Source organism: Rhizobium sophoriradicis, assembly GCF_003939025.1.
GTDB lineage: Bacteria > Pseudomonadota > Alphaproteobacteria > Rhizobiales > Rhizobiaceae > Rhizobium > Rhizobium sophoriradicis.
On sequence record NZ_RQIH01000018.1, the window covers coordinates 1 to 57,671 of the forward strand.

General features: G+C 58.7%; 48 protein-coding genes and 8 pseudogenes. 20 read left to right on the top strand and 36 right to left on the bottom strand.

Going from position 1 to position 57,671, the window contains the following annotated elements:
• Positions 1–643 precede the first annotated feature (643 nt).
• Positions 644–1,137, top strand: a pseudogene (locus tag EFR00_RS34290) (reverse transcriptase domain-containing protein); the annotation flags it as partial.
• A 68-nt stretch (positions 1,138–1,205) separates the two neighbouring features.
• On the opposite strand, the gene EFR00_RS26340 reads toward EFR00_RS34290, so the two are convergent.
• The 11 genes from EFR00_RS26340 to EFR00_RS26390 form a co-directional block, all read right to left on the bottom strand.
• Positions 1,206–1,391, bottom strand: coding sequence for a hypothetical protein (locus tag EFR00_RS26340; protein ID WP_004668636.1), 186 nt, complete (start codon positions 1,389–1,391; stop codon positions 1,206–1,208).
• Between the two features lie 284 nt (positions 1,392–1,675).
• Positions 1,676–3,163 carry an NAD-dependent succinate-semialdehyde dehydrogenase gene (locus EFR00_RS26345; protein WP_008534338.1) on the bottom strand — a complete coding sequence of 496 codons (1,488 nt, stop codon included), beginning with the start codon at positions 3,161–3,163 and terminating at the stop codon, positions 1,676–1,678.
• Positions 3,164–3,186: 23 nt separating this feature from the next.
• Positions 3,187–4,206 carry an ABC transporter permease gene (locus EFR00_RS26350; RefSeq protein ID WP_004668632.1) on the bottom strand — a complete coding sequence of 340 codons (1,020 nt, stop codon included), beginning with the start codon at positions 4,204–4,206 and terminating at the stop codon, positions 3,187–3,189.
• An 11-nt stretch (positions 4,207–4,217) separates the two neighbouring features.
• Entirely contained in the window at positions 4,218–5,192 is a 975-nt protein-coding gene (locus EFR00_RS26355) for an ABC transporter permease (protein WP_008534336.1), read from the bottom strand.
• On the bottom strand, positions 5,189–6,742 hold the full coding sequence (locus EFR00_RS26360) for a sugar ABC transporter ATP-binding protein (protein WP_004668627.1): 1,554 nt from the start codon (positions 6,740–6,742) through the stop codon (positions 5,189–5,191). Before EFR00_RS26360 ends, EFR00_RS26355 begins: the two co-directional genes overlap by 4 nt.
• 91 nt (positions 6,743–6,833) lie before the next feature.
• Positions 6,834–8,000: an ABC transporter substrate-binding protein gene (locus tag EFR00_RS26365; RefSeq protein WP_008534334.1), complete on the bottom strand. Its 1,167-nt coding sequence runs from the start codon at positions 7,998–8,000 to the stop codon at positions 6,834–6,836.
• Between the two features lie 25 nt (positions 8,001–8,025).
• Entirely contained in the window at positions 8,026–8,922 is an 897-nt protein-coding gene (locus EFR00_RS26370; protein ID WP_004668623.1) for an alpha/beta fold hydrolase, read from the bottom strand.
• Positions 8,919–9,302 (bottom strand): hypothetical protein, encoded by a 384-nt coding sequence (locus EFR00_RS26375; RefSeq protein WP_004668622.1) that lies wholly within the window; start codon positions 9,300–9,302, stop codon positions 8,919–8,921. The genes EFR00_RS26370 and EFR00_RS26375 overlap by 4 nt, the downstream gene beginning before the upstream one ends.
• A 77-nt stretch (positions 9,303–9,379) precedes the next feature.
• Positions 9,380–9,808, bottom strand: coding sequence for a carboxymuconolactone decarboxylase family protein (locus EFR00_RS26380; protein ID WP_170964896.1), 429 nt, complete (start codon positions 9,806–9,808; stop codon positions 9,380–9,382).
• A 77-nt stretch (positions 9,809–9,885) separates the two neighbouring features.
• Positions 9,886–10,770 carry an NAD(P)-dependent oxidoreductase gene (locus EFR00_RS26385; protein ID WP_004668614.1) on the bottom strand — a complete coding sequence of 295 codons (885 nt, stop codon included), beginning with the start codon at positions 10,768–10,770 and terminating at the stop codon, positions 9,886–9,888.
• A 312-nt stretch (positions 10,771–11,082) separates the two neighbouring features.
• Positions 11,083–11,763 (bottom strand): GntR family transcriptional regulator, encoded by a 681-nt coding sequence (locus EFR00_RS26390; RefSeq protein ID WP_004668612.1) that lies wholly within the window; start codon positions 11,761–11,763, stop codon positions 11,083–11,085.
• Positions 11,764–12,437: 674 nt separating this feature from the next.
• Here EFR00_RS26390 and EFR00_RS26395 point away from each other — a divergent pair.
• Positions 12,438–12,677, top strand: coding sequence for a helix-turn-helix domain-containing protein (locus EFR00_RS26395; protein WP_008534330.1), 240 nt, complete (start codon positions 12,438–12,440; stop codon positions 12,675–12,677).
• Between the two features lie 160 nt (positions 12,678–12,837).
• Positions 12,838–13,163: pseudogene (locus tag EFR00_RS34060) on the top strand (type II toxin-antitoxin system HipA family toxin); the annotation flags it as partial.
• Positions 13,164–13,386: 223 nt separating this feature from the next.
• Here EFR00_RS34060 and EFR00_RS26405 read toward each other — a convergent pair.
• From EFR00_RS26405 to EFR00_RS26430, 6 genes and pseudogenes are all read right to left on the bottom strand, one after another.
• A complete protein-coding gene (locus EFR00_RS26405; RefSeq protein ID WP_245421412.1) occupies positions 13,387–15,513 on the bottom strand; it encodes a DUF3141 domain-containing protein in 2,127 nt (708 codons plus the stop codon).
• Between the two features lie 640 nt (positions 15,514–16,153).
• Positions 16,154–16,371 (bottom strand): annotated as a pseudogene (locus EFR00_RS33625) (IS21 family transposase); the annotation flags it as partial.
• 65 nt (positions 16,372–16,436) lie between these two features.
• The gene (locus EFR00_RS26415; RefSeq protein ID WP_064812014.1) at positions 16,437–17,966 is read right to left on the bottom strand and encodes a zinc-binding metallopeptidase family protein; all 1,530 of its coding nucleotides are present in this window, start codon (positions 17,964–17,966) and stop codon (positions 16,437–16,439) included.
• A 482-nt stretch (positions 17,967–18,448) separates the two neighbouring features.
• A complete protein-coding gene (locus EFR00_RS26420) occupies positions 18,449–18,904 on the bottom strand; it encodes a hypothetical protein (RefSeq protein WP_011053334.1) in 456 nt (151 codons plus the stop codon).
• A gap of 31 nt (positions 18,905–18,935) precedes the next feature.
• Positions 18,936–20,447, bottom strand: coding sequence for a tyrosinase family protein (locus EFR00_RS26425; protein WP_029875549.1), 1,512 nt, complete (start codon positions 20,445–20,447; stop codon positions 18,936–18,938).
• A 767-nt stretch (positions 20,448–21,214) separates the two neighbouring features.
• Positions 21,215–22,365, bottom strand: a pseudogene (locus EFR00_RS26430) (IS256 family transposase).
• 1,253 nt (positions 22,366–23,618) lie between these two features.
• Here EFR00_RS26430 and EFR00_RS26435 point away from each other — a divergent pair.
• The 3 genes from EFR00_RS26435 (at position 23,619) to EFR00_RS26445 (ending at position 26,875) form a co-directional block, all read left to right on the top strand.
• A complete protein-coding gene (locus EFR00_RS26435) occupies positions 23,619–24,752 on the top strand; it encodes a phosphoribosyltransferase domain-containing protein (protein WP_225884181.1) in 1,134 nt (377 codons plus the stop codon).
• 114 nt (positions 24,753–24,866) lie between these two features.
• Positions 24,867–25,967, top strand: a complete 1,101-nt coding sequence (locus EFR00_RS26440) for a cysteine protease StiP domain-containing protein (RefSeq protein ID WP_077991529.1) — start codon at positions 24,867–24,869, stop codon at positions 25,965–25,967.
• A 158-nt stretch (positions 25,968–26,125) separates the two neighbouring features.
• Positions 26,126–26,875 (top strand): HAD family hydrolase, encoded by a 750-nt coding sequence (locus EFR00_RS26445; RefSeq protein WP_004675991.1) that lies wholly within the window; start codon positions 26,126–26,128, stop codon positions 26,873–26,875.
• A gap of 270 nt (positions 26,876–27,145) precedes the next feature.
• On the opposite strand, the pseudogene EFR00_RS34065 reads toward EFR00_RS26445, so the two are convergent.
• Positions 27,146–27,493, bottom strand: a pseudogene (locus EFR00_RS34065) (DUF4334 domain-containing protein); the annotation flags it as partial.
• Between the two features lie 327 nt (positions 27,494–27,820).
• On the opposite strand from EFR00_RS34065, the gene EFR00_RS26455 reads away from it, so the two are divergent.
• Positions 27,821–28,078, top strand: a complete 258-nt coding sequence (locus EFR00_RS26455; RefSeq protein ID WP_018447059.1) for a hypothetical protein — start codon at positions 27,821–27,823, stop codon at positions 28,076–28,078.
• On the opposite strand, the gene EFR00_RS26460 is transcribed toward EFR00_RS26455, so the two are convergent.
• The gene (locus EFR00_RS26460) at positions 28,075–28,458 is read right to left on the bottom strand and encodes a hypothetical protein (RefSeq protein WP_008534295.1); all 384 of its coding nucleotides are present in this window, start codon (positions 28,456–28,458) and stop codon (positions 28,075–28,077) included. The genes EFR00_RS26455 and EFR00_RS26460 overlap by 4 nt on opposite strands.
• A gap of 459 nt (positions 28,459–28,917) precedes the next feature.
• Here EFR00_RS26460 and EFR00_RS26465 point away from each other — a divergent pair, with 459 nt between their 5' ends.
• Positions 28,918–29,415, top strand: a complete 498-nt coding sequence (locus tag EFR00_RS26465; protein ID WP_064820010.1) for a helix-turn-helix domain-containing protein — start codon at positions 28,918–28,920, stop codon at positions 29,413–29,415.
• A 4-nt stretch (positions 29,416–29,419) separates the two neighbouring features.
• Here EFR00_RS26465 and EFR00_RS26470 read toward each other — a convergent pair whose 3' ends face one another.
• Together EFR00_RS26470 and EFR00_RS26475 are read right to left on the bottom strand one after the other, a co-directional pair.
• The gene (locus EFR00_RS26470) at positions 29,420–29,833 is read right to left on the bottom strand and encodes a hypothetical protein (protein ID WP_064820009.1); all 414 of its coding nucleotides are present in this window, start codon (positions 29,831–29,833) and stop codon (positions 29,420–29,422) included.
• A gap of 9 nt (positions 29,834–29,842) precedes the next feature.
• Positions 29,843–30,391 (bottom strand): hypothetical protein, encoded by a 549-nt coding sequence (locus EFR00_RS26475; RefSeq protein WP_008534289.1) that lies wholly within the window; start codon positions 30,389–30,391, stop codon positions 29,843–29,845.
• Positions 30,392–30,645: 254 nt separating this feature from the next.
• Here EFR00_RS26475 and EFR00_RS33165 point away from each other — a divergent pair, with 254 nt between their 5' ends.
• The 4 genes from EFR00_RS33165 to EFR00_RS26490 all read left to right on the top strand — a co-directional run bounded on the left by EFR00_RS33165 (position 30,646) and on the right by EFR00_RS26490 (position 34,782).
• The gene (locus tag EFR00_RS33165; RefSeq protein WP_007636000.1) at positions 30,646–30,813 is read left to right on the top strand and encodes a hypothetical protein; all 168 of its coding nucleotides are present in this window, start codon (positions 30,646–30,648) and stop codon (positions 30,811–30,813) included.
• Between the two features lie 88 nt (positions 30,814–30,901).
• On the top strand, positions 30,902–31,870 hold the full coding sequence (locus tag EFR00_RS26480) for a SctD/MshK family protein (RefSeq protein ID WP_064820008.1): 969 nt from the start codon (positions 30,902–30,904) through the stop codon (positions 31,868–31,870).
• Positions 31,871–31,893: 23 nt separating this feature from the next.
• Positions 31,894–33,825, top strand: coding sequence for a flagellar biosynthesis protein FlhA (locus EFR00_RS26485; protein ID WP_064820007.1), 1,932 nt, complete (start codon positions 31,894–31,896; stop codon positions 33,823–33,825).
• Positions 33,826–33,867: 42 nt separating this feature from the next.
• Positions 33,868–34,782, top strand: a complete 915-nt coding sequence (locus EFR00_RS26490) for a pectate lyase (RefSeq protein WP_046977186.1) — start codon at positions 33,868–33,870, stop codon at positions 34,780–34,782.
• Between the two features lie 60 nt (positions 34,783–34,842).
• Here EFR00_RS26490 and EFR00_RS26495 read toward each other — a convergent pair whose 3' ends face one another.
• From EFR00_RS26495 to EFR00_RS26550, 12 genes are all read right to left on the bottom strand, one after another.
• A complete protein-coding gene (locus tag EFR00_RS26495; RefSeq protein WP_046977185.1) occupies positions 34,843–35,640 on the bottom strand; it encodes an EscU/YscU/HrcU family type III secretion system export apparatus switch protein in 798 nt (265 codons plus the stop codon).
• On the bottom strand, positions 35,627–36,436 hold the full coding sequence (locus tag EFR00_RS26500; protein ID WP_046977184.1) for an EscT/YscT/HrcT family type III secretion system export apparatus protein: 810 nt from the start codon (positions 36,434–36,436) through the stop codon (positions 35,627–35,629). Before EFR00_RS26500 ends, EFR00_RS26495 begins: the two co-directional genes overlap by 14 nt.
• A gap of 10 nt (positions 36,437–36,446) precedes the next feature.
• A complete protein-coding gene (locus tag EFR00_RS26505) occupies positions 36,447–36,716 on the bottom strand; it encodes a flagellar biosynthetic protein FliQ (RefSeq protein ID WP_046977183.1) in 270 nt (89 codons plus the stop codon).
• A 65-nt stretch (positions 36,717–36,781) separates the two neighbouring features.
• The gene (gene sctR / locus EFR00_RS26510) at positions 36,782–37,435 is read right to left on the bottom strand and encodes a type III secretion system export apparatus subunit SctR (protein WP_046977182.1); all 654 of its coding nucleotides are present in this window, start codon (positions 37,433–37,435) and stop codon (positions 36,782–36,784) included.
• Entirely contained in the window at positions 37,435–38,454 is a 1,020-nt protein-coding gene (locus tag EFR00_RS26515) for a FliM/FliN family flagellar motor switch protein (protein ID WP_046977181.1), read from the bottom strand. Before EFR00_RS26515 ends, sctR begins: the two co-directional genes overlap by 1 nt.
• Positions 38,451–39,770, bottom strand: a complete 1,320-nt coding sequence (locus EFR00_RS26520) for a FliI/YscN family ATPase (protein WP_046977180.1) — start codon at positions 39,768–39,770, stop codon at positions 38,451–38,453. The genes EFR00_RS26515 and EFR00_RS26520 overlap by 4 nt, the downstream gene beginning before the upstream one ends.
• The gene (gene sctL / locus EFR00_RS26525; RefSeq protein WP_046977179.1) at positions 39,763–40,326 is read right to left on the bottom strand and encodes a type III secretion system stator protein SctL; all 564 of its coding nucleotides are present in this window, start codon (positions 40,324–40,326) and stop codon (positions 39,763–39,765) included. Before sctL ends, EFR00_RS26520 begins: the two co-directional genes overlap by 8 nt.
• Entirely contained in the window at positions 40,323–40,952 is a 630-nt protein-coding gene (locus EFR00_RS26530) for a hypothetical protein (protein ID WP_077991531.1), read from the bottom strand. Before EFR00_RS26530 ends, sctL begins: the two co-directional genes overlap by 4 nt.
• A gap of 2 nt (positions 40,953–40,954) precedes the next feature.
• Positions 40,955–41,785, bottom strand: coding sequence for a type III secretion system inner membrane ring lipoprotein SctJ (gene sctJ / locus EFR00_RS26535; protein ID WP_046977177.1), 831 nt, complete (start codon positions 41,783–41,785; stop codon positions 40,955–40,957).
• Positions 41,782–42,258: a hypothetical protein gene (locus tag EFR00_RS26540; protein WP_064820006.1), complete on the bottom strand. Its 477-nt coding sequence runs from the start codon at positions 42,256–42,258 to the stop codon at positions 41,782–41,784. The genes sctJ and EFR00_RS26540 overlap by 4 nt, the downstream gene beginning before the upstream one ends.
• A gap of 50 nt (positions 42,259–42,308) precedes the next feature.
• Positions 42,309–42,566, bottom strand: a complete 258-nt coding sequence (locus EFR00_RS26545; protein ID WP_008534237.1) for a hypothetical protein — start codon at positions 42,564–42,566, stop codon at positions 42,309–42,311.
• 305 nt (positions 42,567–42,871) lie between these two features.
• Positions 42,872–45,412 (bottom strand): hypothetical protein, encoded by a 2,541-nt coding sequence (locus EFR00_RS26550; protein ID WP_225884182.1) that lies wholly within the window; start codon positions 45,410–45,412, stop codon positions 42,872–42,874.
• A gap of 25 nt (positions 45,413–45,437) precedes the next feature.
• Between EFR00_RS26550 and EFR00_RS33635 the strand changes: the two genes are divergently transcribed.
• Positions 45,438–45,728 carry a hypothetical protein gene (locus EFR00_RS33635; RefSeq protein ID WP_004672580.1) on the top strand — a complete coding sequence of 97 codons (291 nt, stop codon included), beginning with the start codon at positions 45,438–45,440 and terminating at the stop codon, positions 45,726–45,728.
• A gap of 208 nt (positions 45,729–45,936) precedes the next feature.
• Here the strand turns inward: EFR00_RS33635 and EFR00_RS26555 are convergent, their stop codons facing one another.
• Positions 45,937–48,546: a hypothetical protein gene (locus EFR00_RS26555; protein WP_064820005.1), complete on the bottom strand. Its 2,610-nt coding sequence runs from the start codon at positions 48,544–48,546 to the stop codon at positions 45,937–45,939.
• A 321-nt stretch (positions 48,547–48,867) separates the two neighbouring features.
• Here EFR00_RS26555 and EFR00_RS26560 point away from each other — a divergent pair, with 321 nt between their 5' ends.
• From EFR00_RS26560 to EFR00_RS26600, 6 genes and pseudogenes are all read left to right on the top strand, one after another.
• Complete coding sequence (locus tag EFR00_RS26560) at positions 48,868–49,077, top strand: hypothetical protein (protein ID WP_064820004.1); 210 nt, start codon at positions 48,868–48,870, stop codon at positions 49,075–49,077.
• Between the two features lie 145 nt (positions 49,078–49,222).
• Positions 49,223–49,792 carry a DUF6088 family protein gene (locus EFR00_RS26565; protein WP_225884183.1) on the top strand — a complete coding sequence of 190 codons (570 nt, stop codon included), beginning with the start codon at positions 49,223–49,225 and terminating at the stop codon, positions 49,790–49,792.
• Positions 49,785–50,799 (top strand): annotated as a pseudogene (locus EFR00_RS33330) (nucleotidyl transferase AbiEii/AbiGii toxin family protein). Before EFR00_RS26565 ends, EFR00_RS33330 begins: the two are co-directional and overlap by 8 nt.
• A 731-nt stretch (positions 50,800–51,530) precedes the next feature.
• On the top strand, positions 51,531–52,190 hold the full coding sequence (locus tag EFR00_RS26585) for a DUF1007 family protein (protein WP_016737409.1): 660 nt from the start codon (positions 51,531–51,533) through the stop codon (positions 52,188–52,190).
• Positions 52,191–52,291: 101 nt separating this feature from the next.
• Entirely contained in the window at positions 52,292–53,278 is a 987-nt protein-coding gene (locus tag EFR00_RS26590) for a hypothetical protein (RefSeq protein ID WP_064820003.1), read from the top strand.
• Positions 53,279–53,518: 240 nt separating this feature from the next.
• A pseudogene (locus EFR00_RS26600) lies at positions 53,519–54,479 on the top strand (ISNCY family transposase); the annotation flags it as partial.
• On the opposite strand, the pseudogene EFR00_RS26605 reads toward EFR00_RS26600, so the two are convergent.
• Positions 54,457–54,994 (bottom strand): annotated as a pseudogene (locus EFR00_RS26605) (PAS domain-containing protein); the annotation flags it as partial. The pseudogenes EFR00_RS26600 and EFR00_RS26605 overlap by 23 nt on opposite strands.
• Before the next feature lie 203 nt (positions 54,995–55,197).
• Here EFR00_RS26605 and EFR00_RS26610 point away from each other — a divergent pair.
• Positions 55,198–56,214 (top strand): sensor histidine kinase, encoded by a 1,017-nt coding sequence (locus tag EFR00_RS26610; RefSeq protein ID WP_029532363.1) that lies wholly within the window; start codon positions 55,198–55,200, stop codon positions 56,212–56,214.
• Positions 56,215–56,291: 77 nt separating this feature from the next.
• On the opposite strand, the gene EFR00_RS33170 is transcribed toward EFR00_RS26610, so the two are convergent.
• Positions 56,292–56,528, bottom strand: a complete 237-nt coding sequence (locus EFR00_RS33170; protein ID WP_158464442.1) for a hypothetical protein — start codon at positions 56,526–56,528, stop codon at positions 56,292–56,294.
• Positions 56,529–57,671: the final 1,143 nt, after the last annotated feature.

Sequence of the window (57,671 nt, forward strand, 5' to 3'; positions counted from 1 at the left end):
TCTATGCGAGCCATGAAACCTCTTCGTTCTGGTATTAATGTCAGCACTAATGCTGGTTCTAATGCCAGAACATCGCCTGATTTGGCCGATCAGCAAAAACAGCTCACCGTACGCTCACGACGAAAGTGTGCTGCAGAGGCACGGAAGGAGTTCAGTGTGAGCTAACCCCGTAACGTGAAGCTGCGTGAATGATGGAGGATGGCCCTCCGGGATCGGCTTTCAGGAGCGGGTCTCAAACCAGTCCGAGCTGCTGCGGTAAAGAGCCGTGGTGGTGAGCGCCGGATGAAGAGTTCGGACGAGATCCGAGCAGGTGCGTGTCCGAAAGACGAACGAAAGTGAACCCTCCGAAGACGCGCCGTTATGAATATAAGCGTCGTCGAAACCAGGACTGTTTCGTCATCCTGGGACAAGTCCGCCGGGTGCCTGATGATTGGGCGGGCGGCGACCGGCGTAGAGGGGGCGTGTTGGACACAGGCTTTCACCCGGAACTGCAGGAACCAGGCTCCTGATGCCAAGGGAGAAGCCCAAGCGGAGAAACCGTAAGGCGAGAGTACCGATGCAGGAGACTGGGGCGGACCGATCCGTATGAGCGTTGAGGGCCCTGTAATGGGGCCGGAGCAAAGGGATCGGATCAGGTGGTCGTATTGTTTGGAACAACCGGAAACAGGATGACTCGATAGGTACGACAGACAAGCCGTTTCGGATTGAGAAGCGGCAAGTGTACGAAGCTTACAAAGCGGTCAAAGCCAACCGTGGTGCAGCCGGGTGGACGGTGAGACCCTGGAGATGTTTGACAAAGACCTTGCGAGAAATCTCTACAAGATCTGGAATCGGCGGTCAGTGATCGGATCGCGCAGATGGTGGTCAAGCAGATGATTGATCCGGAATCCGACATCAAAGCTGTTCGACAATCTTCCGCATGATCTCTTGCTGAAGACGGTCAGAAAAGACGTTAAATGCAACTGGGCTCTGCTCTACATCGAAAGATGGTTGACCGCGCCTATGGAAAAGAACGGAGAAGTCATTGAGCGGATGCGTGGTACCCCGCAAGGGGGCGTGGTCAGCCCGATCCTATCGAATCTCTTCCTGCATTACGCGTTTGACGTCTGGATGACCCGGACGCATCCGGATCTACCATAAAGGCCTGGCGCCGGCGAAGATCGGCGGCTACGTCAAACCGACACTGAGGGTGCGGCCGCCGACAACTACACCTTGACGCGTCGCTGGTTGACGCGAATGGCTTTCGCTTGACCCTCCACGCTGGCACGTGCAGCATCGTCGGCCTGATCGATTTCAGGACGAACGCGTGCATCGATCGGGTGGTGATCATGCTCCTGCTCAGGACTCCGATACGTTGAAACGACAACGCCACGGTGCAACAGCTCGTTCATGTCGTGTTACCTCTTCGAAGGCTACAAGCTATCTGGGAAAGACTTACCTTGTAGGGCATTGGCGGAAGGATCGACAATCGAAAAGACAGGCAGAAATCTCGTCTGCAAGGCCGGCCCCAGAAGGGGTCGGAAGGGAAGATCCGTAGGACAGCTCCCGCGAAACCTCTAGAAAAGTCCAGCCTTTTGAGACCTCGCAACCGGCGGAGAGGATGTTGCTGTCCTGCCTCTATTCAACAGACCTCTCCCCCTTTAAGTTCAGTCGGCGAGCGACCCTTGGGCGATCGCTATGCGCCGATCCCGCCCATGCAGACGTATTTCATGGATAAGAAGTCATCCATTCCGTACTTTGAGCCCTCTCGGCCGAAGCCGGATTGCTTGACGCCGCCGAATGGCGCTAATTCGGTGGAAATCAGACCCGTGTTCACGCCAACCATGCCGTATTCCAGCGCCTCTGTGACCTTCCAAACGTTCCTGAGGTCGTTGGCGAAAAAGTAGGCTGCCAAGCCGAATTCCGTATCGTTCGCGAGTTCGATGACTTCCTCGACAGTATCGAACTTGAACACCGGAGCCAGAGGCGCGAAGGTTTCCTCACGCGCAACCTTCATATCCTTTGTGGCACCCGAGAGAAGCGTTGGTTGGACGAACGTGCCTCCGCGAGCATCGCGGTCACCACCAACCACGACAGTCGCACCCTTGGTCACAGCGTCATCGATATGACCATAGAGCTTTGCTACCGCTTCATCGTTGATCAACGGGCCGATCGTCGCCCCGCTCTCAAACCCGTCAAGAACCTGCAAGGCACTCACGCGCATTGCCAGCTTCTCGACGAACCTGTCATGGATCCCGCTCTGTACGTAAATACGGTTCGCGCACACGCAGGTTTGACCCGCGTTACGAAACTTAGAAAGCATAGCCCCCTCGACCGCCTGGTCGAGATCTGCATCGTCGAAAACGATAAACGGCGCATTGCCGCCGAGTTCCAGGCTCAGCTTCATGATCTTCTGGGCGCCTTGCGCCATCAAGATACGGCCAACTTCGGTCGAACCGGTGAAGGTCAGTTTCTTGACGACCGGGTTGGAGCAGACCTCCTCGCCAAACATTCTTGCATTATCCGTCGGGAGGACGCTGAACAAGCCATCGGGTATTCCGGCACGCTCCGCGAGGATCGCCAATGCAAGCGCCGATAACGGAGTCTCGGCAGCAGGCTTGAATACGATCGCGCAGCCGGACGCGAGCGCCGGCGCGATCTTGCGGCACACCATCGCCGACGGAAAGTTCCAAGGAGCGATGGCGGCCACAACGCCAACCGGCTGCTTGATGACAAGCAGTCGCTTGTCGGCCTGGTGACCTGGAATGGTGTCACCATAGACACGCTTGGCTTCCTCACCGAACCATTCGATGTAGGAAGCGCCGTAAGCAATCTCGCCACGCGCTTCCGCCAGTGGCTTGCCCATTTCCGATGTCAGAATTACGGCCAGGTCTTCAGCGTTAGCTACCACCTCTTCGTAGAACTTCCGCATGATCAGCGAGCGTTCCTTCGCCGAAACCTTAGCCCACTTCTTCTGTGCAGCCTTTGCAGCATCGATAGAGGCTCGCACTTCAGCAAGGCCAGCGCTAGGCAAAGAGGCAAGGACGTCCATCGTGGAGGGGTTTAGCACGTTGATGCGTGTGCCGTTTACCCCTTCGCTCGACCACTTTCCTCCAACCAGCATCTGCTCGCGAACGAGAGTCTGGTCCTTTAAACGGCCTAGCAGGGTGCTGGAGATTGCCATGGATCTTCCTTTCTATGCATTGATCATATCTGATTTCGAATGTGTGGTGACCGTGCGTATATCGCGACCATCGGAACGATGAGCAGACCGACGACAGCCTGCTGCGCCGGAAAGTTCAGTCCGAGGCCAACTAGAAGCGAGGTCAGTACAGTCAGGACAAGAACACCGAGCACTGTCGCGCCATAGCCGCCCGCCCCACCAAGAAGCGACGTCCCTCCAATCACCACCGCTGCTACGGTGGTGAAAAGATAAGGGTCGCCCACGCCGACGAAGCCACCACCGGAAAACCCTAGTAGCAGCATGCCCGTGATTGCAGACATGGCACCGCTGACGCTATGGATGACGGTCCAGACCTTGAATTCGGAGATTCCGAGGCGGGCGGCCGCCGTCCGGCTTCCGCCGACGGCGTAAATGCTGCGGCCAAACCAGGTGTTGTACATGAACCATCCAAGCGCGATGGCGACGATAGCCCAGATCACGATGACCGGAGGCAGCGACAGGCCGAAAAACTTTCCGTTGAACGCCGAAATGTTCCTCAGCCATTCGGGTACCGGAGCAAACACTGTACCACCAAACGCCGAGCCGAGTGAGGTGTAGATCTGGACCGCACCGACGGCCGCGAAGCCAACTCCGAGCGACATGATCAGCGCTTGCCCTTGGAGACGGAAGCTCAGGGCGCCATTGGCGGCCCCGACAAGCGCACCGAGGAGCATGACAACCAGCATCGCGAGGGGAGCGGGAATACCTGCGACCATAAGGCTGGGAAGGAGGATGTTCGCGCCTCCAATAATATATGGTATCGAAAGATCGAGCGCACCGACCAGAGCGCACAGGGTCTGGCCAATGGAGGCAAGCCCCAGAAACGCTGCGAGAAGAAGGATTGAACGCGCGTTTTGGGATGATACGAAGCCGGGGACCAGCAATGCACCGAGTGCTAAGAGAGAGGCCAGAAGAACAAAGCCAATGACGATGCTCCGATGAGCCTTGAGCGGGTTAGACTTCTGAGCCGATTTGATTTCGGAATTCATAACTGTCGCGACCATTATCTTGCTCCTTACACAACCGCGCGGCGACTGATGACAAAGACGTTCACGAGAAGTGATCCGACGAGGATTAAGCCGAATGCCATCTGGGTAACGAACCCCGAAACCGTGCCGAAGTTGAAGGTGGAGAGGAGATAGGAGATGAGGAACATGTTGATCGCGCCAAGCGTAGATCCAAGTGCTCCACCACGACCACCGGAGAGGCTCGCACCTCCGAGAACCAGGGCCGTAACAGCCTGAAGGGTGTAGGTGCTGCCCTGCGTCGGATCACCAGAGGAGATCAGCGCCGTGTAGCTGAGGGCGGCAAGTCCAGCGAATGCTCCACCAACAACGTGGGCGATGATGCGGACTGCGTCCACTCGAACGCCGCTCGTATACGCCATGCGCTCATCCGCACCCGTCATGCGAAGGTTGCGGTAAAACATAGTCCCCCTGAGAAGGAGCCATAATGCATACGCTGCAACCAGCAACAGCAAAACAGGTGACATGATGTCGGTCCCCGCCCCCCAGCTAAGCATCCAGTCGGGCGCGACTCCACCCGGTCGGGACATCACCATCAGGTTCAACCCGGAGAGGACAAGAAAACCCGACAGCGTAACGATTATCGGAGCGACACGCACATAAATGATAACCAGCGCCTGGAGTAGCTGGAATGCCGCTCCCAGGCCGACTGCCCATACTATCACTGCGATAGGGTTGGTAATTCCGTTACCCACAAGCCAGGTAATAAGGGTAACGTTGATGAACCCCATCAAGGGGCCAACTGAAAGGTCCACTGCTCCACGACCCGCCATGACAATGGGGGTGAGGGCAAGCGCCGTTAGAATCAAGGGCGTGGCGACAAGGATTGCACCTGCGAGGCCGTTGTTCGTGAATAGCCCGTGTCCGCGTAGGGCAACGGCGACCAAAAGGACGATGAATAGGCCGGCCGGCACGAAGAGGGAACGGTCCTGGGTGATTTGACGGAATGCGATTCCAGACATCATGCAGTCCTTTCCAGATCGAACTCGATGGAGGCGTTTGGCGATTTTCCAAACATTGCGGCCAAGATTGGCTCTTCCGCTATGTCCTCGCCTGCTAGCGACCGGAAAAGCCTTCCAGCAAAGAAGACGTCGACGCGGTCCGCAAAGCCGATGAACTCTTCGATTTCGCTTGATAGATAAATCACGCTGCCACCCTTCTCCGTGAACAGGCGCAGTTCGCGGTAGAGATCGCGCTTCGTTCCGAGGTCGACACCGCGAGCGGGATCGTTAAGGACGATGACGGACGGTTCGTTTGCAAAGGCACGGCCGATCAAAACTTTTTGCTGATTTCCGCCCGACAGTGAGGTGATCTTGTTCGCCGGACTTCCAATCTTAATCCGGAGCCGATCCACCTCGCGTTTGAACATGGGTTTGAGGCCGGCCTTATTGATTATACCAAGAGGACCGAGGTTCTTGCGATAGACGCCGATGGCAAGATTTTCGAAGATGCTCTGCTGAGGGAAGATACCTTCACGCTTGCGGTCGCCGGAAATATACGAGATTCCTGCTTTGGTAGCGTCTTCGAGCGATGCGACCTTTTTCATTCTCTCGGTGCTGGATGACCAGACTTGGACATTACCACCAAAAGGCTGGATGATACCCGCAACGGCGCGTACGAAAGCGTCCTGCCCCTGCCCGTCGAGTCCTGCAACACCGATGATCGCTCCTTTCGGTAGATCGAAATCGAAGGGCGCTGCCGCGCTGTGAGTAACGAGGTCTCTTACCGCTACCACGGCCGGCGCGGCGGCGCCTACTTGCTTTGATTCGTACGCCTTCGCGTCGCTTGCGTTTCGGTCCGCGGGCGTCATCATTGAAAGCAGGTTCTCTTCAGTTATTTCATGCTTCTCGAGCGTACCAATGGTGACGCCGTCGCGAAGGATCGTGGCTCGATCGGCGATGCGGACAAGTTCAGCGATCCGATGCGTTACGATCAGCACGGTCGCACCTTCCCTACGGAGACGATCAATTTCCTCGTGGAGGCGGATCGTGGAATCGAGGTCTAATGCCGCAGACGATTCATCGAGGATGAGGACCTTCGGCCTGCGCAAGACCGCTCGCGCAATAACTATCCATTGCTTGACGCTCAGAGGCAATGCCCCAACGTTCTGATCGAGATCCACGGGCTTGCCGACGAGGCGTTTCAGGATCTCCTCAGCCTCGGTACGCCGACCACTGCCGCCCTGCGAGCGGAAGATGCCGTCGCGCCCGACATACAGGTTTTCCAATACACTGGCCTCGTCGGCCACCAGCACTTCCTGGAAGATCGTTGTCAGCCCGATGCGCTTGGCGTCAGTCGGAGTCGAAATCTCTTCTCCAAGGACCGAAACGCTCCCGGAATCTGGGTGCAACACTCCAGACATGATCTTCGCCATCGTGCTTTTGCCACTTCCATTCTCTCCGACGATGGCGTGCACTTCTCCGGCCCGGGCTTCAAAATCACACTTCTTTAAGGCCTTAGTCTCGCCGAAAGACTTGGCAACATTGATCAACTTGATCGTAGTTTGGTTTTGCATCGGAGATCCTCTAATCCCAACGGCCGCGCGAGGCGGTCCTCCCACAAGAGAAACTTCTGTCCGGTGGCAAGACCCACCGGGCAGAACAGTTTCACTTCGACACAGGCTTCCAGGGATCAGCCGGGCGTTCGAAGTAGTCTGCAGCAATCGCAGCAGGAAACCACCCGTCCGCCTTGGGCTCCACGAAGTCTGTCGAGTTCAAGTCGCAATCTTCTGGTATTGCCGCGCGGACTTCATCGATGGTGTAAGGCAAGACGGGTCGAAGGAAGGACTGAACCTTAGGGCCTTGTCCCTCCAATGTGCGGAGCATGATCTCCCACATCTGTTGCATCTCGCGACGCGGCGGCCAAATATGGAAACTCCTGTCCACAAACTCGGGGTTCTTGCGCCAGTAGCACGCGGCGGAAGCTTCCCCCCCGAGAGTAATCGGGATCATGTCTCGACCTGACTGCAGCATTGCGTTGAGAACGCCGTTCTCTTGGGCCCCCTGCGTGAGGATCCCATCAATCTTCGTCGGGTTCGTCGCAAGAAACTTCTGAACTTCGACCTGGGCCACCTGGTCGGTCCACTTCCCTGCAACTTCACCGACGATCTTTATGTCGGGGTACTTAGCAAGTGCTTCCTTAGCCGCTTTGTCAAAGCTGTCCGAAGAAGCGAAACCGGGAATACCAGAAACGAGAAGGATATTGCCCTTCTTTCCTATTTTTTCCGCCAGCCACGTCGCCATCTCGGCACCGCCCTGCGCGTGATTGGCCGCGCCATTGATGGCGTATGGCGACGTCACGTAGCCCGAAAATGAGAACACCGGCACACCGGCTTTGTAGGCATATTCGATCGTCTGATTAAGAGCCGTGACGTTCGAGCAGCAGATGATGATTGCATCGACGCCTTCGTCCACCATTTGACGCATCTGCTGGATCTGAACGGCGTCTTTAAGATCCGACTGGGTGACCACGACATCAGACACCAGGCCCGCAGCCTTTGATCGCGGTAAAAGATCGCTCATGACCGCATCGAGAGCTGCGGCTCGCCAGGTGTTGCCAGCGTAGCTGCTTGCATAGCCGATCTTCCACGGAGGACCCTTTTTGGGCTTGAAGTCTTTGTAGGCGCTCGCCCCCAATGGAATCTGCGGATCTACAGTTTCATAGATCTTCTTTTCTGTAGCCGGTAGCTGATCGACACCATCCGCGTAAGCGGTTGTCGCCAGGGCGCTAACCGAGATCAGCGCCCCAAGTGTGACATTCAGAATGCACCTCATTGAAGTTCTCCTCCCGAGAAAAGGATCAGGCAACCTTAGACCGGGCTGCTGATGACTGTTGGATCTCCTCAAGAATCGGCAACAGATACTTCCGGAACTCGCTATAGTCCTCAGTAACGGGAAAATGTCCGAGCTTTTCCATTGTCCAAAACTTGGAGCCTTTGACCAGGTCTGCAGCAATCTTGGTATCGGCCGGGGACGTGTTTGGATCGTATTCGCCCGTGAGGAAGTATAGCATACATTTCGACGTATCGATTTTGCTGGCTTCTTCTGGCGACACATCGTGGTCGTAGTAGTAGTAATAAAGATCACCCGCGAAGATTCCCGGTCCACCGCAGCTGTATTCCCACTGGATTTCACGGACATTCGCTTCTGGCGAGTACGGTGAGATATTCAGCATCATCGCCGCACCGATGGAGGTGCGATTGACGTTTGGATTGTCGAACTCCCTGCGGATGCCAGCCATACCGACGTCGACGTACTCCGCCGCCGAGCGCAACGCACCTTCGACCGAGATCGTGGCGCGGAAGTTGTCCGGATAGTTCGATGCCAGGTCGATCGCGAGATGGCCGCCCATGGAGCTGCCCAAATAAACGGGGCGGTCTAGGTCGAGCGCTTTTGAGAGTTCGAGCTGGAAGTCCATCATGAACTTCTTGGTCATGTTGTATTCCTTCTCCCACCAGCGAACGCCGTAGGGGGGAAGGGACTTGCCGTGATACGGCAGATCGAACGCGATGACGCGAAAATTTTTCGTCACGTCGGAATCGCAAAGCATATGACGGTATTGGCGACCGTCGGACCCTGCCGTATGACCGACGAGAAGCGGAATCCCCTGGCCCGCTTCTTCGTAATAGACGCGGTACTCGATACCTTCTACGGTGAGATAGAGATAACGGCCGATAATGGGGTCAAACTTGGTCATGCTGCTGCTCCTTCAGAACGGGCATTGCGCATCAGGGTGGTCATGCGGTTGAGAGCAGGCAGATACGCGAAGGTTTCGTTGTTACTGCTAAGGTAGAGGCCATGCTTGATGTTTGATGACTGCAAGCACTGATAAAACGGCAAGGGTTTGTGCTGAAGCAGCGCCTCCCACTGTGAACCGGTCCCGCGTATGACGATAGTGCACTTGTCGTCGTCGTATTCGGCCTCTTCCACCTTTAGCAACGTACCGTCCTCGAAATGAAGCGCTACACTGCGGGTAGGGAAATCGCATTTTAATATACCGTTAAGATAACGAGTTTCGCGCTTGAACTCGAAATCCTCCCGCACGAATTCTATGAATTTCTTGAGATCTATCGCCATTTTAGGCTCCTCCCTTGTTGATAAGCGCTGAGAACTCCGCGCATGTTGTACATGCCCCCTCACGGGACAGCACATTCTCAAATGCCCATTTCGGTGAATTCTTCCTGGGCATGCCTGAAACTGTCGATGCCTGCTGGCACACCAACGTAGATAGCCACCTGAAGGAAGATCTCCTGGATCTCCTGTTTCGTAACACCGTTGTTGATGGCGCCGCGGATGTGGCCTCTGAGCTCGTGCGGTCGGTTTAAAACCGCTATCATTCCAAGGTTGAGGATCGATCGAGCGCGACGGTCGAGGCCAGGTCGGTTCCAGATATTGTCCCAACAATACTCGGTGACGAGTTCCTGCATCGGCCAGGTGAAGTCGGTCGCCTTTCCGAGGGCCGCATCAACGTAAGCGTCCCCCATCACCTGCCGACGAGTAGCAAGTCCGCGCTTGAACTGCTCCGATGGAGCTGTTCGCTCGCCGGCCTTAGACCCCTTATCTTTCCTGTCCAAAGTGGCCATTGGGTTTCGCTCCCTTCATCATATTTGACAGATTATCAGACAATTTTCAACTGTCAGTTTGGCGTAGTTTTTCGCGGTCAGGCCTGATCTTTCACGAACTGCGCAATTTTCGTATGGTCGACATCGGGGCCTAAAGCATGCCGAGCAGCATCCCAGGCATCAGCGGTACCGGCCAATGTCGGCAGCTGGAGATTGAGCGCCTTCGACAAGTCCGCTGCAATCCTAATGTCTTTCGCCATAAGCCCCAAAGCAAAACCAGAGCCAAAAGTCTCCGAGAGGATGAACTGCTTCATCTTCACTTCTGTTGCGTTGTTCTTGCCAGACGACGAGTTGAGAATATCGACGATCGTTCTAGGATCGAGACCAAACGTTCGGCCAAGAAGAACGCCTTCGATAGCTGCCAGAACCCCGGCTCCCGATACGAAATTGTTGATGGCTTTCATGGCGTGCCCTGAGCCGATCGGGCCTGTCCTAAAAATCTGGCCGCCCATGGCGCACAGGATGGGATCAGCTTGATCGATATCGTCAGAAGCACCGCCTGCCATGATAGTAAGAGAGCCTTCGACGGCTCGCTTCACTCCGCCTGACACGGGAGCATCGACCAGCCGCAAGCCCTTCTGATGCAAGCGCTCTGCGAGCTCACGAGTATCATTGGGCGCCGATGAGCTCATGTCGATGACAAGCGCGTCAGCACTCAGGGATTGCCAGGCCCCATCCTTGAAGAGCGCGTCTTGAACAACCTTGCCGTTGGGAAGCATGGTAACCGCAACATCGGCCCCATTGAATGCTTCCGCTACCGTCTCTGCCGGAACGCCGCCGACGGCCGCGAACCTTTCCCTAGCCTCGGCCGATAGATCAAAGCCAGTGACTTCGAATTGAGCCGACAACAGATGTTGTGCCATCGGCCCGCCCATTGCGCCGAGACCAATAAAGGCGACGCGCAGATTTTTTCGTGGTGACAACGTCCCGCTCCCGAATGTGAGGCAAGCACAATCAGCTACCTCCGTTAGTGAGGAGTAGTTAACGACCTATCAGACAATCTGTCAATCGGAAAATTCATGCTTGGGCCGGCGCGCCCTCGCTACGACGCCAATTTTGCCGTCGCTTCTTCAATCACCTCACTTAAAATGACGTGCAAGCAGCACCCATCTTATCGTCCGATGGACACCAGAGAGGTTGTTGCGTTGTCAAAAGCACCGTGCCTGAAGGATTTAATTACACCCGGCCACCTCCAGCATCAGACAATCTGTCAATTTTCGGAAAATCTTATGGCATCAGCCTGAGGTGTTGTTGCGCAGGTACTCGAGTGCGACTTTCGCAGCCATATCAATGTGGTGCTTACAAGCGGCCGCAGCCCTGGGTCCGTTGCGATTTTGGATCGCTTCGGCAATCTCTTTGATTTCTGCAATGCTATGTTTGAGGCGCCCCGGTTGTGTCATCGAAGTCATGCGCAGAAGATTGATCCGGTTGTGCAGCGATGTTAGCATTTGCCTGACGAAGACGTTTTTGCTGCCATCCATCAAGCAGTCATAGAAGGCGTTTTTGGCAGCGATGAGCCTGTGTCCCACGCCGCTTTCCGCCGACGCTTCGAATTCTCTAACGGCATCTTGCAAAGTGGCAATATCTTCCGCCGTTCCATTTTCGGCGAACTGCTGACCAGCAAACCCCTCGAGCAGCGCGCGGACGGTGTAGAGCTGAGCGGCCTCCTCATAGGTTATGATACTGACAACTGGACCCTTGTGGGGGAAGCTTGTGATCAATCCCTCTGCCTCAAGCTGCCGAAGCGCTTCACGGACGGACGTGCGACCCACGCCGATCATTTCGCAAAGCTCGCGCTCGACGAGCCTTTGCCCCGGCTTGAACTTGCCCGTCGCAATAGCCTGTCTGAGCCTTTCTTCGACTTGCACTCGAAGAGAGGCATTTTGCCGAGCGACCTGCAGCTCCACATCTACCATGATCAATGTCCTACGTAGCACTAATGAATTTGAGCTAAATATATGGCTGCTTCGCGGGGAACTTTCAATCAGATTGTCTGATGAGCGGTCATTAGCAACTATTCTCGAGGATTGAGCCCGCTGTGTAGAGGTCGGCTTCCCGATCCATGAGGAACCGATCGGTTGGCGCGCCATAAGTGGAAATTCTAGTCCAAATGGCCTAGTTCAATTGGTGTCCTGATGGCCGACAATGTCCGCCCGCCGATTTCTCAAAACCAGCCACGTTGCGACCCTGATCGACGAGGTGTCCACGGTCACCGACACCACCGCATCTTCCAGGAGCACCCGTTCGACTAACGGCCGGGTGCAGCTTGGCAATCGGCAAAAGCCGCATCAGCAGACGATAGTGGTTCCGATCGCGCCTCCGGTCCGGAGGCGGCATCGATCTTGAGCGCCTCAAGATCCGCCATCTTTCTTCGCCTGCCAGCCTGGCTCGTACTTGCGCTATCCGCAATTCCCATTCTAACCACTTTTCTCTCTGACCATCTCTCTTGAAAAATTGTAACCTTCGTGCTACATATCTAGTGCAATCTGTAGTGCGAAGGTGACAAATTCCGACACCTCACAACCCTCCGGGTGCGGCGCGCGCTGCGCAAACTGGGCGCAGACATCCACGTCGACGTCGCCGCCTGCCTATGGCGGTAGTAGCCGAACGTGCCTTCACCTCACGCTCAACGCTTCAAAAGATCGAGGCCGGCGACACCAATGTCAGCATCGGCATCTATGCAGGCGTCCTCCAGGCACTCGGCCTGCTAGATGGGCTGAGCCAAGTCGCCGACATCGGTGACGACAGCGTCGGCCAGTCTCTGGCCAATGCAGAGTTGCCCAAGCACGCTCACCCAAGGCGATCACCGGGATCGTCACGCGATGGCTGATTTCGAAGTTCATCTCGACCTTCACGGCCGCACACGTCCCATCTGGCCCGGAGCAATCGCGCCCGTGGTGCCGAAACAATCGTGTTTGAGTATGATCGTGCCTGGCTCGAGGACCCGGGCCGCTTCTCGCTGCAGCCCGCTCTAGCTCTGAGCTGGGGAGAAAAATCACGGCTTTCTGTGGCTCAATAAAGCCAGCTGGTCGTTGTCCCCTGCCTATGACCTCAATCCAGTGCCTACGGATGTCAAGGCGCGCGCGCTGACGACAAACATTGATCTTGATGAAGGCACCTGCTCCCTTGACCTGCTGGAAGAACCTGCAGGGCTCTACGCCCTAACGCTCGCCGAGGCTCGCGCGATCATTAAGGAAGTCGCGACACCGCAAGGTGGCGCGAGACCGCCAAGGCGGTCGGTGCGCGGTCAGCCGAGATCAACCGTATGGCCAGTGCGTTCGATCACGATGATTTGCAGCGAGCGCCAGCCCTATGACGAGAGCCTTCCTCCACAGTTTCAATCCGCCCTCTGCCGGCCCGATCACTGAACCGGATTACGGCATCGTTGCGTTGTAAAGGACGGATGTCCAATGGCAATTTTCCGATCTGCGGTCCTGGCTGGATTTGCGATGGAATTGTTTCAAGCGCCTCCGTGACCAACGAGCGAAAACCAATAATTATGTGATTCGGTGAGATCGAGACGCTACTCTACGAACAAACTATGTCACTGCCAGCGGATCCTCAATCACATCGACGATCGATGGCTGGCCAAGCACGTCCGCGAAGCGCTGTAGCATGGCAACAGTACTCGATGACATCTCCGCCCTGGAGCCCGGGATATAGCAAGCGGCTGCATAAGCGAGTTGCCGTTGCCTCGGTTCCGTTAGCAACAGCGGCAGCGTCTCGATTGCTTGCTCCGGCTCAAAGGTGACGATAGCCGTCTGCACGCGAGTGATTTCGGCCAAATGATCAGCGCTTAGTGAGCGGAAGGGCTCGTCCTCGGTCAGCACCCGTGACCAGCGCGCCAGGCGGTCGCGTCGGATCCCGCCACGATCGCTCACCAGGAGTACGACCATACGGATGATGGCATCGGCGAGTCCGCCGATCGCGATCCTCCTGAGCGCATTGGCGATGTCCGGCTGCCATCTCATATCGTCAAGTGTCGTCCCTTTGCGGTATGCTTCGTGGGGATTGTCAAAATATCGCTGCCAAGGGTTGTTCCAGATCATGTGAAACGCGAGCTCATAACCCATGTCGCGCCAGTCGCGCATGACCACGATCGCCTGTTCGACAGCCTTGAAATAGAGCGCTTCCGCAGCCAGGAAAGGATTTTCCGCTGCTGCGTTCGCCCGGGAGTTCCGTACCTGCTCTGAAATTGACTTATAGCCAACCATGATCGGATTCTGAGAAGACAGCAGCGATCGCTCCAGCCGCTTTGGATGGAACATTCGGCTGGCGTCTGCTGAGATGTCTGTGACCGCGGCCTGCACAAAGGGGCGGGCAACTGTGTGATAGATCTGCGCTTGCAGTTCAGAGACGCGGGCGACGGCAGCGAAGGGACCTCCATCGTCATGGCCGTCGTTAAACTCACGGATATTCTCGAAGGTGCGCTCGATCAGTTCAACACTATAGCTCTTGTGTCCAGCATCTTCTTGAATGTCCGTGATGCGCATCTCGTAAAGGCCAGGCAACAACGCCTCAATTGCCTCGAGCGTGCTTGCAACCTCATTGTATTCTTTGTTGATTACTCTCGAGGAAACGAATGTACCGAGGTGACCGACGTCGTTGTGTACCATATAAATAATGTGCTGGCCGAGAAGGCGGATTTCCTCCTCGTTGTCATAGATTTCGGGGATCCAATTCAGCGCCTGCTGCGGCGGCGTTACATTGTCGCCATGACTGGCAAATATGATAATAGGCGCCCTGATCTTCTTAAGGTCGAAATGCCGCCGGTCCGGCTCCCCATACGCCTTGTTGTGCGCCAGTCGATTACCAACAAAGAGGTGCTCAACTATCCAGCGGATCTCGTCTCCCCGCATCAGGCAGAAGCCGCCCCACCACTTCTCAGCCTTAAGGAAGGCTTCGCTCGCCGCATCCACATCTCGGAACAGTTCGACATACTTCATGAATAACTGGCGCTCGGGATTGAGCGTTTCGAAATTCTGTACGAGATGGGCGCCGTCGAAGATGCCTCCGCCCAGATCTGACAAAAACATGGTTATCCAAGCTCCCCCGAAGAGGCCCGCCATGTAGCGGAGGGTATTTTCGCCGATATTTCCCGAGGTAGGTGTCACCGGCGATCCGTTGAGGATGATCGGGCCAGCTAAGTCGAGATTTGTCGCAACCATCAGAAGGGTAGCCCAGCCAGCTTGGCAGTTGCCGACTACGACTGGAAGGCGGGCAAGCGGATGCAGGCGCATGACCTCACGAACAAAGGCCGCTTCCGCATACGTGACATTAGAGAGATACTGCCCCCCCTCTGGCTCTCGGCGGAAGGACACCAAATAAACCGGGTGACCTTCCCGGAACGCCACGCCGACCTGGCTGTCTTCTTTGTGGCCACCGACGCCGGGACTATGTCCGGCGCGCGGGCAAATGATTATGAAGGGGCGCTTCGTGTCATCGACGTTAACACCTTGGGGCGGGATCATTCGAAGTAACACGTAATTGGATTTCAAGGGCAGATCGTTTCCATCCATAACTGTCTCGTAGTCGCAGAAGAAAACCGGCGGACAGCCTGCCGCTTCATGTTCGAGGAAGATGTCGCCGCGCTGTCGGAGAAGATCCATGCACAATATGGCGCGCTCACTAGCGTCGCGCAGGTATTCCGCCCAAGCGTGGCCCATTCCCATTGCCGTGCACCTCGCGTAGACTCTCGGCAAGACGTTCGGCCTCAGTAAAGAGCTTTCCCTGGCGGGTAGAGTGGGTGTCGCACATGACTTGCACGCGGCGCAATAAGGCAACCTGCAGAATTTTAGCGGTTTCAGCGCCCGCTGCCGCCAAGCGTTGGAACATCGGGAATAGACTTTGGGTCACTTGGCTGTCCAGTTCCGTGGATGGCGCTTCAATCCACCGGAGCGGGTTTAGAGATGTAAGAATATCCGCCATCGTTTCAACTCCTCTATGGTTATGATCCCGTACGCATACATACGTGCCAGATCGATCGTGCTTCCGTCTGGCGAGGTGCTCGGTAGGCAATGCCGACGCCTAGGAAAGCAGTTTGACGACTTCCGACCCCAACGAGTTACCGCCGCATTCATCCCCTGCAATGTCTATGCCAAGCACTGGGTCAGCCAGCTACGCCGGGAGAGGGGGCAGCAAGCTCGTCGCCAGGGAAAGCCACACAAAGTCTTCATTCAGCCTGGATCAGCAGTTTCTCCCAGCTCGTTGGAGACTATCGGAGGACAGGAGGTGATGGATTCGCCTGCGGTGTGGGATCCCACCAACTAGGATGTTTCAGCGGCCGTCCGCGTGGCTTTGGTTGGGGCTAAGGCTGGTGGTGGCACGGTTATAGACGATGCCTTCTGTCTGACGCTCACCGATGACGGCAGTCTTCATCCGGTCGCAAAGCACTCCCGCGGAGCGCCGCCGAGAGCCTCGAAGGCCGCGATGTGGAAACGCAGGCCGGTCATCTGATGCATGACGAAGCGTGCCCAGATGGGACGGCTATGACCCGGCACTATCGTGAACAGCCAGATGATCCTCGGCGCCAGTTAAAGTGCCGACCGCGTGACACCGCCATTTTCGCTGGCGTTAGTGTTGGTCAGGTTTACAGCAGATCACCGATAACAGTGGACAGGTTAAACGGAACGATTCCGATCTCACCACGCGGCATCCTGTCGAGCAAGTCGACCGTGCGGGCAAAGGTTTCGACTTGCTGAAAGGCGTAATCAGGGTCGAGCCGGTCCAAGCCTCCGCCCGGCAAGACCTGGCAAAGATAGTCCGGTATCGGACAGCTTGATATCGTCGGAATTCCTGATGCGTATAATGGCTGTCCTTCGCCCAACATCACCTGCGCCGCCGCTGGGGCGACTATCAGCGCGCGTACCTTTTTGCGCCCGCGTGCGGCAGCGATGTACACGTCACTCATCGACTTATTACTGGTATAGATCAAATCGAGTTCCGGCTTCCCGGTGGGCGCGGGGTGCCCTTTTGCAAAGTCATCTCGCCACTCGGTACATCCAAGATGCTCAATCGTAGCTCCTGCAACGGCTTTAGCATGGCCGGGTTTGCCGTCCCACAATTCTGGATGCATTTCGAGCCAGGTCGCCGTCGCCTGATTCCCGTGGCGGCCGAACTGGGGAAGCTGGAAATGACCCGTGACGAGTACGAAGACGAGGCTCCGGTTGCGGGCAGATTTCGGTAGCGAGGAGAAATAATGCGCCAGAGCGAGTACCCCAGCACCGCCGTTCTCTTCGCACGCATTAGGTCCATCGGTGTGGGTGTTGATGATGATTGTCTCAAGCAGGTTGCAGCCCGGCAAAACCGCATAAATCGTATCGGTCGCAACGTCTTCCAACGTGCCATCCAAGGTCAGGCGACCGCTCAAACCGTGCTTGCTCGCGGCTTTGATCCGCTCTCCTTCAGATTGCGCCACCCATATTGCAGGTAAGCCCCAATACGGTGTGGTGAATGGCAGCACCTGCCCCTTCAACTGCACTTCCGAGACGCCTTCGAAAATGCAAACGACGGCTAAAACCCCTGCTTCACGCGCCTTGTCGATCGGTACGCCAAGCAAACCGGTGATAAGCGGCGTGGTTACGGCTTTGGGAAAGTCTATGCCTTCCGGCAGGCTGCCGCGTCGATTGGTCACCAGTTCGAGGAATGCCGCCAGATCCCGACGCTTTACCGTCACCACCGCAATTTTGCCGCGGGCTTTCTCAAACGCCTGAACCCGACCGTTGAAAAGAACCATCTTACCCGAGATACCGCCGGGAGGTGTAAGCCCGGAATACGGGAACGGCGCCGCTACCTCAATTACTTCACCATTTGACAGTTTGAACGCGGTGGTTCGTGGCATCCACCGGCGCATCGTGAGTTGATCGCGCTTCACCTCAAGGCCCATCCCTCTCAACTCACCAGCAAGATAATCGATTGCCCGTGCTTGCGCCGGGCTGCCGGTCAATCGGGGGCCGAAACTGTTGAGCCTTTTGATCCAACTCCAAAGTTTCCGCTGATCAGGGAGTGCGGGGATGGACGGCTTTCGCTGCTCACTGAATCCGGTGCTGGGAAAAGCCGGGAATACGATCCCGGCGAGAAGAGCAGTGAGCCCAACAGTCGAAAAATCTCTTCGTTTCAAGACTAACCTCCGCGCCTCTCTATCACGAATGGAAGCGATACCTATGGCCGCACGCCGCCCGTGTCCTTGCAAATCCAGTGCCATTAAAAGCACACGTCTAATCTTCAGTTTTGAATTGAACGCGCAGTCTGAATCGGTTTTGGACCGCGTGCGAAGTCAATGCAGCTTTCGGACAGCCTCCGCGCAAGCATCTGAAGTGGTTGAAGAGTCACTTTACTGATCTAGGAACGCGTCGTTGGTTCAATGCCTTTAAGAGCGACTTTATCTTGAGCCTAGTCTCGGGTCGGCCAAAAACCTTTGCCTGCTTGCAGACGACCATCAGTCGCCGAATGCAGCGGCAAGACTGTAAACTGTTGACCATGATAGGCGCTGCGCGTTGGACCTTTGTCACAACAACCTATCAAAACCCTCTATTTTATCCGGCGGACTTTCATTGCCGCCAAGGTTCTGGAGCTAGCGGCAAATCAGCCCCGACTGCCAATCTATTCAATGCTAGCGTCGCTGATAGTGATGCTGGCGCCCGAACCGCCGCCTGTTTGAGGCTCCAGCCGGATAATGACGGTCTGTGGCTGACGGCAAGACGGGTCATCGGGCAAGGGAAACCCAAATCGTTGAGGCTTTGCCCCGTCCAATACCGAAAACGCCTTGTTCGGAAAAATACCAAACCTACCAATTTCGCGAACGTTACTGCCGCAGTCAAGCGAAACGACCGTCGTCACTGGTCCTGAAGTCGACGGTTCATAACCAGTGACAGTAAGGACGACCCGCGCACTGGTATCAACCGATGAGTGGACTGCTCTGCTCGATATGGTTATCGTCGCGGGCTTACTGGTCGTTGCCCGCATGTCGCTCTCGTTAGCTTGAACCGGGCTGACGATGCGCAGCATCGATAATGCCGCCGCACGAATAGCGATAAGCACCCAACGATGATAGCGCATCGATGTCTCCACAACCCAGCCAGTCCGGATGTTAGGCGGACACTATGGCTATTTCTAGCTTTGCGGGCTCTACGGCGCCGGGTTTGCCCGCTCCCGATCCGACAGGAATGAGCTGCAGGTCGATGGCCTCGCCATCCGTCTGCCCCCTTCCGCCGTAAACCCGCTGGATCGCGTCCGTCAGATCGAGGACGAAGGATGGTTTGCGATGATGGTCGCCGTCATGACCGAGAACGGCGAAAGAACCGACGTAATGGGGATCGGTGACGGGCGTATCGGCCTTAAGGTCGTTCTTGCCGAGAAACACCCGAACGCTGGTCGTGCTGGCACTGGTGATCTCGACATCGCGCAGGAATGCCAGCACACGAGGAGCGGAGGCCGCCTGCTCCTGTGCCGCGCCGAAATCCATTGTATCCATGCCGGATGGCAGAGGCGGTTGGCGGACGATCTCCTGCAATGCGCCCGCCGGGATCTTGATCGGCAGCGAAAGCGGCACGTTTTCCGTTGCCGCCTTGCTGTTGTCCGTGGAGGTGGTCGTCACGCCGGCGATTGCAGCATCGGTCGCCGTCGCCGCGATCACGGACGTGAGTTTATCGTTCAGGGCCAGCGTTTTGGCGCTCGCCGCCGCGACCTTGAAGTAGGTCCGGAAACCATAATTGTATCCGAGTTCCTCTGGAACATAAAGGTCAGAGACCTTCGGGGACCAGAAGTTGCCGTCGACATCGTAGAAATTGTCGGTGAACGGCATGTCGGCCCAGAGTCGATCCGTGCTGTTGGCGTTGCGCAAATTCCAGGTCGCCCAGATGCGGTCGATGTTGCAATGATGCATGAAGAAGATCGGATCGCGGGGCGACGACATTTCCGGCATCCAGCCACCGATATTGTTGTGCACCTGATTGTGCGGTGTGTATTCCAGCGCCCCCTGCGTGCCGCTGCTGGTGGTGACCCAGGAAGGATCGAGTGAGTTCTGTCCCTCGGGGCGGGTGGTGCCGAAGACCTCGTATGGCTTCGCCGTTAGGATGGTGTTGAGAACCTGTGGCCCAACTATATTGTCCGGCATCGGCTGCGTGATTGGCCAGGTGCGCGACGAAACATAAAGTGGATTGTCCTTGCCGTCGGGCGTCTTTTGCATTGTGAACACTTCGGGCAGGTACGGATTGTCGGTCCAGTCCCAGAACGGCATAGCGAAATCGTTGTTCTTGGTCACGTGCCGAACGATGCGCTCGTACATAGCCGTATAGGCCCTGTGCCACGGCAGGAAATACCAGTTGCCATGCGGGCAGTATTTGACGACGTCACCGCTGCCGTGAATTTTCGAGAGGTTGACCCAGTTGAATTTGTCGCTGGCGGGAAGGGCGTTGAGAAGGCGCACTGCGTCGCGATAGGTCTCGATGATCGGGTCGTTCCAGGCCAAGCCCTGCAGTGAGCGCCGCCAAGGGATTGACGGTATCTGCGCGAAGGCTTTTGTCCCCGGTAGGCCGCTGGCGAGCAGGCCTGCTGCAATGACGCCACCCTGAACGATGACATGTCTGCGTGTGATGCTCATCTTACTCTCCCTTGGATTTGAATTGTCCTTCGCCAAGATTAATGCCGCTTTTAGGCCGGTTCCGCGCCGTCTGGGCGCGGGAGCAGTGGGCAATTCGCACCACCATAGAGCTTGCGTTGGCTCTTTCTGAGTTTCGGTGAATCGGCGGCACGAGAAATGAAGCAAGCGACGTGCCACTCGAAAATGCAGCGTAAAATGCGAGCTAAAAACGCTACTACCGATCGTATTCCTGCATTCCAGTTGGAATCCAGATTCCGGAAAACTTAGTATCGCATTCCATGATCGTTCGAGCGACGGCTTGCCGACCAGCCACGGCAAGCACGTTCGGTTGCGAAAACCTCAAATGATCAAGCTGAAACAGTTGTTCAGACCGGTGAGAGGGCCCAAGATGCTGAAAACGCCCTGTGCGACGATAGAGAAGCACGCATCTCGAACAGGCTTTCGCTATCGGACCCCCAGCAATGACGGAGCCGTAGCCCGCTCGCTCTCAAATTCAAAACTGCGAAGCAGGCACCACTCCGTGGCTTGACGGGTGCGTAGAGCAGAGCGGGACAAACCGATTGTCGTGATCTCGACAAATGCGACAAAGGGCGGCGGCTGTCCGACATTTGCGAGAATAGCGGCGGGATCTCCGCGCGGGAACAACGGGCTCACCAAGTGATCCCACTTTCAGTCCCATTGTGCCCACTCATTCGGGCTTACTGTCGGACCCTATCGAGACCTCGCCGCAGCTGCGAAGCCCCACTCATATCCGTTTGAATTTGGCATCAAGGCTTGACGCTTGCCGTCCACACGGGGCAATTCGGGCAGTGTATTAGCCTGCTGTCCCGCTCGTTTCCTAACCCGACATCACAGCGGGGCAGGCTGATTTGGGGATCATCGCTCATTTGGGCCATGGTCTCAAGCGTCATATACCTGGCGCGTTGAACGGCCCATTCATCATTCTGTTCGAGCAGCAATGCACCGACGAGACGGACGATGGCTTCGTCGTTCGGAAAGATGCCGACGACCTCGGTGCGTCGCTTGATTTCGCCGTTGAGACGCTCAATTGGATTCGTCGAGTGCAGCTTTGCCCGGTGCTCTTTCGGGAAGGTCATGTAGGCGAGCACGTCCTCTTCAGCGTCGTCCATGATGGTGGCAAGCTTCGGCACTTTCGGCCTGATTTGATCGGCGACACTGCGCCATTGTGCGGCTTGCTGCCTCCGGGGTCTCCTGGGCAAAGGCCGTCGCGATGAAGGCGGATACGACCCGCCTGCCGCTCTTTCCAGCATGCGCGAGCACGTTCCTCATGAAGTGAACCCGGCACCTTTGCCAAGTGGCATTGAGAACCTTGGAAACGGCAGCCTTGATGCCCTCATGTGCATCAGAGACAACCAACTTCACCCCGCGTAGACCGCGGCGCGTTAGCCTGCGCAGGAATTCCGTCCAGATCGGTTCGGCCTCCGAGGTGCCAACTTCCATACCCAGGACCTCGCGCCGACCGTCGCTGTTGACGCCCACCGCGATAATGACGGCGACTGAGACGATGCGGCCGCCACGCCGGACCTTGAGATAGGTCGCGTCCACCACAGGTCGTCGACAGAACGGGTCGAGATTCCCTGGATATACGCTTCCTGGATAACGGCCGTCAGAGCTTTCTCTGCCATGCGGCGCGGTTCAAGGAAGCTCGGAAAGTAGCTGCCTTTGCGCAGCTTCGGAATGCGAAGCTCCACGGTGCCAGCCCGCGTCTCCCGATGTCACGGTAGCCATTGCGTTGAGTGAGCCGCATCGAGTTCTTCACACCGAAGTCTGCACCCGTAGCCGAGCCTACTTCCAGCTCCATCAGCCGCTCGGCAGCAAGACCGATCATCTCACGCAACAAATCTGCATCGGCACTCTTCTCAACAAGGGAGCGCACGTTCATCATGTCATTGGTCATCGGTGATCTTTCCGTCAGGTTGGTCTTGAACAACCCGACCCTAGCGGAAAACACTGATGGCCGCCCGCAAAGCCGATCACCCGCTACAGCGCAGCGAGAAGCGCGCGGGCACTCGGCTTTACTCCCTCCCGTCAGCTACACCAGGTGCTGGGACACGATCCGCGTGCCGGTTGCTCACACCGCGCCACTTGGCGTATTCAAAACCGCCGAGGCTCTAATCGCCGCTGGATGAAAGTTCAGTGGCAGGTCACGCAGGCTCAAGACCCTCAAGGGCCTCACACTACGAGTTCGTCTGCAAGACATAGACTTCGCAGCCTGAACGTTTCACCCTCGATCCGCTCCATGAAAATGCCGGGACTGAACAACGACGGCTGAGTGCAGGCATCAAGACTTAAGTCTGTCGTAAAGCAGACAAAGCGAATACAAACGTGGTGCGAACTGTCGGCTATTGGCTGACACGAAGATGCAGAACCCTCGACGTGCTGGAGGTGCCCCAGGCACCTGCTATCATCGCAGGTTGGGGCCAAGGCTGGCCTGCTCTGATCCCCGGTAGTGGGCGGGGTACACCCTGCCGATTTCAATTAAGCTACGCCTTTTTTCCCGGCTGATCTCGTCCACCGTTCAAAGGCCCCACCGCCACGTCAGCAGCGTTTAGGCGAATATACGCTCCAGCATCTCTCTTAACTGCAGCGCTTCGCCGCCATCTGAGGTTTCGCGACCGCACGCGCTTGCCATGGCAGGTCCCGCAATCCGTCGCCCAAAGCCGTTATGGATGCAATACGAAATTTCCCGGCAATCTGGACATCTGCCGCGTGAGACCTGGAATGCAATATTCGAGTTCTGGTGCCTATTCAGCTCGCATTCGTGCTGCATGTCCGAGTGGCACGTCCCTTGCTTCACTTCATGCTACTGATTCACCGCAGAGAGCGAGGATGAACTGACGTAAACTCTATTTCTATCGCCCCAGTCGCTTTGTCGGAGATGGGTCACGAGCCGCATCGACGGGGCAGGAAGGCCTCAGATCGGGATTTAGCCCCAACGAAGCTGAAACCAGGGAGGCGCTCGCGCCGTGCTGGCCTTCGCGCCAAGGGCCGGCGAATTCTCCTGCGATATCGTGGCGCGGATGCACTCTGAGCCTCGAGAGGTAAGTGCTACCCTGCTCGTCAACGAGACGCCAATGAGCGTGCGGCGTCACAGAAACATATGGGACGGATTTTTTCCACGGTAAACGTCCGTACTTTCGAAAGCTGGCAATGGTGAATCCTTCAACATACTCTGCGCAACTCGCCGACGGCACTATCTCGGTTCACGTGGATCGAAGCCTTGTACCCCCCATCGAGATGTTCGGCTTCGGGCAGCGAATCAACCCGAACCGCTCGTTTCTGTTTGTTTCCAAGGTTCTTGGTCGATTCCTGCCGATCCGCCCTTCGGTCATGGGAAATGCATTCGACCTCCTTGCACGTCAGATTCCTGCCGATATTCCTGGTCCGGTTTTGTTCATCGGAATAGCCGAAGCGGGCATTGGCCTTGGTGCGGGTGTCCATCGGCGGTTCCGCGAACTCACTGGTCGCGGCGATGCAATATATATCTGCTCCACTCGCCATGATCTTAAACTGCCGCTGCTGTGCGAATTTGAGGAAGAGCATAGCCATGCCCCGCGGCACCTCCTGCACGAACCATGCGAGGCAAGGCTCCGCGACTTGGTTCATGGTGCGACCGGCTTGGTACTCGTTGACGATGAGGCTTCGACAGGTAAGACATTTGCCAACATCTTCGCTGCCCTTCCCGCAAAAATTCGTTTGAAGCTGAAGCACACAGTCCTACTTACGCTTACCGACTGGTCAGAAGGCGCTGCCCGCGCGGAGATCACGGGAACAGTCAGTGAGGCTACTATCGTTTCCGGACGGTACAGTTGGACTCCGCGTGGGGATTTCACGGCAGCTACTCCGCAGGTCCCTTACTGTGACCGTCCTAAGCGGCCCGAGGTCTGTCCCGACGTCGCTCGAGACTGGGCGCGTCTCGGCGTCGTCGATCACTTGCAGGGTCTCAATGCAAACGCTGCCGATGACGGGATTACCCTCGTACTCGGAACGGGCGAACACGTGTGGCAGCCCTTCCTGCTTGCGGAGCGCTTGGAAAAGGAGGGCGCTGAGGTTTTCTATTCATCCGTGACGCGTTCCCCCCTGTCGAAAGGCCACGCGATCGGTTCAGTACTTTCGTTCTCCGACAACTACGGCGGAACGGTTCCACATTACCTCTACAACGTCGATCCAGCGCTGTACTCGAAAATTATACTCTGCTCGGAGACAGGCCCGGAAAATGTCTGTGCCAGCCTGATGTCCGCACTGGGCGATCCCATTGTCCTTTCAGACGTAGAAGGTGAATGAAGCCGCCTTAGGCCATGCGGTCTGCCGCTTCGAAATCGGCTCACTCGATCGGACATTTCCGCCAGTCCACAGCGACACAACACTGCTGTCGCGTTATCTAAGGACATCACTCCCATGGGGGATATCTATGACAGCATCGCCTCCCCTGCCACACTAGGCTCCTACGCCGAATACGACGTGACGCTCCTTCTCAAGAGAGTGGATATTCAGCCTACTGACACGGCCACGAGGGAAGAGGCCATCCAATCCGGGCGGCGGCATTACTCGGAAATGATTTCCGCCGAGATGGCCCCGACCCGCGAATACATGGACCTGTTTGCTAAGGCCATGGCCACTGGTGGCCCGCGCATGGGCGCCGAGACGGCACGCCTCGCCCTCGCGATCGTGCAGTCGGTCGAGGGTCCTATTACCCTTGTCAGTTTGGTCCGCGCCGGCGTGCCCTTCGGCATCCTTCTCAAGAGGGCCATCGCCTTACTCGGCCGGGACGTCGGACACTACGGGTTGTCGATCATTCGCGACAAGGGCGTTGACGACGAGGCTATGCGCCACATTCTTGCCAGGCGTCCTGTCGAGAGCATCGTCTTCGTAGATAGCTGGACGGGCAAAGGAGCAATTGCGAACCAACTCGAAAAGAGCTTCAAGGACTACTCAGACCGGCCTGCGCGGCTAGTTGTATTGGCCGACCCCTGCGGCTGCGCATGGCTCGCCGCATCGGGCGACGACTGGCTTATTCCCTCCGGAATGCTAGGATGCACCGTATCCGGGCTTATCAGCCGCTCGATCCTCAACGCTGCCCTCGTCGGTCCCGGTGACTTCCACGCCTGCGTCCAGTGGGATAATCTCGCGCAACACGATATTTCCCGATCATTCGTGGATGGTATGTGGAATGATGTCTCCACTGTGATTGCAACCGAAATCCCGAGCGTCTGGAGTATCGAGACCCGCCGGGCGCATCGCGATGCCGCCGCCGCTGCCGTCGCCTGGGTGATGGGGGAGGACGCCGTAACAAACATCAACCGAGTAAAGCCGGGCATTGCGGAGGCGACCAGGGCCATCCTGCGACGTGTGCCGGAAAAGGTGTACGTCTCGTCGCCAACCGATCCAGAACTCGCGGCCCTCATGTACCTGATCGACAACAAAGGCGTCCCGTATGTCGTCTCCCCTAGAAAGATCGCCCCCTACCGCGCCGTCACGCTGATCCGGCACGTCTCCTAATCTCCACGTATGTCTACTTACGAGCTCGGCGCGCAGGTCAAGGAAACTGAGATGTGACAAATTCCGTATCGTAAAATTCATTGCCAATGGAAAATCCGCGAAAACTCACATCTGGCAATCGATCAGATATTTAACCAGTCGCATTTTGGAGTACGCATATGAAGCCCATTGCTCTGGTGGACCTTGACGACACCTTGTTTCAAACCAAGAAAAAGATACCGGAGATTGCGGAAGCCGATCTGGTATTGGCGTCCAAATCCATTAATGGAAGCAACTCCTATATGACGAAGATTCAAGCTGCCTTTGTCGAGTGGCTGCTCGTCTCCACGGAGGCCATCCCGGTTACGGCGCGCGGCTCTGAGGCTCTTTCGCGCGTTACGATCGCGTTTGAAAGCTACTCAATCGTATCGAACGGTGCCGTCATCCTCAAAAAGGACGGCAAGCCTGACGCCGAATGGCATGAGGTCGTCGCAAGGGAGCTCCGGCCGCTTGCCGGCTTTTTCGATAAGCTCCTCGATGAGGGCAGGACCAAGGCGAGGGAACTTGGCGTCCACATCCGGTGCTGGTCGGTGATGGAAGCTGATCTCGCGACATATGTTGTCTTCAAAGAGATTGACGGAGACGGCTCACGCCTTGAAGAGATTGTGCCGATCATTCGAGAAAAACGGGGTTGGGTTCGACACCACAACGGCAATAACCTTGCGCTAGTTCCGCCTGCGATCTCAAAACGGGTGGCCTCACAATTTCTGCTCAAAAAGCTTCGGACGGAGCATCCAGGTCGCCCAGTGATCGGCTACGGTGACAGTGTGAGCGACTTCTCCTACCTGTCCCTCTGCGACTGGTGGGGTGCTCCGGGTAACTCTCAAATGACAGACCTTGTCGTTTCCGCTGTTGCGCGTGAGAGATAGGTGACACGCGTACTGCGAACGCGGTGATATGTGAGGAGGGTGCAGGAATGATCCTGCACCTCCAGTCTTTTAGTAGAAACTTCCTATGGGTAAAACGCCGCGCCATATCGCGGTAAGAACCATGGCAAGCGCGGCGAGGATCGCGAGATTCCCGTCGGCTTTTACCACGAGTACGTAGAGCTTGTATTTCAGCATGATATGTCCTTTCGATGAGCTCATTAGGAACTGCCGTCTCGACGGTTCGTGCCTTACTTGCGCAGAGCGAAATTTCGCGCCCATGATCCTCTCGGCGTCGATCCGCCGGAAATGGTCGACGATGGGTTGATCGTCATAGACCATGGCCGCGCTCTTGACGCAGCCGAACATCATGGCCTTCAAAGACGCGACCGGGCCCTCGCCCGCAGCCGGCGCTGGAGATAGGAAAACTTGGTTGCTTGCCACACGCGTCCTGTCGATCTTATAAAAACGCAACGTTAGCCGAAGCGGGATCCATTTGGGATCCACGGCAACCAGCCGCCGGTCTCCCGCTCGAAACAGCAGCACATCGGCGCGCATGTCCGGCGTGAACCGTTTGCCGAACCAGCCAAGATCTTCGAGCACACCATCGAACGATGCCCCGTCGATTGGCGACTGTCTATCCATTCAAGCGGCCAGTGCGGCTGCTCGGCGTCACGCTTTCAACGCTGACGACCTCCGATCGGCAATGCACGACCCCAGTCCCAACTTGATCTCGGGCTCTGACGGCCCATCGCCCCGAAATAGAAAAGCCTGCCGCGGGAGGAGGTGCGGCAGGCTTTCCTAAAAGAACCGAACGGCGACCTGGGAGGAGGAGTGCAGCTGTTCCCACAGACGTCCCTTTGGGAGGAGGAGTGGGCCGTCTAAACTTCGAAGCGTTGCGGGAGGAAGCATCGCTTCGATGAAAATAGCAATACTCGGGCCAGCGCCATGAAGCCAGCGTCTATGTTGCACTGCAGCTATGCACCCGCCGCAACAATCGGCAGGACATCGAGCATTCCTACCCCTGATTTTGTCGGCGGCTCTGCCGCTGTTACAGAGTGGAACCGCTACAACGTCAATTTCGATATCGAAAGCCCCAAGAAGGCCGTGACAGTTCGCGGCGGCCCTGCCGTCATGGAAAGTAGCGCCGCTGGAGACGGTGGCCGGCAGCTAAGCTGGATCGGTGCGGTTCGCGACAGTCATTAGGGGACACCCGGTGACAGACAGTATGAAGTGGCAGTCGCTCCCAGAAGCGCAAGATGTTCTGCGGGTATGTTTTCACCGTTAAGACCCGGCTGTACAATCCCGATCCGGTACTCGATGAACTTGCGTCGGGCAGCCTTTCGAAGCGTGGCCAAGTCATTCAGGCTGCCTCGAATGAAACGGGCCCGGCCCTTAAGATGTGATGTTTCTCTCACGGTCAGGTGGTTGATGAGGTTCTTCAAGCTCCATGTCCCCTTCACCCCCTTCTGTGCTTGACCGCAAACGAGGTAAAGATCGTCCGCCCGGCGCCCCATTACTGCCTGCGAGTATTTCAGATGCCAGAGAAGTACGGTGACGGTATCGTCCGTCTCCTCGATCGCCACGACGTCCGCGCTCTCCCAGGTGTCATCGTCATCTCTTCCGGGAGAGTGGGCAGACAATCCTCGCAATGGGCGTTCCGCTGATCGCACCTCCTTTGGTTTTCTGACCACTTTACCGCCCGAAGCGTGACCTCTCGCTTTTGAGGCAAGTGTCCGAGCGTAAAGCGAAGCTATTGAATCTTGTAAAGAATTCGGTTGCGCAGCGGGCGGATTCCCGCTATCTTTTTCGATAGGGCAGTACGCGCTGCCCTGGGGTGTGGAAACCCCTACACGTGGTTGATGCCGGCCGTAACGGCATCACACTCCTTGACCTTCGGTCGAGGAGCCTGTGGCGTATGTCCAGGTTCCTCGGAACTAAAGGCCACAGGACCGTCGTGTACGGTTTCCAACTCCCCGATCAGTGGGTTTAGCGAGTTTTCAGCGGGGGCGCACCGCGTGAAACTCTCCATCGGGGTGTCCACCATGAAGCGCTATGCAGCAGCACAGGTCCGGACTTCGAGGCCTGCGCAAGCCGAACAGTCGAATTTAGCGCGCGAGTTGGTGCATCCAGTTGATCGGCATGTCGGACAGCAAATCCGTATCCGCCGAATGCAGTCGAATGTATCCCTAGGGGATCTCGGCGCCGGCATCGGGGTCAGTTTGCAGCAGGTACAAAAATATGAAAGCGGTAAGAACCGCGTCAGCGCTTCGATGCTCTACGAGCTTGCCAATTGCCTCAAGATCCCTGTTTCGAGGTTTTTCGAAGGTCTTCCAGATCCCGAAACCACTCAGGGCCAGCAAATCATAACAGAGATCGATGAGAAGATTGCCTATATTTCCACGGCGGAGGGACGGCGTCTGATAGACGACGTTTTGCTCCTTTCTCCGCGTGTGCGCAGCCGGATCGTTGCCCTCGTCAGCTCGATTGTCGATGAAGAGATGGAAGAACAGAAGCCGGTTGGTTCATCTGCTGGTTCTTAGCTCCCTACCGGTCGATTTTCTCCGCTGCTTCAAGCGAAAACTCGGTGCGCAATACCGCCTTCTGTGCCCGCGAAAAATCGGCGGCGACGTGTTCTGCCCGCTCTTGCGCGGCGCGCCGGGCGGCTTTGCGCTGCGCAAGCGATAGGCTGGCATCGGCTTCATGGCTGCGCAATACGGATTGTCGCATCAGCGCGTCCTGAAGCTCGGCGGCGGAGATAACGTCGCTCTTGCGCAATGCGTCGACGACAGGATTGCCGGCGGCCCGGCTTGCCGCGATGTCGAGCGCTTCGGAGGCTTTTGCTTCCCGCTCCCGCGCGCTTTCGGCATCCGCCCGCGCCTCAGAGAGGCTGCGGGAAAGATTGTCGGCCCGCAGGCTGCGGATCTGCAGCAACTGCCTGAGAGATTTCAGCGCCTTCATATCAGCCGCTCAGGCACCGTTGTTCGTCGTCAGGATTTCCAGCTGGCCGCCCTTGATGACCTTGATGCTGTCGGCTTGCTGCCGGCTCAGCACGTCTTCGACGGCCTTGGTGAAGACGGCGGGCCCGCGCACCAGCACCAAGCCGCTGGCGGGATCTTCACGCAGCGCATCGTCCGGCAGCAGCGGGAACAGCGCGCGAATGGCGTTTTGCTCGGTCTTCCAGCTGCGGCCGCCGCGATCGAGGACAACGGTGGAGACCTCCTGCTTCGGCGCGATGATGATGCGGCTGCCGTCATAGGCGACGAAGAGATTGCTGGCATCGCCAAGCTTGACGAAGGCCTTGGCTCCGCTTTCCCGCACGGACCAGTGCTCGACCTTGCCGCTCAGTGTCCCGACTGTCGTGACCGGGATGCCGGACATGAAGGACAACGTCTGGACAACATCGCCAAGCGGCAGGGAGACGACATCCAGGCGCACCTCCCGCTCGCTGGCGCCGGCCGGTGGAGGAAAGGAGGCCAGCAGTCCGATAGCGGCCATGTAAACAAAACGCGCAAACATCTGAGTTTACCTCACGATCCGGATATCGCCCGACAACTAATGAACGAAGGAAGGCAGGGGCTGCAAAATCCAGTCTATTAATAATTATCTGATCTACTGTTGCAGATCATCGGTCTGCTGGGAACAGGACGGATATCCATTTCGCGCATTTGTTGTACATATCGCGAATTAATAACTTTTTAACATAAGCTATTGAATTCGATCTTGAATTCTGCAAGGTTCTGGCCGCCAAAACCATGCAAGGAGTTCAAGACATGGCTACCAGCACTAGTACTTCGACACTTGATGCGGGCATCGGCTCGGCGATTTCCGCCTTCAAGTCGGCCCAGAACGAAGCGACCGCGCAGAGCCTGCAGGTTGCAACCGAAATCACCAAGATCAATGGCGTCGCAAACGCCATCAAGAAGATCGGCCCAGGCTGATTGAAACAATGGCGAGACGGGTTCGCCCGTCTCGCTTCCCCGCTCTCGAAGACAATAAAAGCCGCTCGACGGACGGTTCGGGAACAAGATGACCATGGATCTAGATCCCTCTTCGCCGACATTCAGAGGTAACGCCGGCAACACTGCGTCAGGCAGCGGCGGACCGGTCTTGCGCATCACGCGCGCCGGGCGCAGCTCCATTCTGCCGTTGACGGCGGAGCGGCAGGTGGTCGGCGGCAGCGCCGATTGTGACCTGATCATCCTAGGCGCCAAACCGGAACCCGCCTTTGCCATCAGTCTGCAGCGCTCCCGCGGCTCCGACACGGTGTCGTTGACCGCGTTGCGGGATGACGTGGCGATCGACGGTCGTTCCATCCCGCGCGATCGGACGATGAGCCTTACGAAGAGACAGACCATCTCCTTCGACGGCACGATCTGCGAACTCGAAGGTCTCGGCGCCCGGCGCGTGCGGTTCGAGCCGCGCCGGATTGCGGCTGCCGGCCTTCTCGGGCTGGCGGCGTTGCTTTTGCTGGCCGGCCTTTACAACAGCGATGCGCCGGCTCACGAAGCCCCGCTCGTCAAGGTTTCCGCCGCGCCCGAACCGGCGCCGTCATCGGCGGCGATCGCTGCCGAAATCCGCCAGGCCATTCGTATGGCTCAGCTTCCCCAAGATCTGAGCATCGTCGCCACCGCCGACGAAATTCGCATCGGCGAAGGATCGCGGCCTCTCGGCCTGCCCGATGAGACCAAGCTGCGCAGCATCATCGCCTCGATGAGCCGGCGGGGTTCCGTTTCCATCGTCGATCTCACCGCCCTCTCTTCCGGTCTCGACGGCTTCGTCGCCGCCGCCGGCTATACGCCCGTCAGATTCATCATCGGCTCCGACGGTCGCCGCTACGAGGAAGGCGATGTCGTTGCGAGCGGCTGGCGCATCAAGGAGATCGGCAAAGACCAGATGATCGTTTCCCGTGACAGTGAGGACGATACGGTCAATTTCGCCTCTGCCGGCAATGCCGAGCCGAAGCTCGCCGAAATTTCCAGCAGCGAACAAGAATAGGCGATGGCGTCGGAAGCCGGATCATGAAGGTAAGGTCATCCGCCATCGCCATGCTTGCGCAGCGCACCGATATGCTGCTTGCGGTTTTTTTCGCCTCCGTCGTGACGATGCTGGTGCTGCCGCTTCCGACAATCGTTCTGGACGTGCTGATCGCTTTCAATCTCTCCTTCGCTTTCGTGGTGCTGATCACCACGACCTATCTGAAGAGCGTGCTTGAAATCGCGACCTTTCCCGCGGTCATTCTGATCGGCACGCTGTTCCGCCTGGCCTTGACGATTTCCTCGACCCGGCTCGTGCTGGCGGACGCCGATGCCGGCGAGATCATCATGGCCTTCGGCGATTTCGTCGTTGCGGGAAATGTCGTCGTCGGGCTGATCATTTTCCTGATCGTGGCGCTGGTGCAGTTCATCGTGGTGACGAAGGGCGCCGAGCGCATCGCCGAGGTCGGCGCCCGTTTCACGCTCGACGCCATGCCGGGCAAGCAGCTCGCCATCGACAGCGACCTGCGCAACGGCCATATCAGCACGGAAGCCGCGCAGAAGCGCCGGTCGCGTCTCGAACAGGAGAGCCAGTTCTTCGGCGCGATGGACGGCGCCATGCGCTTCGTCAAGGGCGATGCGGTCGCAGGATTGGTGATCGTCGCCGTCAATCTCATCGGCGGCCTGGCGATCGGTATCTTCCAGAAGGGCCTGAGCTTTGCCGAGGCGGCCCATCTCTATACGCTGCTGTCGATCGGCGACGGCCTGGTCTCGCAGATCCCATCCATTCTGATGGCAGTCTCGGCGGGTATCGTCGTGACCCGCGTGTCCGATGACGGCAATGGCAGCCTCGGCAGCGATATCGGCCGCGAACTCTTCCGGGAGCCCCGCGCATTGGCGATTGCGGCGGCGCTGACGATCTGCGCGGGCTTCGTGCCGGGATTTCCCACAGGCGTGCTCGGCGCAATCGGCCTGTGCCTGGCGGGCCTTGCCTTTATGGTGCATCGCCGGCGCACCGGCCCGGCCGCAGCCGGATCGGCGAATGCCGTGGAAAGCGCCAATTCCTATCCGCTCGACCGGACGAAATATGGCGATCCCGTCGTCGCCACCGTCTCGGTGGAAACGCTGGCGCGGCTTGAGGCGATGCGGCTCGGCGAAATGCTGGACGGGCGGATCCGCATGGCGGCGCGCGCCGTCGGCGTCTCCGTGACGGTGCCGACGTTCAACGCCGATCCCCGCATGGCCGAGGATCTGATCCACCTTCAGGTCGAAAACGTGCCCGCCGGTCTCGTCAGCTGCGGTCCCGAACGGACGGCCGAACAGATTGCCGACGACATCGTGCGCATCGTCCGCCGCCATATCGGCGCCCTGTTCAGCGTCGACGACGCGGCACAATGGCTGGGCAGCCTCGAACCGCGTCTCGGCAAACTGGCGATCGACGTCGCCACCCAGGTGCCGCTGATGCTGACGGTCGCGGTCGTCAGACGCCTGCTGGATTCCGGCGTGACGCTTTCCCAGCCGCGCGGACTGCTGGAAGTGATGCTGCACGCCGGCACCGATCACGCGCCGGATGCCCTGGCCGAAATGGCGCGCGCCGCGCTGGTCAAGCAGATCGCCTTCGGGCTTCTCGACCGGCGCGGATTGCTGCCGGCGCTGGTGCTTCCCGCCGAATGGGACCACTTCATCCGCTCCTATGACGCCGCTGGAGCGACCGAGAAGATCGAGATAGCCGAAAGGCTGCGCCTGCTGGCCGAGAAAGCCAGGCAGGCTCTCGAGGACGCCAACGAGCGGGGATACGATCCCATCATCATCGTGCCGGGCGAGTGGCGCCTGCTCACCCAGACGCTGATGATCCACCACAACTGCCGCATTCCGGTGCTGGCGGCGGAGGAGATCGACAGGGATATAACGATCGAAACCATCGGAGAGATCGGGCAAATCCGGAACGCTGCCGGCTCCAAACAAAGGCCGGGCTGATAGAGCAAGTGAAGTAGACGAGACCAACTGGGGATGAATGCAATGTGTGGCGTAGATGGACAAAGGCCCATAGACTTCGACAGAACCTCCCGTTTCGACCTTGAGTCCGATTGCCTTGGCGGCAGCAATAGGGCCGACACGGATTTCACCGCCATCCGAACCCGCAAGGTCTCGCCCTTCGAAGATTTCTCCGGCAACCCGCCGACGCTGACCTCCTATGTGCCGAAGTCGCGGGAAACGTCGGAAAACGGCATGGATTCCGACCCCAAGGATCTGCTGCGCAAGCACATCAACTGGCAATCCCACTCCAAGAAGGTGGATCCATCCGACGAGAAACAGGCCACGACTTTGCAGACCACGACGGAAAAACCCGACCTCTCGAAAGAGGGCAGCGTCATCGTCGTCAACGAGCCGATCGTCGTGGATGGCGGCGTGTTCGACGGCAAGGGCGCGACCTATACGGCCTCGTCCAAGCTCGGCGATGGCGGCCAGTCCGAAACCCAATCGCCGCTGTTCATTCTCAAGAACGGCGCCACGCTCAAGAATGTCGATCTCGGCGAGAATGGCGCCGACGGCATTCACGTCTATGGCGGCGCGACGCTCGAAAACGTCAATTGGCAGAATGTCGGCGAGGATGCGCTGACGGTAAAAAGCGCCGGCGACGTCACTATTATCGGTGGCTCCGCCAAGGGCGCGACCGACAAGATCTTCCAGATCAATGCCGACACGAGGTTCTATCTGAAGGATTTCGTCGCTGACGGCTTTACCACGCTCGTGCGCACCAACGGCGGCAAGCAGATCGACGCCGACGTCACCATCGATGGCGGGGCGTTCTCCCACGGCAGCAACGTCTTCCGCACCGACAGCTCGCTTGCCAGCGTGACGTTCCTCTCCGATATCACGCTGGACGATGTGAAGAACTGGACGCGTGTAGGTGACAACCAATCGGGCGTCTGAGACGCCCGACCACCGGAACCGCAAAGCGAAGATCAAGCGGGCGGCTTAGGCTCCCGCTTTTCATTGCCGGCCTGGTCCTTGCCTGCGCGGCGGGCTGCTGCGCATTTCCGCGCCGATTTGCCGGCGCGCCGATTTCAGCTTCGGGTCGCCCTGGGTATCCTTGTATTCGCGCCGCGCCTCGGTCTTGGTCATGCGGTGTTCGTGCCTGAACAGCGCGCGCGAAATGCGGATATCGAAAAAGGCCGCCGCCACCATGATGCCGGCGGCAATGACGAGGATCGAGCCGAGGAGATGGGCTGTCGTGGAGAGCGTGCATGCTTCTCCGCAAAGAGGCGACCAGAAGATGCTGTTGAGGAAATAGAGGATCGCACCGCCGCCGGCGGCGGCGAGCAGGACAAACTTGACGAGCCCCTTGACGAACTCGGCGATGCTCGCGAGCGAAAAAAGCCTCTTGATGCCCTCGAACGGATTGAGCCGGGTGAAATCGAAGCTCATATGTTTGAACGATACGGGAAACCCCTGCCCGTCGAGGATCGACACCAGGATGGTCGCGGCAAGACCCATGGCAAGCGGCAGCCACATGAGATCGAGCAGCGCCACGCCGGTTTCGCTCAAGCCGACAGTGACGGCGTCGGAGAGGTCGGCCCGCGCGGCGGACTGCAGGCCGCTATCGAAACTGCGGGTGAAATCCTCGAGGATATCAGGCAAGCCCCAGGTGACGTAGACGGCGATGGCAAGAACGGAGATCGCAACCGGGATTTCCTTCGAGCGGGGAACCTGGCCCTCGCGGCGGAGCCGATCGAGCTTCACCCGGCTCGGCGGCAGGGTTTTTTCTTCGGTATCGTCATTTTTGGCCATGGGTCACCTCCAGCATGGCTTTCACCTCGTTGAATCCGTCGATCCAGAGATCGTGGAAATAGCTGGAGATGAAGGCCGTGTAGATGACGAGAATGACCACGACCGCGAAGTTCTTGATGGCCGGCAGGCTATCGTTCAGCGGGAATTGTTTCGACGAGCGGCCAACGAAGGCCAGCGACAATTCGAGCGCGCAGGTGACGATCATGAACGGGGCGGCAAGCAATCCGGCCGCTTTGAACAGCCGGCCGAATACACCGAGGATCATGTCGAGCGGATCGTCGGGCATGGCGGGCATGAGCTTGAAGAGCGGCCAGAACTCGAACGACTTGTAGAAAATCGCGACCAGATCGATGATGCCGCCGGCGCTGACGAAAATCACCAGGGCGATCGACATCATCAGCGAACCGAGCGGCGCGGTTTCCAGCGCGTTGATCTGGTCGAAGAGATTGGCGGCATTGGCACCGCGATAGACATCAGTCATATCACCCGCCGCCTGGGCCGCCCAGAAGGGAATGCCGAGCCCCATGCCGACAAGCGCCCCGAAGCAAAGTTCCTTCATCGAAAGGGCGGCCAGATCGAACCAGGACGTATCCCCCAGCGCCAGCGTCGAATAAGCGAAGGCGACGGAGGGCGCCGACAGGCCGATTGCGAGGCCGAAACGCAGGATGCCGACGATGCTGAACAGCGAGAAGATCGGGAAGATCAGCAGTATCCCGAGCGCGCGGGCGGCGCCGAGCATGGCTGCGGCCGGTGCCGCGACCTCGATGCCGACGAGCGGAAGATGATCCGGCCCCATCCGCCTCGCCTCACTGAACCATGGTCGGGAAGTCGTTGAGGATGTGAACGGAATGTTCGATCAGCGGCGTTGCCAACACCCGGCCGAACAGCAGCAGGGTGATGGAGATCACGAAAATCTTGACGATCTGCGCGATGGTCTGTTCCTGGATCTGCGTCGCCGCCTGGAAGATGGCGATGACGAGGCCGAGAAGTGCGGCAAGGCCCAGAATAGGGCCGGCCAAGGCGAAGGTCGCCATCACGGACATGCCGATTTCGGCTGCGACCTGATCCTCACCCATGACGGCAAGCCTTTCCGGTCTGCGCGGCAGGCACCCGAACCGGTGCGTTCGTCATGGCAGGCTGCTCACTGCGCATAGGATAGCACCAGACCTTCCAGCAGTCGCCGCCAGCCGTCGATCGAGACGAAGAGCAGCAGCTTCAGCGGCGTTGAAACCACCGTCGGCGACATCATCTGCATGCCGAGCGCCACGAGAATGGCGGAGACGGCGAAGTCGATCATCAGGAAGGGCAGATAGATCAGAAATCCGATTTCGAATGCCCGCGTCAGTTCCGAAACGAGGAAGCTCGGCGTCAGAACGGTGATGTCGTCGGAGGCGATCGGGCTAACCGGTGCGTTTGCCCAGATTTTCTGCGATGCCTGGACGAAAAAGTCGCGGACCTCGGCATCGGAAAATTTCAGCATGAAATCCTTCAGCGGTGCCGCCACCTTGACCATGCCGTCCGCCATACCACTGACCGTGGCGAAATCGCCGCTATGGGCGAGCAGCAATTGCCAGCTGTTCTGCAGCACCGGGTTCATCACGAAGGCCGAGAGCACGATGGCGATCGCAAAGACCAGGAGATTCGGCGGTGTCTGCTGGATGCCGATCGCATTGCGCACGATCAGGAGAACGACCGAAATCTTGGTAAAGGAGGTTGCTATCACGGCAATGACCGGCAGCATCGAGATCGCCGCCATCGCCACGAGGCTCTGGGCAAGAGGAAAGGTCTGTTCCATCAGTCGTGCAGCATTGTCACGCGAACGGCGCTCAATCCATCCACGGAGATAATTTCCCCCCGCCCGATGACACGGCCCTGGGCGATGATATCGACGGCATCCGTCAGCGGCCTGTCGAGATTGAAGACATAACCTTCGCCGATCGTCTCGAGTGTGCGAAGCGGAAGCTCCAGCCGTCCTGCATCGAAGACCAGCTTGATCGGGATGCTGTCGACAGGCGACGGACGCGGCTCGCCCTGCAATTCCTGATCGACGGTTTCATTCGTCATGAAATGCCTCATTGGTCCGGTTGGCGTCGACAGAAGCGGCTGGGTGAGGACCGCGCCTTTGTCCGATCGCATGCAGGTTGCAAGGTAACGTTCACCCGTGATCGCGATCACGGTCTCCGGCGCCGCCCCATCGATGACGATGCCGTCCCCCAATCGCAGGGATTTGATCTCACCGACCGACAGCACGGCATAACCGCGCCGGATGCCGACGGTCGTCGTCAGGGCATCGAGCGTGCGGCGCGGCAGGCGGCTCGCCCAGCCGACCAGCCCGTTCAGAAAAGCCTCGTCGAAGCGGCCGCTCAAGGGCAGGCTCATGCCGTTCCAGCCGATTTCGAAGCCGAAATTGCCGCTGGCATCCGGCTGCGGCTCCACGCCGATCTGCAGCAGCGACAGGCTGATGCCGATCTTGTTCTCGATTGCCTCGAAGGCCTCGACGAACTGATGTTCGACCACCGCCGCCTGTTCATGCGGCGACAGTTTTTCCCAGAGGAGCAGCGGTTCAAGCCTTTCGGCCAGCAACCGCAATGCGCCGGCCGACGCAATCAGCATCTGCTCCCGTTCGCCGATGCGGCAGAGAAGACCGACCGGATCGACGATCCGCGCGGCTGCGATATCGGGGGACAGTGGGCGAACGGAAAGCGTCTGCTCCCGGACCGGAATTTGCCAGGCGGCGCGCATCATCGTGTCGGAACGGGAAAAGAAGCTCTCGGCCATCGATGACCGGGGCCATGCGGTCGCTGCGATATTCATCGGACAAGCTCCTCGATCGCTTCGACGATCACGCCGAACGGCTGCGGCTTGCCCTGGCCGTCAAACAGGAAGCGCTGGATGAGCCCGTGTTTGGCGACGGCCTCGTCGACGGCGGCATCGCGCCCCTGGCGATATTCGCCGACGCGAATCAGCAGTTCCACCTCGTCATAGAGGGCCAGCAGGGCGCGCAGCCTGTCGGCGGCCTGGCGATGGCTCTCGCTCACCACCGCGCTCATCGTCCGGCTTCGGCTGGCCAGCACATCGATCGCCGGAAAATTGCCCGCCCTGGCAATCTTGTCGGAGAGCACGATATGGCCGTCCAGCAGCGATCTGGTTTCTTCGGCAATCGGATCGTCCTGCTCTTCGCCTTCGACGAGGACCGTATAGAAAGCTGTCATCGTGCCGTTTGCGCTGTTGCCGGCGCGCTCGAAGATCTGTGGCAAGACGGCGAATACGGAAGGCGGAAAGCCGCGTCGCACCGGCGGTTCGCCGGCAGCAAGCCCCACTTCGCGCAAGGCGCGGGCCATGCGGGTGACGCTATCGATGACGAGCAGCACATGTTTTCCCTGCTCGCGAAAATATTCGGCGATCGCCGTTGCCGTCATCACCGCCTTGAACCGCTCCAGCGCCGGGCGATCGGATGTGGCGACAACCAACGCCACATTCGAGGGGACGCCTTCCGGCATGTTGCCGGCAACGAATTCGCCGACCTCGCGTCCGCGTTCGCCGACCAGGGCGCAGACGATCACATCGGCCTTGTTGTTGGCGACGATCTGGGACACCAGCGTCGACTTGCCGGCGCCAGGCGCGCCGAAAATACCGATGCGCTGGCCCTGGCCGCAGGTCAGCAATCCGTCCAGGGCGGCAATCCCCGAGGTAAACGGCTGGCGGATGGGGCGCCGCGACAGAGGATCGACCGGCTGGCCGTAGAGCGGCTGCAGGAAACGCGCGTCCTCGCCGGCGGGGTTGGCGGAGGGACGCAGGATATTGCCGTGTGCGTCGACGATCGCGCCGAGCAGGAAATTGCCGACGGAGACGGCCGGTTCCCGGCCGGTCGGGACGATTTCCGTGCGCAGGGAGATGCCGCGGGTTTCGCCGTGAAGCGAGAGAAGCGCCGTCTCGCCGTCGATGCCGACGACATCGGCAAGGCCGATGCGACCTCGGCCCGGCTCATGCAGTTCACAAAGCTCGCCGATCCTGACCGAGGGGATGAGCGCCCGCACCAGCAGGCCCGAAACACTCTTTACGCGCCCGCTCTGCCGCCGCACGTCCGTTTGTTCGAGTCTCCGCTCCATCCGAAGCAACGCGTCAACCATGGACGAGGGCCTCGATCACGGTGGCGAGCTGGTCTTTCAAGCCGATCTGGCTGCGTCCCGCCGACGTCTCCAGAATAATCTCGCCGGCAGACATCAGCGGATCCGTCTCGATAGTGATGCGGTGATCGATATCCGCAATTGCCCGGGCGATCATGGCGGCATCGTCGGGGGCGACATGCAGGGCGATCTCCTGGGCCTCAGCGGTCTGGGATATGGCGTGGCGGACCAATCGCCTCGTGCGCTCGTCGGCCTCCATCGATCCGAGGATCAATCCGACCGATTTCAGAACCACCGCCTCGACCCAGCTGTCGAGATTGGCAATTTCCTGTTCGGCTTTTCCGAGCGAGGCGGCAAGCCGTGCGGCGGCATCGCGAACGCCCTGTTCGAACCCGTCGCGATAGCCGTTTTGGGCGGCCTGCTCGCTGGCGGCGGCAAGTGTCGCCTGCGATTGGGCGGCGTCGTGGCGGGCAGCCTCCAGAATTTGCGCCGCCTCTCTGATCTGGCCGAAACTCTCCGCCGGAATGATGCGGTCGTGGCGCGCAAATCCCGAGCTCATCGTCCGGCGCCTTCCTGTATGGAGGCGACCTCGTCGACAGCGGCCGTCGCCAGAACGAGCGCCGGGCTCTTCAAGAGGGAAGCCGAGCCGTTTTCGGCCATGTCGCGCCAGCCCGCCCACCGCCATGCCGCAGAGATCCGGTATTCGTCTGCCAGAAGCGCCAGCATCGACCAGCCATCGGCCTCGACGACATGCCTTGCCTGCTCGCTCAACAGATCAAGCGGCGGCGTTGCCGTGGAAAGATTGATGTGGCCGAGGGCGAATGCGACCGCTTCCTCGCCGTAGACGGCCTTGAGCCTCGCAAGGGTCGGGCGATCGACCGCGGGGCAGAAGGCTGCGAGATGATAGGCGAGGCCCGCCCGGAGCGCGGCCGTTGCGCGTCCGCCCGCGTCCATGGAAATCAGGCGGCGGGCGCCGTCGGCAAATGTGGCGGGGTCGCCATGGGCTTCCGCGATCTCAGTGAAAAGCCGCCGATACAGCCGCGGTGACAGGGTAGACCCATCGGCAAGGAGCGGCGCGGTCCCATCCCATCGGGCGGCCGGCAGCATATCCGCGGAAAGCAGCGCTGCCCTGCGGATCCTCGCGGCATACGAGATCGCCTCGCCGTCCGAACGCGGCGTGCGCATGCTCAGCGCTCCTTCCGCTGCGGCAACAGCAGCAGCAGGCATGCCCCGATGGCGAGGATGATGGCGCCGATCACGGCCAGATTGGGGCCTTTGAAAGCCGAGAGAGCGCTTTGCACCATCGAGAATGGCGCCGCAGCGGGTGCCGGCGTCACTGGTGCTGCTGGGGCGGGCGCTGCGGCTGTGGCAGGAGCCGCCGGCGCGCCGACCTCCGACCAGGGGCTGACCACCACCGAGACATCTTCGTAAGAGAGATCACGGATGCTGTTGACCAGAACGGATCGGCTTTTCATGTCGATCTCGTTGAGATTGGCGCCGGGGCGATATTGCAGCACGGCCGCCGCCCTCGCCTTCTCCTTGATGAGCCCGCGGCCGTTCTCCTCCGGCAGCACCACATGGACGCGCGCCGTCGCCACGCCGTCAAGCCCGGAAAGCGTTTCGGCAAGCTGCTGCTCGATGGCGTAGCTCATCCGGGCTTTCTGTTCGTAAGGCGTCACAAGGAAGCCGTTGCCGGGAAAGAGTTCGGCGACATTTCCGAACGACTGACGCGGCAGACCGGCGCCCGCCAGCAACTCGATCGCCCGGGCATGATCGGCTGATTCAGCGATGATCGCATAGGTCCCGCCCTTTTCGCTCTTCATGGTGACGGAGATGCCGGCGCGTTCCAGCAGGACCTGAGCATCCAGCGCATCGCGCTGATCGAGTCCCGTCAGCACGTCCTGGCTGCAGGCGGCGAGGAACAGGCAGAGGGCGAGCATGGCGGCCTTCGGAAGGACTTTGCGCGCGGGCGAAGAGATCGATGATCTCGCAAGGGCCGATGAGATCATGATATTCACTGGCCCTGCGTCAGCCGTTTGGACGACGACATCACCGACTGGGTGAGTGACGACAGCAGCGTCGTGCCGGTTGCGAATTGCTGTGATTTCTCCAGCCGGTCGATCGATGTCGTGATGTCTTCGATCTTCGGGCCGCTGTGATCCTTGTCCGCGGCAAATCGCACCAGCGGCGTCTCCGGCTGGCCGCTCCCGGCCACGGGCATGAAGAATGCCGACAGCCGTTCGAGAATGCTGGAGGGCCTGGTATTGCCTTCCGGTGAATAGGAGGGCGGGACGGCGTCGGACTCAGGCGCGATCTTGCGGCCCTGGGTGTTGGGAATAGAGGTGAGTTCGGTTGGCCGAAGGCCGGCGAAATCCGCCGGTTGCAGTCCGATCCGCTCCGCCACGATCTCCGAGGTCTTCAGCACATTGCCTGTCGATACGCCGTCGACGGGCGGCGTGAAGGCGCGGCCGGAAAGTTCTTCTCCACTCATTGCAATTCCTCAACTCGGTACACGTCAACTGCAAACGATGAACGGGAACGCTACTCGTCGCTGCCTTCGTCGATCGCCTCCTTGGCGAAATTGAAAAGCGAATTGTTCAGCATCAGGGTGTTGGAAATCATGCCTGGCAGAAACGCGTCCACGGCAGCGGAGAGTATCTCGCTCTCGCTGTTCGGATCGACCTTTTTCGTCGTGCTGCCGGTGGTGTCCTTGGAACCCGTCTTATCGGTCGTCAGCTCCACCGAGACAGGGTTTGCGAGCGCCAGGTTGAGGTCGGAGTTCACTGAATCTACGGCCATATGAGCACTTCCATCAAGGAGTTATCAAAATGAATGCATGATTTGATATGGATAAAAAAACGGCCGGTCAATTGTTTAAACTTAACCGATGGTTAATTTTCGGAACTTGCAATCGGCATTGACAACTTTATCGACCTTTATATTAAAATTGAACGTTTTTTATCCGTAAAGCGCAGCAGATATCCAGATTGCGCATGAAATTCATACTTAAATTTATTGCTATCAAATGTTCACAGGCCAGACTGCCTCTACGCCAACCGGGCCTGTGAGTACCCAGATATTTGGTGTTGCGAAAGCGTCCCGGATCAGCCCACCGCCGTACCGCGGCGCTTCTCGATATCGGCGATGATCGCGTCCCAGTTCTCAGGGGTCAGCTCGCGCTGTTCCGGGTCGCGGGGCGCGGGGGCGACGCCGCCCTTGGCGCCGACGATCGGGCCGGTCTTGGCGTAGATGCCGACCGTGTCGTTGACAGTGCGCTTAAGCATGTCGTTCATCATGTCGGTCTGCTTGTGGAAGGCTTTTTCCTGCTTGATGCTCTGGTAGATGGCAAAGCCCGCCCAGGCCGCCCAGGACACCGCGCAGGCGACTGCGAAGGCGAGCGAGAAGCCGCCGGAGACGAGCGCTACCGTTGCGCCCGTGCGCCCGAGGAAGGTGGAATTCACCAGCATATTGGCAACGCCTGCGATGCCCTCGATCGCGCCGACCGTGTCCGCCGCGGTTCCGATACCCATGAAGATGAGATCGACCGGATCGCCCTTGCCACTGGTGAGCCCCTGCAGGAACTGGTAATATTCCACCGGCAGCCAAGCGACGCCGGCAACGGCGCCAACCGTCGTCCCGGTATTCTTGAAAAAGGCGGAGAGCACGCTGCGCTGCGCCCGCGCCAGCTCGTCGGAAACGCCGACGAGTGAACTGATCCCATCCAGCAGCGAAAAATTCGAGGCTTTGATCGCCGAGCCGAGCGCACTGCCCATGTGCGCGAGAGCGCCAAGGGCGTGCAGAACCACGATGCCGATGCTGTCCCAGGTCGGGCTGGTCATGTTGAGGCCGGCATAGATGGAGCGGGATGCGGTGAGCACCGACATCACGCCGGAAGAGAGCGCCGCCTTGTATTTGACAGGATCGACCCCTGCCGGCGCCGCCGTCGCGGTCTTGTCGATCAGCTTGGCAAGGTCGGCCTTGATCGTTTCGACGCTGCCGCCCGGTCGCATCGTCGCCCAAAGCGCGGTGAAGATCGTCGTGAAATTGGTCTTGTATTGCGCCATGGCATCGGCATTGCCCTTGAACAGGGTTTCCGCCAGCGCGTCGAGGCTCGGGGCGATGATCTTCTTGATCGCCTCTTCGGCGGTCTTGCCGTCGACGATGATTGGATCGATCACATCCGTGCCGGGCATCAGCGTCTTCATCAGGCCTGACATGGAAAGTCCCATGTCCTTGAGGCTCGATGTCAGATATTCGCTGTCGATATAGGGCAGATCGAGACTTTGGATGGTCTTGCTCCAGCCATTGTCCTTGGTGGCGAACATGCGCTCGGCGATCCAGGCGTCGCCCCCGCTGCCGGCGAAGAAGCGCCCGCCGTCTGAGCCGTTGGCGGCAATGCCCTTGCCGGCCAGCCCGGTGCCGATCATGATCGCCGCCATGACGTCGTTGAACGAATAGCTGGCGAGATTGCTGGAGGGCAGCGGCGAGACGCTCTTGTCCCACTCGGCATTGGCCGGCAACTTCGAGACCAGGCTGGCGCCCATGACGAGCCCTTCCAGCGCGGTCTGCACCGCATGGCGGTAGCCCAAGACCTCCTTGCCGCCGGGTGCGCTCAGGCGCGACGTCAGGCGCTCCAGATTGCCGGCGAGATCGCCGATGCCGATTTCTCCGGCGCCTACCTTGTCGAGCAGCGGACCGAGAAGCGCCTTGACGTCGGCCTTGAACTGATCGCGCACCTCGGGGCTGTCTGACCCGTAAAACTGGTTGGCCATCGCCTGGATGGTCGGGTTGAACAGGTGGGTGATATTGTTGGGCACGGTGCTGCCGAATTCGGAAGCGGCAACCTTTTTCAAACCGTCGAGGTCGATCTTGAGATCGGGGAACAGGCTGCCGCCGAGCCCGAGCGACTGGTCGAAATCCATAACCGGCAGGATGGAGCCGAGCCCCTTCAGTTCCCGCTCGGTCTTGTTGCCGGCCAGTCCCATGCGGATCAGGCCATCGAGCGCCGTCGTCGGATCGGAGATCGTCGGCAGCACGTTCTTGTCGAAGAATTCGGCATAGGTCTTGTCGGCAATCGCCGAGCGCTGCTTTACGAAATCGTCGGGAAGCACCATGGAATAGAAGCCGAGGGCGGCATTATATTCCTTGAGAATGGTGGTGACGTCCTTGCCGGATTTGAGACCGTCATTCAGCAGGCCGCCATTGACGATGTCGCGCTCAAAGGCATCCTCGACCTTCGTACGCAGGTCCTTCATCTTCTCGTCACGCGTTATCGTGTCGTTGATGATCTCGGAAGCGTCCTTGTTCGTATCGGGCGGCGCCACGCGATAACCGGAGAAGATCAGCTTGAAGGCCTTCAGCGCCTTCTCCGTCATCAGCGAGTTGACGTCGGGGTCCGAGCCCAGGATGGCGATCGACTTGTCGAGATCCTTCAGGATCTCCTGGTCGTTGTAGATGCCGCGCTGGTTGTCGCCGAGGCTGTCCTTGTATTGGCCGAAGGTCGCCTTGGTCTGAAGCAGATCGAGATACATGATCAGTTTCTGCTCGGCAGTGTAATTGTGAGGGTTTTTGACGACGTCGATGCTCTCGAAGGATTTGTCCTTGTCCTTCAGCCCTTCCATGAAGCCCTGATTGATCTCGCTCATGAAATCGGAATTGAACAGGAGATCGATGACCGGCTGGATCGGCGCGGTAGGGCGGGACGTGCCATTCGACGTGGCGGCCAGCGAAACGAACTTCGGACTGCTCGTCTGCGCCGATATAGAGGAGAAAATCGTCAGGGCTGCCGTCGTGGTCCCGTCAGAGGCAAAAGGCGATGCCTTCTTGACCGTGGTGCTCGTGGTTTTGCCCTGGCTCGTGGAATTTTCGGACTTTGGATCGGAATTGGCGTTTAGCCGGAGAAATGAAACCGTATCGATATCCGAAGATGCTGGTGCGATCGATGACATGCGTTCCCTTTGATTTTCTTTTTCCGCTTTTCGCGGATGACGTCGTTTACCTTACGTTAGGCATAAGATCGACCTTTGCGTGATAATTCAAGCCCGATCGCGACATCGCGGTTGCATAAAATGCAGCGGCCTCGCGCCTGGAGATCAAAAATCACATTTTTACCGAGGGGTCGCAGGGTATTTCCCAGGCTGTGGCGGTCATCGTTGCCGCCCCTCTGCCTCTACCAGATGAATGACGGGTCTGGCCCAAATTCGAGATGCACGGACTCGCCGGTGTAGCGTTCAAGCTTCTCGTTCAGCTGCTTTTCCATTTTGTCGAGCTTCTTCACGCCATTGGCCATATCCCACAGGCCAAGCGCTAGCCCGACGGCCGAGGCAACGAGGCCGGTGACCAGTCCGGCCGCGGCAAGGCCGGTTTTGGCGGCGCTGCTGAAGATGGTCACGACTTCCGGCGCCACCGTTCCGAGTCCGGAAAAGGCACGGGACATGGCATTGGTCAGATAAAGCATCGCCTCGGAGAAACCGATGAGCGCGTTGCCGGTACCGGCAATGCCGCCGATTATTTCGAGCGCGCCCTTGGCGCGGTCGCCGGCCTTCATCGACCGCGACGCCGAATAGAAGCCGAGGCCGGCCATGGCGAGGCCGCCGGCCGCGCCGAGGATCTTGCCTGCCGCTTCCATCGTCTTCGGCGAGAAGTTCATCGAGATCCCCTTGCCCCAGCTGCCAGGCTGATTGCCGAAGGCGCTGAACGGTTTGCCGGCAACGTCGAGGTTCTTGCCGAGACCTTCCATCGTCATGCCGACGATCTGTGTCGCCGAGCCGACCGCAGCGGCGATATCGGCCGGCGTCCACTTGCCGCCGACACCGAGGCCGCGCGCCACCAGCACGCTCGACATCGTCAGCATCTGCACGGCGTGCATCAGACCGGCCTTGTACACTTCGGCATCGATGCCGGCAGGTGTCCGGGTCTGGCGCGGCAGATCGAGCGAATCCTTGAAGGAGGCAAGCGCATCGTCGAGCTTCATACCGCCGCGCATCATCCGCAGAACGCCGTCGACGTCGCGTGCTATGTCCTGTGCCAGGTTCTGTTTCAGCGTCTCGCCGCCATCGGCCGGGCCGTTTTTGCTGATGAAATCCTCGGCGAAGGTGTTTGCCAACTGGCTGATGGCGTCATTCGTTGCGCCGGGCACGAAGGTGTCATCCGGACCCGACAGCAGCGGCTCGAGATCGACACCCTGGCCGTCGCCGATATAATGTTCCTTGATGACGTTCGAGAAGGTGACGTTCGCGGCGTCGAGATGCGCGTCGATATAATCCTGGGGCAGGAGATCGACGAGCGTGTTGAGTTCGGAATAATAATCCTTCAGGGCATCTTCGAAGCTCTTGCCGGCGCTCAGCGCCCGGTCGATCGCCTTGCCGCCGCCGATATCGATCAGATAGGCGTCTTCGATGTTGGTGAGCAGATCGGAATTCGCCGGGCGTTGCAGATATTCCTTCATGCCGCTCGCGAAGATATCCGAGAGATGCTGCTGCGTCGCCGGATCGGCCGTCAGCTTTTCGATCCGCGCATCGAGGTCCTTGCCGACGCGCTCGCCATCGGGCACGCTGTCGCCATACTGGTTCATATAGCCATTGAACTGCTGTTTGATCTCGATGAGATCGTAGAGCAGCGTCGCCTTCTGTTCCGGCGTCAGCTGGTCGAGGTGGTCCATGTTGTCGGGCGCGACGAAATCCCGGCTCACGTCCTTCACGGCGTCGCCGAGAATGCCGTATTTGAGTTCGTCGAGCTTCTTCAGCGTCGGCTCATAGGCGGTCGACGGAGCGTAGCCGCGCAGCAGCTTGCTTTCCAGGATGTCGTTCTCGTCGATCGGGCGCTCCACGACCGGCTCGATGGCATCCGAGCCCGACATGACAAGGTCCATCTTCTTGAGGCTCGATGTCAGATAGTCGCTGTCGATATAGGGCAGATCGAGATTTTGGATGGTCTTGCTCCAGCCATTGTCCTTGGTGCCGAACATACGCTCGGCGATCCAGGCGTCGCCGCCGCTGCCGGCGAAGAAGCGTCCGTCACCTGAGCCGTTGGCGGCGATCTCCTTGCCGGCCAGCCCAGTGCCGACCATGATCATAGCCATGACGTCGTTGAAGGAATAGCTGGCGAGATTGCTGGAAGGCAGCGGCGAGAAATTCTTGTCCCAGTCCGGATTGGCCGGCATCTTCGAGACGAGGCTGGCGCTCATGACGAGCCCTTCCAGCGCGGTCTGCACCGCGTGACGGTAACCCCAGACTTCCTTGCCGCCGGGAGCGATCAGACGCGAGGTCAGGCGCTCCAGGTTGCCGGCGAGATCGCCAATGCCGATTTCTCCCGCGCCAACCTTGTCGAGCAGCGGACCGAGAAGCGCCTTGACGTCGGCCTTGAACCTGTCGCGGACCTCGACGCTGTCTCCCCCGTAAAACTGGTTGGCCATCGCCTCGATGGTCGGGTTGAACAGGTGAGTGATATTATTGGGCACGGTGCTGCCGAATTCGGAAGCGGCAACCTTTTTCAAGCCGTCCAGGTCGATCTTGAGATCGTTGCCCGGGTCGGTTTCGGGCGTGCTCACCTTTGCATCGACCAGGATCGCGGTGGCGCCGCTTTTGCTCTGGGTAAATCCGACGAAGCCCCGCGCAGCGGAGATGTCGAGTGCCTGCCCGTTGCCGCTCGGCGCGATCTTGCGTATTTCGCCGGCGTCGATGGTTTTTGTCGATGCAGAACGGCCAGTCACGTCTTTCTGGCCGAGGTCCACGACCAGGGTTTCGACCTCTTTCGATCCGCTGCCAACACGTTCCAACATGATTTCGTCACTCCTGATCGACGGCCGCACCCTGAACGGAGGCCCGGAAAGCCTCGTTAGGTCAGAAGTTTTTCAGTGATATGACAAATGGGTGCTATCGGAGCGGCAAAATTGAACCATTGACCCCCACATAGCTTCCAAATTATACCGCAGTACAAATGCTGGTGACACCGCAGTCGCCAAGGTGCGGCGCAATAGAGCACGCTCCCGTAGGGAATGCGCTCACGAGACAGATCGAAGTCGGTCCTCGGGCTCGGTTTTCAGACTGCATTGTCCGGCAAATCGGTATAAGCCGTCCTCTCGAACAAATCAGGGGACAACATGGAAACCGTGGAAATCAGCAGCCGCAGCGACTTCGGCCTTTGGGCAATTGAGCGGGCGCGGGAAATCATAACGTCCGAGGGAACTGCTTTTGCGATGGCCGCTCGCGATATGGACGACGAGGCGCTTGCAAACGCTGCAGCCGCGCTAGGCAAGGCCATCAGCGATGCGATGGTGGAAGTGTTTGACGGCCTGATAGATGAATCGTGATTGTGAAGAGACAGCGGGTCACTGACCGATAAAAATTGGTCAGCACCGTCCGGGCTCGCCGTCTTCCCCTCTCATTGCAAACTGTCAGAAACTTGCATATATTTCTGACAAGAGAAATGCCATGCAAAAGCTGACATAGCAAATCATGGGACATGCTGAACGACTGCCGGAAGGATCCGCGCTTTCGGCAAAGAGTTTTTTGCATCTCGGAAATCGAGCCGCCCTGGATCAGGCTCTGTCGCGCCTGGCCGAGCGTGGCGAGCTCGTCCGGGCGGGCCGTGGTATCTATATGCGGCCCGTCAAAAGTCGCTTTGGCAGTCGGCCGCCGACGGTCGAACAGGCCGTAGAGGCGGTGGCGCAGCAGCGCGGTGAGGTCATCGTCTCGAATGGCGCCGCCGCGGCAAATGCCCTGGGCCTGACCTCCCAGGTCCCGGTCCGCTCCGTCTACCTGACATCCGGCCGTAGCCGGACGATGACCCTTGGACAGCAGACGGTCGAGCTCAAGCACGTGCCGCGCTGGCAATTGGCCTTGGCCGATCGACCTGCTGGCGTGGCGGTCCGCGCACTTGCATGGCTTGGGCCGGAGAGGGCCGATGAAGCACTGTCGCGGATCAAGCGAAAGCTGCCGCCGGAGGCGTTCGGCGAGCTGGTGGCGGCGGCTCCGCAGTTTCCGACCTGGCTTGCAAGAAGCGTAGGAAGGGCTGCGCATCGCTGATCTATTCCTGAGCTTGTCAAAGATGACCGGCGCGAAGCCTTGGCTGTGGCAGCCGACCACAGCGGACGGCCCATTCATCTCCTCGAAAAGGATGTCTGGGTCGTCTGGACGCTGCAGACGCTCTTTTCGTCCAAGCTCGGTGAGCATCTCGTCTTCAAGGGCGGCACCTCGCTTTCGAAAGCCTACGGTGTCATCAAAAGGTTCTCCGAGGATGTCGACCTGACCTACGATATCCGCGCCCTGGCGCCGGACTGTTGGCGACAATGACGAAGCACTGCCGAAAACCCGCAGCGAGGAGAAACACTGGACCAGCGAGGTGCGAAAGCGGCTTCCGGTCTGGGTGGCGGGCTCGGTGGAGCCGGTTATGGCGCGTTGCGCGTTCAATCTCTTCCGGCGGCAATCCGCCTCGAGGACGATACGCTCTACCTCGACTATGAAGCGGTGAGCAGCGGATCCGGCTATGTCGCCCCGAGCGTCATGCTCGAATTCGGAGCGCGTCGACCGGCGAGCCGGCCAGTATCCGCGATATCGACTGTGACGCGTCGGGCCAGGTTGATGGTGTCGAATTTCCGAAAGCGAGTCCCCGCGTCATGCACGCGGAGCGGACGTTCTGGGAGAAAGCGACCGCCATCCATGTCTTCTGCCTGCAGGAGCGCCTTCGCGGCGATCGTTTTGCCCGCCACTGGCATGATGTCGTCCGGCTGGACGATGCTGGTTTCGCCGACAAAGCATCCGCGGATCGGCAACTCGCCAATGCCGTGGCGAAACACAAATCCATGTTTTTTGCGGAAAAGGCGGCCGACCGCTCGCCCATCGACTACGCCGCAGCCGTCAACGGCAATCTGGTTCTGACGCCATCCGGAGAAGGTCTGCGTGCGCTCGGCGAGGATTACGTGCGCATGGTCGACGACGGCCTGCTGCTCGGCGATTCCGAGCCGTTCGAGCACCTGATCGAGCGATGCACGCAAATTCAGGCGCATGCCAACAAAAGCGACGCGTCAAAATAAGCAATTGCCGGCCCACAGCCGCACCTGCCCATTACTGTGAGTGCCCTGTCACCGACGCGGTTTGGCTTCGCGCCAATTATTAGGCGTTTGCTCGTGGCAGGCACCCTTGATGTGATGAGAGTGACCCGGTTATTCCGGCTCCGGCCTCGGCGAGGATGTGGCCAAATACCGCACGGGCGCGGGTTCGTTTGAGGAAAGTTGCGCCACGTAAAACGAAGATCCGGTGTGTTTGCAGTGAAGGCATTCCAATTCCCAATTTCAATCTCGCCGGAAGCCCGAGCAAGCTCAAAATCGCTGACGCGAGAATCGACACGGATGTTCCACTTGCCGCAACGGCACGTTCTCGCGCCAAGTGCCATCCTCCCACTGGCGCGCCGCACGCTTGATTGGCTCTATTCCCGCAGGGGGGGTCGACAAGACGACGGTCACTTCTTGGCGTCCAGCGGATCGATGTCGCCTTTCATCAGGAAGGCCGCAATCTCGACAGGGCCAGCGCGCCCGGGCGTGACGATGATTTTTGCCATCGCCTTGTCTGAATGAAGATGCGTCGAAGCCGGCTGTGCTGCCGCAGCGATAGGCGCGCGGTGGCGGCGTGAATCGCCAAGTTGCCGCAACGGCCAGCACGAGGAACTCGACCAACGTCTCGGCGGCGAAATAGCGGAAGGTGCATTCCGGTAAACCACGGCGATCGAAACTTAAATCCGTCGCAATCTTCTCGACACTCACGTAGCATGAGCCTCGCGAACAAACGCCGCCACGCCACTATGGCAATTTCACTTCTCCTCCTCGGGATGCCGACTAACACGTTCGCCCATCCCCATATCTTCGTTGATGCGAAATTCGAGGCGGTCGCGGCGCCCGATGGAAGCCTCCAGGAGCTGCGCGACACATGGCAGTTCGATGAGGTGTTTTCGTCGTCAGTGCTGCTCGACTACGACAAGAACCGCAACAATGCCCTCGACCCTGCGGAAGTTGCTGCCGTCGCCAAAACAGTCCGGGAGTCGCTTGCGCAGTACAACTATTATATGAACATCACGATCAATGGGAAAACACTCGCGCTTGCGAAGCCGGACATCCTGCATGGGACCTATGAGAACGGCTCCCTCACCCTGTCTTTCGCACAGAAGCCAATGGCCAAGACGCCGCTCAAAGGATTGATTGTTTTCGGCGTTTATGATCCGACACTCTATACTGCTCTCGATTTTGCCAGCGATGCCGATCTGAAAATCTCGGGCGAAGGCTTTAGCGGTTGCACTCACAAAGTCGTCAGGCCTGGCTCGAAAGAAATCCTTTCCGAAAATCAGGCGATGCTGACGACGATGTTCTTCAACGATCCAGTGGGCACAGACTACTCGCAGATTGTTGCGACCCGATTGGAAGTGCGCTGTTAAGGAGTGTCGAGGCATAATTGCGAACTATCGAACCTCGTTGTCGCCTCTGTCATGATGATCGATGTCATTCAGGTCTTTGTTTACATCACGGAGAGCACCAGATGCGTTCCAGGCTCAACCTTTTGCTAGCAACGGGGTTGGTCATCCTGGCACCAATGCTGTCCGGATCAACTCCCGCACGTGCCGCGGGCAAGAGTTCGCCTTTCCCGGCTTGGATAGCAGACTACGTCGGCGACGGGAAAGGCCAGATCACGCGCGTGGTTCTGGAGCGGGCGCGGAGGTTATATCTGGAGAAGGTCGCGGAGGGAACGGTCAAGAACGCCTGTTACTTCGCAATGGATGCGACACGACCCAACGATCTGACAGTTGGCCGGTTCTACGTGATCTGCGAGGCGAAGCAGTCGTTTCGGGTGATCTCGGCAGGGCATGGTGGCGGCCTCAACCTCCCTGGCGTGGTCAACTTCTCCAACGGCCGGGAATGCGCTAAGAATTTTGGCAACGCGCTGGACTCAAACTTGACCGCCGGCGCGTATCTGACAAGCGAGATCAAGACCTCGTTCAAAGGCTATTATCTGGCGCCTTCTAACAGAGAGGCGGTTTTGACCCGCTCGTTTGTTCAATTCGATGGGATCGGCGATACCGCCAACGCCAGACAACGCGCCATCGGCGGGCATGCTGCGGCGCTCGTCTCTGGGATCTGCATGCAGAAAAAGCCGGAGAGCCCATATGCCGATCGGAAAGGCTATGTCCCTGTCGGGAAGTTGGTCACCTATGCGGGCGGGCGAAGCGACGGATGCACCAGCTGGTCGCCGGAAGAGACCCCGGAAGTCTTGTCGATGGTCAAGGATAATCCGACGACGCTCTATATCTACCCGGAGGCGCGCGACATCGCCGCGGTCGGCCGGGCAACGACATCGGGCAAGTCGCCAGTAAGCGCTGGATCATACTGGAACGCTACCTGCCTTGGCGAGATCGGCTCTCCGCAGTTCTGGCCGAAAGAGCGGCTGGAGCCGATCATCGCAAGATATAAGCAGGATCATCCAGCACCACCGCCGCGTCCAATTCCCCTCTGCCAAGCATCCAATTGAAAAGCGGGTGGCATCTGAGAAAACGATCGTCGTTTTGAATGTCACCTTTAGCTTTGACGACCAAAGTCCTCTGCGTATAACATTGCTGCAGCAGCCTCCTCGTCGCCGCCAATGCTTGGAGCACACTGAGATGGAACTCGCTCGTTCTATCCTGAATGCCGCGACACTCGCAACCTCGGGAACCACAGGCACAAACACGCACGAATTTTGCTTTTCCTCGCAGGGCAAAATTATTCTGGCAGGGTGCTGCTGGCGAGCGCCCGGCAGGAGAAGCTGGAAAGTGGCAAGGTCGTGCGCGTCGACAGCACGTCACCGCCGCACTGATCCATGAGCCGAGCGACCGTAGCCTATTATGGGACGCTGTCCGGGTGACGGTGCGGCTGTTGCAGCAGGCCGTGGCACTGGGTAGAGCCATCCCATGGCACGACCACCGCCGCGCGGCAAAGAAGCGGGCTCGAGCGATCGAATACCCGCGGCCGCCCCAAACGGATCAAGCACTACCGCGAACTGCTCAAGATCACGCGCACGACCTTGAGTTATCTGCAGCAGGCGAGTGAACAGTTGCCCCTGACGGCTGGCCCGGCCGGCGAACTGTGGCAGACCCAGCCCCGCCACTATAAGCTGCTGATCGACCGGATCATCGGCCAGACCGAACGGCGGGTCCTGGCCGGCGAGCCGGTGCCGGCTGGCGAGAAGCTGGTGAGCCTCTTCGAGCCGCATGCCGACATCATCGTCGAAGGCAGCCGCGACGTCGACTACGGCCACAAACTCAATCTGACCACCGGCAGAAGCGGACTGGTCCTCGACCTCGTCGTCGAAACCGGCAACCGGCAGACAGCAAGCGTTTGCTGCCGATGCTGGAACGCCACATCGCCTTTTATGGCCAGGCGCCGCATCAGGGCCGGCTATGCCAGCCGCGATAATTTGAGCCGAGCCAAAGCCTGCGGCATCCGCGACATGGCCTTCCACAAGAAGTGCGGCCTCAAGATCGAAGATATGGTCGGTAGCCGGGGTCTATCGCAAGCTCAGAAACTTCCGCGCCGGCATCGAGGCCGGCATCTCATGTTTGAAACGCGCTTGTGGCTTGGGGCGCTGCACCTGGCGTGGGCTCGACCACTTCAAGGCTTATGTCTGGTCATCGGTGGTCGCTTACAATCTCGCCCTCTTTGCCCGCCTCCGGCCGGATCGTCGGCGTTGGTGAGGCGAACAATGCTGTCCGCGATGGCGAGGACGTTCTTCGACCGGTGGCCGATCCGTCAGCAGCCGATGCTCGGACGCTTCCAGCGCCTCTATCCGCCGGTACTCCGTCATGTCGATTTACGATCCGAAAAATAAAGCATCCTTCCGTCGTCCCCATGGATGGGACTTAAATGCAAGCGGTTCCAGAACTGCTCCCCGTTCTTCTTATAATTCAAGATCTCGACGCTCACCTCCCGCTCGTCGGCGATGCAGCGCGAAGTTCGGCGACGGCGATCGGAGACGTCGCCGGGCCCTAAAGGAAACGACAATTCCGGCCCAGCACCTCTCCGGCGGCGCAACCGGTCAGCTCGAGGAATGATCTGTAGGCCAGCCCGATCGGCAGATCCGGCTTGCGCGCGTCATTGACGACCATCGGCATCCTATTCGTTCGAACGCGACCGCCGCAAGTTCTTTCCGGTCGGCCAAGGCTGCTTCTGACGATACCGAAGGTAAGTCTTTGTCAAATTGGGTCGTCATCCTTCCACGCTCAATAAGAGGTCCGATAACGTCGCACGCCGTCTTTTTCCTAAAAGACGATCGACCGACTTGGCCTATGCGGCAGGCTTCCCGACCAGCCCGTCCGGGAGTCACGGTTCGATGGCGTTGTCATTGCGCCTGTATGGGATGAGGTAAGGCAATTCCGCTTGCGCGACCGGAAGGATCAGGCGCAGAATAAAATCATGAACCCCATTTCCACCTCCAGTCGCGCTCGGGAGCGCTTTCTCGAAGCAATCCTTCAGAGTGCCATCGAATATGCGATCATCGCCCTGGATCTCGACTCCCGAGTGATCACCTGGAATGAGGGTGCCCGCCGAATTCTCGGATGGGATGAGACCGAAATCGTCGGCCATCCCGTGGCCGTTATTTTCACTGAGGAAGACCGCGCGGCGGGCATTCCTCAACGGGAAATGACCGCCGCACTGACCCAGGGCCATGGAGATGATGAGCGCTGGCACCTTCGAAAGGACGGCTCGTTATTCTGGGCGTCGGGCCAGATGATGGCGTTGAGATCGGATGATGGCGAACTCGAAGGCTTCGTGAAGATCCTCAGGGATCGAACCGAGCAGCGGGAAAATGAGGAGCGACAGCGCGTCCTGATGCACGAACTTTCTCACCGCATCAAGAACACGCTGGCAGTCGTTCAGGCGATCACCAACCAGTCATTCCGGAACGCCGCCAGCATCGAAGCCGCGGAGCAGTCGATCTCGTCGCGCATCAAGGCATATGCAAACGCGCACGATATTTTGCTGCAGAAGAACTGGTTATCCGCAGCCGTCGATACGATCATCGAAGCGACCGCGGTGAATCTCGGCGTTGAACCGAGCCGCATCAAAGCAAGCGGTCCGGCAGTCAGCCTGAACCCGCAAGCGGCTCTTGGCTTCGCCCTCGTGCTGCATGAGCTTGTCACCAATGCGACAAAGTACGGGGCTCTATCAGGGGATACAGGAACTGTCGAGATCGAGTGGTCCGTGCGCAAAAATGTCGGCGACGATCGCTTCAATCTCCATTGGCAAGAGAGCGGTGGCCCAGCCGTGGAAGCCCCAAAGAAGAAGGGCTTCGGCTCCCGCTTGGTCAATACGAGCCTGTCCGCTTTCGGAGACGTCTCGTTTGACTACGCCGCAACCGGCTTCAAGCTCGACCTCGAGGCATCGCTTCAGAAACTGCAATATCAAAATTGTCCGGATCTTGAAGTATGAAGAGATGTCAAATGCTGCCCCGAGGCTCCGTGTCGTCGCCGATGCCAAGATCAGCGAAACAACTGGCCTTCATGCGCCTACTCGGCCTCAGCCTCTTCGATCTCCTGAGGAGACAGGTGGTAGATGACGAGTTTTTCGACGACGTATTCCAGGTCCTGGTCCATCCTGAGAAGGTCGGTTGATTTGCCCAGGTGGCCGCATTCACCGAGATAGTCGAAGCACATACCCCACACCGCATTGCGAAGCTTAAGAACCTTCCTCGTCGTCTCCGGCGAGAAATATGGTTCTTCACTGAAATCGAGGGCATCAGACACGTCCCGCGCTCGCCGCGACATAGCGTCCGACGAGACCTCGAACCATCTTCCGCGAACACTTCATAGCACTGCCTGCAACGTTCTACTGCAATCTTCAGTACATCATTAAGCGAGATGTCTTGGTCGTGTCTGAACAACACCGTAGGCATGCCGGATCCTCCGTATTCGAGATGGAATAGAGCGCCTCAGGAATGTTCCCATTTCGTTCCTTTCAAAAAAGGAGTCAGGGGCGCGCTTTTTTCGATGGTCGTCATAAGGCGCTCACTATCCAACGGGTCCACCGGATTTCGTCGGCTATGCCTTGCACCATGGTCTCGGCCTCGGAGGACAGCTCTTGCGGCCGCAGACGAATGGTACTGCAAGGCCTTCGCTGATCAGAATGCTGCCGACATCCTTCCCGTCAACCAACAGCATCCCGAAAGGGCGCCATGGTTGCATTTCTTCGTACCTTCGGTGTCCGGCGGACAAAAGCACGCGACTTTTCTCAGTTCGGTGCTGCCGCCGGCAACCAGCTCTCGAAGCCGCGCCAACGCCCGCTCGCCCTGTTGGCGCTCATATTAGCATTGGGGCGAGAACTTCTCCGGCGTGTTGAAGCCCACCAAACGTGTTCCGGCGGCATCGCCAACGACGTGTACGGTGTCTCCGTCGGTCACCGTGAATTCCTGGGCCACAGATGTCCTCGCTGTGCCGGAGTTGACTGAAATTGCCCTCCCAAATCGGATACCTGCTGTGCGACGGCCACAGCAGCAACGATCAGGAGCCCAATGGCCAGCCGTCTGCCTGCTCTACCAAAACTGGGGACGAACATTTTCTTGGGCTGGTGGCGAGATCGGGGAAAGGGAACGACCGCGGATTGCGATGGGGCGGGCCGAGCGCGCTGCCTTAGAATCTCGAAAGTCTTTCGCCACTGTTGAGAGGCGAGCATTTCCGCCAGAACGCTCAAGGCGAGCGTGGATGTCGGCAAGAAACGTTCGCTGCCAACCCGTCAAGTTTTGACGTTGCAGTGCCGCTTCGATGTCGTGTCGCAGGTTTCCAGCCGGTTCCATGGCTCTATCGCTTCGTGCGGATAATCACACCTAAGCAGGAGGACCGGAAGAAATTGTAAACTGCAACCTCATTCAGCGACCAGGGACGGATTTCAGC

Excerpts from the sequence above, each read along its gene's own strand:
- EFR00_RS26465 (WP_064820010.1), top strand. The coding sequence starts at position 28,918 with ATGAAGCGCTATGCAGCAGCACAGGTCCGGACTTCGAGGCCTGCGCAA.
- EFR00_RS26375 (WP_004668622.1), bottom strand. The coding sequence starts at position 9,302 with ATGGCGATAGATCTCAAGAAATTCATAGAATTCGTGCGGGAGGATTTC.
- sctR (WP_046977182.1), bottom strand. The coding sequence starts at position 37,435 with ATGGAACAGACCTTTCCTCTTGCCCAGAGCCTCGTGGCGATGGCGGCG.
- EFR00_RS26440 (WP_077991529.1), top strand. The coding sequence starts at position 24,867 with ATGGGGGATATCTATGACAGCATCGCCTCCCCTGCCACACTAGGCTCC.
- EFR00_RS26515 (WP_046977181.1), bottom strand. The coding sequence starts at position 38,454 with ATGAATATCGCAGCGACCGCATGGCCCCGGTCATCGATGGCCGAGAGC.
- EFR00_RS26345 (WP_008534338.1), bottom strand. The coding sequence starts at position 3,163 with ATGGCAATCTCCAGCACCCTGCTAGGCCGTTTAAAGGACCAGACTCTC.
- EFR00_RS26425 (WP_029875549.1), bottom strand. The coding sequence starts at position 20,447 with ATGAGCATCACACGCAGACATGTCATCGTTCAGGGTGGCGTCATTGCA.
- EFR00_RS26585 (WP_016737409.1), top strand. The coding sequence starts at position 51,531 with ATGAGCCTCGCGAACAAACGCCGCCACGCCACTATGGCAATTTCACTT.
- EFR00_RS33635 (WP_004672580.1), top strand. The coding sequence starts at position 45,438 with ATGACCGGCTGGATCGGCGCGGTAGGGCGGGACGTGCCATTCGACGTG.
- EFR00_RS26540 (WP_064820006.1), bottom strand. The coding sequence starts at position 42,258 with ATGAGTGGAGAAGAACTTTCCGGCCGCGCCTTCACGCCGCCCGTCGAC.
- EFR00_RS26480 (WP_064820008.1), top strand. The coding sequence starts at position 30,902 with ATGACCATGGATCTAGATCCCTCTTCGCCGACATTCAGAGGTAACGCC.
- EFR00_RS26360 (WP_004668627.1), bottom strand. The coding sequence starts at position 6,742 with ATGCAAAACCAAACTACGATCAAGTTGATCAATGTTGCCAAGTCTTTC.
- EFR00_RS26365 (WP_008534334.1), bottom strand. The coding sequence starts at position 8,000 with ATGAGGTGCATTCTGAATGTCACACTTGGGGCGCTGATCTCGGTTAGC.
- EFR00_RS26355 (WP_008534336.1), bottom strand. The coding sequence starts at position 5,192 with ATGATGTCTGGAATCGCATTCCGTCAAATCACCCAGGACCGTTCCCTC.
- EFR00_RS26550 (WP_225884182.1), bottom strand. The coding sequence starts at position 45,412 with ATGAGCGAGATCAATCAGGGCTTCATGGAAGGGCTGAAGGACAAGGAC.
- EFR00_RS33165 (WP_007636000.1), top strand. The coding sequence starts at position 30,646 with ATGGCTACCAGCACTAGTACTTCGACACTTGATGCGGGCATCGGCTCG.
- EFR00_RS26530 (WP_077991531.1), bottom strand. The coding sequence starts at position 40,952 with ATGCGCACGCCGCGTTCGGACGGCGAGGCGATCTCGTATGCCGCGAGG.
- EFR00_RS26610 (WP_029532363.1), top strand. The coding sequence starts at position 55,198 with ATGAACCCCATTTCCACCTCCAGTCGCGCTCGGGAGCGCTTTCTCGAA.
- EFR00_RS26490 (WP_046977186.1), top strand. The coding sequence starts at position 33,868 with ATGTGTGGCGTAGATGGACAAAGGCCCATAGACTTCGACAGAACCTCC.
- EFR00_RS26405 (WP_245421412.1), bottom strand. The coding sequence starts at position 15,513 with ATGGGCCACGCTTGGGCGGAATACCTGCGCGACGCTAGTGAGCGCGCC.
- EFR00_RS26420 (WP_011053334.1), bottom strand. The coding sequence starts at position 18,904 with ATGCGCTATCATCGTTGGGTGCTTATCGCTATTCGTGCGGCGGCATTA.
- EFR00_RS26495 (WP_046977185.1), bottom strand. The coding sequence starts at position 35,640 with ATGGCCAAAAATGACGATACCGAAGAAAAAACCCTGCCGCCGAGCCGG.
- EFR00_RS26455 (WP_018447059.1), top strand. The coding sequence starts at position 27,821 with ATGAAGCCAGCGTCTATGTTGCACTGCAGCTATGCACCCGCCGCAACA.
- EFR00_RS26475 (WP_008534289.1), bottom strand. The coding sequence starts at position 30,391 with ATGTTTGCGCGTTTTGTTTACATGGCCGCTATCGGACTGCTGGCCTCC.
- EFR00_RS26505 (WP_046977183.1), bottom strand. The coding sequence starts at position 36,716 with ATGGGTGAGGATCAGGTCGCAGCCGAAATCGGCATGTCCGTGATGGCG.
- EFR00_RS26435 (WP_225884181.1), top strand. The coding sequence starts at position 23,619 with ATGGTGAATCCTTCAACATACTCTGCGCAACTCGCCGACGGCACTATC.
- EFR00_RS26370 (WP_004668623.1), bottom strand. The coding sequence starts at position 8,922 with ATGACCAAGTTTGACCCCATTATCGGCCGTTATCTCTATCTCACCGTA.
- EFR00_RS26560 (WP_064820004.1), top strand. The coding sequence starts at position 48,868 with ATGGAAACCGTGGAAATCAGCAGCCGCAGCGACTTCGGCCTTTGGGCA.
- EFR00_RS26395 (WP_008534330.1), top strand. The coding sequence starts at position 12,438 with ATGGCGGTAGTAGCCGAACGTGCCTTCACCTCACGCTCAACGCTTCAA.
- EFR00_RS26485 (WP_064820007.1), top strand. The coding sequence starts at position 31,894 with ATGAAGGTAAGGTCATCCGCCATCGCCATGCTTGCGCAGCGCACCGAT.
- EFR00_RS26565 (WP_225884183.1), top strand. The coding sequence starts at position 49,223 with ATGGGACATGCTGAACGACTGCCGGAAGGATCCGCGCTTTCGGCAAAG.
- EFR00_RS26470 (WP_064820009.1), bottom strand. The coding sequence starts at position 29,833 with ATGAAGGCGCTGAAATCTCTCAGGCAGTTGCTGCAGATCCGCAGCCTG.
- EFR00_RS26350 (WP_004668632.1), bottom strand. The coding sequence starts at position 4,206 with ATGGTCGCGACAGTTATGAATTCCGAAATCAAATCGGCTCAGAAGTCT.
- sctL (WP_046977179.1), bottom strand. The coding sequence starts at position 40,326 with ATGAGCTCGGGATTTGCGCGCCACGACCGCATCATTCCGGCGGAGAGT.
- EFR00_RS26500 (WP_046977184.1), bottom strand. The coding sequence starts at position 36,436 with ATGGGGCCGGATCATCTTCCGCTCGTCGGCATCGAGGTCGCGGCACCG.
- EFR00_RS26340 (WP_004668636.1), bottom strand. The coding sequence starts at position 1,391 with ATGAACGAGCTGTTGCACCGTGGCGTTGTCGTTTCAACGTATCGGAGT.
- EFR00_RS26555 (WP_064820005.1), bottom strand. The coding sequence starts at position 48,546 with ATGTTGGAACGTGTTGGCAGCGGATCGAAAGAGGTCGAAACCCTGGTC.
- EFR00_RS26590 (WP_064820003.1), top strand. The coding sequence starts at position 52,292 with ATGCGTTCCAGGCTCAACCTTTTGCTAGCAACGGGGTTGGTCATCCTG.
- EFR00_RS26380 (WP_170964896.1), bottom strand. The coding sequence starts at position 9,808 with ATGGCCACTTTGGACAGGAAAGATAAGGGGTCTAAGGCCGGCGAGCGA.
- EFR00_RS26390 (WP_004668612.1), bottom strand. The coding sequence starts at position 11,763 with ATGGTAGATGTGGAGCTGCAGGTCGCTCGGCAAAATGCCTCTCTTCGA.
- EFR00_RS26545 (WP_008534237.1), bottom strand. The coding sequence starts at position 42,566 with ATGGCCGTAGATTCAGTGAACTCCGACCTCAACCTGGCGCTCGCAAAC.
- EFR00_RS26445 (WP_004675991.1), top strand. The coding sequence starts at position 26,126 with ATGAAGCCCATTGCTCTGGTGGACCTTGACGACACCTTGTTTCAAACC.
- EFR00_RS26520 (WP_046977180.1), bottom strand. The coding sequence starts at position 39,770 with ATGGTTGACGCGTTGCTTCGGATGGAGCGGAGACTCGAACAAACGGAC.